Origin of the sequence: Kangiella profundi, from assembly GCF_002838765.1 — a bacterium.
Taxonomy (GTDB): domain Bacteria; phylum Pseudomonadota; class Gammaproteobacteria; order Enterobacterales; family Kangiellaceae; genus Kangiella; species Kangiella profundi.
In genome coordinates this window covers 1,153,429-1,211,099 of sequence record NZ_CP025120.1, presented here as the reverse complement: position 1 = coordinate 1,211,099, position 57,671 = coordinate 1,153,429, and the positions used below count along the sequence as shown (strand labels likewise).

At 43.5% G+C, this 57,671-nt stretch carries 40 protein-coding genes and 1 riboswitch (2 of these 41 only partly in view); of the genes, 11 read left to right on the top strand and 29 right to left on the bottom strand.

Annotated features, from left to right (window positions below; all coding sequences use genetic code 11):
* Positions 1–382: the 5' portion of an O-acetyl-ADP-ribose deacetylase gene (locus CW740_RS05650; protein ID WP_106646617.1), read on the bottom strand. The gene continues 125 nt to the left of window position 1, outside the view; 382 of the gene's 507 nt are visible here — the first part of the coding sequence; the start codon lies at positions 380–382; the stop codon falls past the left edge of the window.
* Positions 383–411: 29 nt separating this feature from the next.
* Positions 412–966 carry a GNAT family N-acetyltransferase gene (locus CW740_RS05645; RefSeq protein ID WP_106646616.1) on the bottom strand — a complete coding sequence of 185 codons (555 nt, stop codon included), beginning with the start codon at positions 964–966 and terminating at the stop codon, positions 412–414.
* Positions 967–1,033: 67 nt separating this feature from the next.
* Between CW740_RS05645 and CW740_RS05640 the strand changes: the two genes are divergently transcribed.
* Complete coding sequence (locus CW740_RS05640) at positions 1,034–1,570, top strand: peroxiredoxin (RefSeq protein WP_106646615.1); 537 nt, start codon at positions 1,034–1,036, stop codon at positions 1,568–1,570.
* A gap of 4 nt (positions 1,571–1,574) precedes the next feature.
* Here the strand turns inward: CW740_RS05640 and pgaD are convergent, their stop codons facing one another.
* From pgaD to rluC, 6 genes are all read right to left on the bottom strand, one after another.
* Positions 1,575–2,030: a poly-beta-1,6-N-acetyl-D-glucosamine biosynthesis protein PgaD gene (pgaD, locus tag CW740_RS05635; protein WP_106646614.1), complete on the bottom strand. Its 456-nt coding sequence runs from the start codon at positions 2,028–2,030 to the stop codon at positions 1,575–1,577.
* 1 nt (position 2,031) lies between these two features.
* Positions 2,032–3,285: a poly-beta-1,6-N-acetyl-D-glucosamine synthase gene (pgaC, locus tag CW740_RS05630; protein WP_106646613.1), complete on the bottom strand. Its 1,254-nt coding sequence runs from the start codon at positions 3,283–3,285 to the stop codon at positions 2,032–2,034.
* On the bottom strand, positions 3,278–5,248 hold the full coding sequence (gene pgaB / locus CW740_RS05625; RefSeq protein ID WP_106646612.1) for a poly-beta-1,6-N-acetyl-D-glucosamine N-deacetylase PgaB: 1,971 nt from the start codon (positions 5,246–5,248) through the stop codon (positions 3,278–3,280). The genes pgaC and pgaB overlap by 8 nt, the downstream gene beginning before the upstream one ends.
* Entirely contained in the window at positions 5,248–7,776 is a 2,529-nt protein-coding gene (gene pgaA, locus CW740_RS05620; RefSeq protein WP_157826398.1) for a poly-beta-1,6 N-acetyl-D-glucosamine export porin PgaA, read from the bottom strand. Before pgaA ends, pgaB begins: the two co-directional genes overlap by 1 nt.
* Positions 7,777–7,943: 167 nt before the next feature.
* Positions 7,944–8,591 (bottom strand): HAD-IIIA family hydrolase, encoded by a 648-nt coding sequence (locus tag CW740_RS05615; RefSeq protein WP_106646610.1) that lies wholly within the window; start codon positions 8,589–8,591, stop codon positions 7,944–7,946.
* Positions 8,588–9,538: a 23S rRNA pseudouridine(955/2504/2580) synthase RluC gene (rluC, locus tag CW740_RS05610; RefSeq protein WP_106646609.1), complete on the bottom strand. Its 951-nt coding sequence runs from the start codon at positions 9,536–9,538 to the stop codon at positions 8,588–8,590. The genes CW740_RS05615 and rluC overlap by 4 nt, the downstream gene beginning before the upstream one ends.
* A 614-nt stretch (positions 9,539–10,152) precedes the next feature.
* Here rluC and rne point away from each other — a divergent pair.
* Positions 10,153–12,966, top strand: coding sequence for a ribonuclease E (gene rne / locus CW740_RS05605; RefSeq protein ID WP_227523903.1), 2,814 nt, complete (start codon positions 10,153–10,155; stop codon positions 12,964–12,966).
* An 88-nt stretch (positions 12,967–13,054) separates the two neighbouring features.
* On the opposite strand, the gene CW740_RS05600 is transcribed toward rne, so the two are convergent.
* From CW740_RS05600 to smc, 4 genes are read right to left on the bottom strand one after another with little or no spacing between them, the layout of a single operon-like run.
* Positions 13,055–13,621 (bottom strand): histidine phosphatase family protein, encoded by a 567-nt coding sequence (locus CW740_RS05600; protein ID WP_106646607.1) that lies wholly within the window; start codon positions 13,619–13,621, stop codon positions 13,055–13,057.
* Between the two features lie 12 nt (positions 13,622–13,633).
* Complete coding sequence (ligA, locus tag CW740_RS05595) at positions 13,634–15,649, bottom strand: NAD-dependent DNA ligase LigA (RefSeq protein WP_106646606.1); 2,016 nt, start codon at positions 15,647–15,649, stop codon at positions 13,634–13,636.
* Positions 15,650–15,678: 29 nt separating this feature from the next.
* Positions 15,679–16,704 carry a cell division protein ZipA gene (gene zipA, locus CW740_RS05590; RefSeq protein ID WP_106646605.1) on the bottom strand — a complete coding sequence of 342 codons (1,026 nt, stop codon included), beginning with the start codon at positions 16,702–16,704 and terminating at the stop codon, positions 15,679–15,681.
* Positions 16,705–16,735: 31 nt separating this feature from the next.
* Entirely contained in the window at positions 16,736–20,233 is a 3,498-nt protein-coding gene (gene smc / locus CW740_RS05585; protein ID WP_106646604.1) for a chromosome segregation protein SMC, read from the bottom strand.
* Between the two features lie 171 nt (positions 20,234–20,404).
* Here smc and cysZ point away from each other — a divergent pair, with 171 nt between their 5' ends.
* Positions 20,405–21,208 (top strand): sulfate transporter CysZ, encoded by an 804-nt coding sequence (gene cysZ, locus CW740_RS05580; protein WP_106646603.1) that lies wholly within the window; start codon positions 20,405–20,407, stop codon positions 21,206–21,208.
* A gap of 80 nt (positions 21,209–21,288) precedes the next feature.
* Here the strand turns inward: cysZ and CW740_RS05575 are convergent, their stop codons facing one another.
* On the bottom strand, positions 21,289–23,679 hold the full coding sequence (locus CW740_RS05575; RefSeq protein WP_106646602.1) for a DUF7467 domain-containing protein: 2,391 nt from the start codon (positions 23,677–23,679) through the stop codon (positions 21,289–21,291).
* 659 nt (positions 23,680–24,338) lie between these two features.
* Between CW740_RS05575 and CW740_RS05570 the strand changes: the two genes are divergently transcribed.
* A complete protein-coding gene (locus CW740_RS05570; RefSeq protein WP_106646601.1) occupies positions 24,339–25,613 on the top strand; it encodes a GGDEF domain-containing response regulator in 1,275 nt (424 codons plus the stop codon).
* Positions 25,614–25,644: 31 nt separating this feature from the next.
* On the opposite strand, the gene hrpA is transcribed toward CW740_RS05570, so the two are convergent.
* Positions 25,645–29,604, bottom strand: coding sequence for an ATP-dependent RNA helicase HrpA (gene hrpA, locus CW740_RS05565; RefSeq protein ID WP_106646600.1), 3,960 nt, complete (start codon positions 29,602–29,604; stop codon positions 25,645–25,647).
* 129 nt (positions 29,605–29,733) lie between these two features.
* Positions 29,734–30,570 (bottom strand): hypothetical protein, encoded by an 837-nt coding sequence (locus CW740_RS05560; protein WP_106646599.1) that lies wholly within the window; start codon positions 30,568–30,570, stop codon positions 29,734–29,736.
* 191 nt (positions 30,571–30,761) lie between these two features.
* Between CW740_RS05560 and CW740_RS05555 the strand changes: the two genes are divergently transcribed.
* Both CW740_RS05555 and CW740_RS05550 read left to right on the top strand, forming a co-directional pair.
* Positions 30,762–33,182: an acyl-CoA dehydrogenase gene (locus CW740_RS05555; protein WP_106646598.1), complete on the top strand. Its 2,421-nt coding sequence runs from the start codon at positions 30,762–30,764 to the stop codon at positions 33,180–33,182.
* Positions 33,183–33,396: 214 nt separating this feature from the next.
* On the top strand, positions 33,397–34,698 hold the full coding sequence (locus tag CW740_RS05550; RefSeq protein WP_106646597.1) for an amidohydrolase: 1,302 nt from the start codon (positions 33,397–33,399) through the stop codon (positions 34,696–34,698).
* A gap of 52 nt (positions 34,699–34,750) precedes the next feature.
* On the opposite strand, the gene CW740_RS05545 is transcribed toward CW740_RS05550, so the two are convergent.
* The 9 genes from CW740_RS05545 to CW740_RS05505 form a co-directional block, all read right to left on the bottom strand.
* Complete coding sequence (locus tag CW740_RS05545) at positions 34,751–35,587, bottom strand: phosphotransferase (protein WP_106646596.1); 837 nt, start codon at positions 35,585–35,587, stop codon at positions 34,751–34,753.
* The gene (gene pnuC / locus CW740_RS05540) at positions 35,565–36,176 is read right to left on the bottom strand and encodes a nicotinamide riboside transporter PnuC (RefSeq protein ID WP_106646595.1); all 612 of its coding nucleotides are present in this window, start codon (positions 36,174–36,176) and stop codon (positions 35,565–35,567) included. The genes CW740_RS05545 and pnuC overlap by 23 nt, the downstream gene beginning before the upstream one ends.
* A 37-nt stretch (positions 36,177–36,213) precedes the next feature.
* On the bottom strand, positions 36,214–36,465 hold the full coding sequence (locus tag CW740_RS05535) for a hypothetical protein (protein ID WP_106646594.1): 252 nt from the start codon (positions 36,463–36,465) through the stop codon (positions 36,214–36,216).
* Between the two features lie 19 nt (positions 36,466–36,484).
* Positions 36,485–38,677: a TonB-dependent receptor gene (locus CW740_RS05530; protein WP_106646593.1), complete on the bottom strand. Its 2,193-nt coding sequence runs from the start codon at positions 38,675–38,677 to the stop codon at positions 36,485–36,487.
* A 149-nt stretch (positions 38,678–38,826) separates the two neighbouring features.
* Positions 38,827–38,956, bottom strand: a riboswitch (TPP riboswitch).
* Positions 38,957–39,192: 236 nt separating this feature from the next.
* On the bottom strand, positions 39,193–39,570 hold the full coding sequence (locus CW740_RS05525; RefSeq protein ID WP_106646592.1) for a hypothetical protein: 378 nt from the start codon (positions 39,568–39,570) through the stop codon (positions 39,193–39,195).
* A gap of 88 nt (positions 39,571–39,658) precedes the next feature.
* Positions 39,659–40,066, bottom strand: a complete 408-nt coding sequence (locus CW740_RS05520; protein WP_106646591.1) for a hypothetical protein — start codon at positions 40,064–40,066, stop codon at positions 39,659–39,661.
* Between the two features lie 60 nt (positions 40,067–40,126).
* Positions 40,127–40,897 (bottom strand): alpha/beta hydrolase family protein, encoded by a 771-nt coding sequence (locus tag CW740_RS05515; protein ID WP_106646590.1) that lies wholly within the window; start codon positions 40,895–40,897, stop codon positions 40,127–40,129.
* Positions 40,898–41,018: 121 nt separating this feature from the next.
* Positions 41,019–41,606: a hypothetical protein gene (locus CW740_RS05510; protein ID WP_157826397.1), complete on the bottom strand. Its 588-nt coding sequence runs from the start codon at positions 41,604–41,606 to the stop codon at positions 41,019–41,021.
* A gap of 142 nt (positions 41,607–41,748) precedes the next feature.
* A complete protein-coding gene (locus CW740_RS05505; protein ID WP_106646588.1) occupies positions 41,749–42,138 on the bottom strand; it encodes a hypothetical protein in 390 nt (129 codons plus the stop codon).
* A gap of 483 nt (positions 42,139–42,621) precedes the next feature.
* On the opposite strand from CW740_RS05505, the gene ansA reads away from it, so the two are divergent.
* On the top strand, positions 42,622–43,641 hold the full coding sequence (gene ansA / locus CW740_RS05495; protein WP_106646586.1) for an asparaginase: 1,020 nt from the start codon (positions 42,622–42,624) through the stop codon (positions 43,639–43,641).
* Positions 43,642–44,051: 410 nt separating this feature from the next.
* On the opposite strand, the gene CW740_RS05490 is transcribed toward ansA, so the two are convergent.
* From CW740_RS05490 to CW740_RS05480, 3 genes are all read right to left on the bottom strand, one after another.
* On the bottom strand, positions 44,052–45,311 hold the full coding sequence (locus tag CW740_RS05490) for a bifunctional lysine ketoglutarate reductase /saccharopine dehydrogenase family protein (protein ID WP_106646585.1): 1,260 nt from the start codon (positions 45,309–45,311) through the stop codon (positions 44,052–44,054).
* 80 nt (positions 45,312–45,391) lie between these two features.
* A complete protein-coding gene (locus tag CW740_RS05485; protein WP_227523902.1) occupies positions 45,392–45,736 on the bottom strand; it encodes a YeaC family protein in 345 nt (114 codons plus the stop codon).
* Positions 45,737–45,836: 100 nt separating this feature from the next.
* Positions 45,837–46,637: an ion transporter gene (locus CW740_RS05480; RefSeq protein ID WP_106646583.1), complete on the bottom strand. Its 801-nt coding sequence runs from the start codon at positions 46,635–46,637 to the stop codon at positions 45,837–45,839.
* Between the two features lie 281 nt (positions 46,638–46,918).
* On the opposite strand from CW740_RS05480, the gene CW740_RS05475 reads away from it, so the two are divergent.
* Both CW740_RS05475 and CW740_RS05470 read left to right on the top strand, forming a co-directional pair.
* Positions 46,919–48,136: an HD-GYP domain-containing protein gene (locus CW740_RS05475; protein ID WP_106646582.1), complete on the top strand. Its 1,218-nt coding sequence runs from the start codon at positions 46,919–46,921 to the stop codon at positions 48,134–48,136.
* Positions 48,137–48,294: 158 nt separating this feature from the next.
* Positions 48,295–50,166, top strand: coding sequence for a cation:proton antiporter (locus CW740_RS05470; RefSeq protein ID WP_106646581.1), 1,872 nt, complete (start codon positions 48,295–48,297; stop codon positions 50,164–50,166).
* A 79-nt stretch (positions 50,167–50,245) separates the two neighbouring features.
* Here the strand turns inward: CW740_RS05470 and CW740_RS05465 are convergent, their stop codons facing one another.
* A complete protein-coding gene (locus CW740_RS05465) occupies positions 50,246–52,261 on the bottom strand; it encodes a diguanylate cyclase (protein WP_227523901.1) in 2,016 nt (671 codons plus the stop codon).
* A gap of 98 nt (positions 52,262–52,359) precedes the next feature.
* Positions 52,360–53,688: a hypothetical protein gene (locus CW740_RS05460; protein WP_106646579.1), complete on the bottom strand. Its 1,329-nt coding sequence runs from the start codon at positions 53,686–53,688 to the stop codon at positions 52,360–52,362.
* Between the two features lie 188 nt (positions 53,689–53,876).
* On the opposite strand from CW740_RS05460, the gene mfd reads away from it, so the two are divergent.
* Entirely contained in the window at positions 53,877–57,299 is a 3,423-nt protein-coding gene (gene mfd / locus CW740_RS05455) for a transcription-repair coupling factor (RefSeq protein ID WP_106646578.1), read from the top strand.
* Between the two features lie 95 nt (positions 57,300–57,394).
* On the top strand, positions 57,395–57,671 hold the 5' end (the start) of the coding sequence (locus CW740_RS05450) for a CsiV family protein (protein WP_106646577.1). Its footprint extends 452 nt past the window's final position; only the first 277 of its 729 coding nucleotides appear in the window; its start codon is at positions 57,395–57,397; its stop codon lies beyond the right edge, outside the window.

Below are 57,671 nucleotides of genomic sequence, written 5' to 3'. Positions count from 1 at the left end.
CGGCCTGCTGCTTGGGATAACCATAAATACCCGTGCTGATACAAGGGAAGGCAATACTTCTAAGCTGCTTTTGTTCAGCAAGTTCGAGACTACTCATATAACAACTGGCCAATAATTCAGCTTCATTCTCATTACCACCTTGCCAGACCGGGCCTACAGTATGTATGACATATTTAGCAGGAAGGTTATAGCCATTTGTTATTTTAGCCTGACCGGTTTCACATCCCCCCAGGCCTTTGCACTCCTCAAGTAGCTCGGGGCCTGCGGCTCGATGAATGGCACCGTCCACTCCGCCGCCTCCAAGCAGGCTTTTCTTGGCGGCATTGACGATAGCATCCACGTATAGCTGAGTGATATCACCTGCATCCAGTCGTAAGTTCATTCCTTCTCCCTTTTATTACCATTGATAAATTATTGATAGAGCTTATCGTAAGCCTCTCTATCTATAGCATATTCCAGTGCTTCAATATCAAATAGAGTTAGCTTTTTGCTAAAAGATTCGCCAATGCGTTCAGCCAGATTAATTGAGGCCTGATTATCAGGCTGAATCAAGCTGATGATTCGGTCTAAATTTATGACTTCGAAACCGTAGTGAATGACGGCTTTAGCGGCTTCGGTAGCATAACCCTTACCCCACGCATCCCTATGAAGCGTCCAGCCTGCCTCAATCGCTGGCCAGCCTTCTGGTTTCAAAAAACCTGCACGCCCAACAAACAGCCTGGAGCTTTTCTCCTCAAGAGCCCACTGCCCAAACCCATTAAGCATCCAATGTCCGGCCATAGTGGCAATACTACGCCAAGCTTCATGCCGAGACATGGGTTTGCCGGAAAGAAGGTAGCGCGTCACATCAGGATCTGCCATCATTTCATAATAACGCTCCAGATCGGACGATTTATAGTGTCTAAGGATCAGGCGCTCGGTCTCAAGCACCGGTAGTTGAATAATCGTATCTTGGAAAATCTTCACAGAAAATTGAGCTCACAAGTATTAAGTTGCACAATAGTTTCTACAATCTTACAAAAGGCAAACGGTAATGAACACTCTAATGAAACACTTTCTATTATCAATGTTGTTTGCATTCAGTTTTGCAGCAACAGCAGAAACCGGTTGGGTTGGTGCATTAGCACCTGACTTTAAGTTACAAGATCAGAATGAAGAATGGAAAAGCCTTGAGGATTATAAAGGCCAATGGCTGGTACTGTATTTCTATCCGAAAGATGATACGCCTGGCTGTACTACCGAAGCAAAAAACTTCCGTGATGGGTACCAGAATATCAAAGCACTAAATGCTGAAGTGGTTGGTGTGTCTTTGGATGACGTTGAGTCACACAAATCATTTGCCGACATCCATAATCTACCTTTTAGCCTGTTGGCAGATGTTGATAAAGAAGCCGCAACTGCATATGACGTACTTGGCGGTTTTGGTCCAGTAGAATATGCAAAACGTCAGACTTTCATCATCGATCCTAATGGTAATATTGTTTATCACTACGATGATGTAGACCCTGACACACACATGACTGATGTGGTTGCGAGACTAAAAGAGTTACAGGCCGGTCTAACCGAATAACTGACTAAGCCACTTTGAAGCTCTTTTTCGGTTCAAACTGAATAACTCTGTCGTCAGAAATATCTAGCGACAGAGTTTTTTGTTCCATGCATTCTTTTAACTGTCTTTCTTCAACCCTAAAATAAGAAGCAATATCACTGTCAGTTACAACCGCTACTAACTTGCGACGGCTTTTACCTCTAAATCGTAACTCATTAATTTTAGCCCAGGCCAAAAATACCACACCAAGCAATACAATTACCTGTAGGTAAATCAATAGAATATTGGCAAACTCCTTATAACCACCCAGTTCAATCATGTGGTCATAAAACAGCTCAAAACCAAAGTACCAGGCTACCAAGCTAATCAGCGGCTGCCACAAATAAAAAATAATGGCCCAAAAAATAAAAGTAACACTTAAATAAGTCACCTTGTGATGTGTTTTTAGCGAATGTGGCTTATCAATAATTAAGTCTTTCAAATCATATTCCTCGATCAGGACTTTTCCAGGTTGCCCGAATACCCTCTTCCCTTAATAACGCCTTCGGAACACCCACGATGACGGTAACAACATTAATTAACCAATAGACTAGCGGGTACCAAATCATCCAGTAGTAATATTTGCCCAGCCCTTTATCGTATGGGCTATCAATTGCCAAACTAACTGCAAACTGCATTAAACAGGTCATAGCCAACATAACCCCATTCCAGCCTGGAATGATGGTTCCTATATGAAATGGTTCTGGAATATTGATCACAAGACCTAACAGCCAGAGTACAAAAATTGCCGCTACTACGTAGCTCCAGACAGCACTGGTAATGTATTCAGCAGCAACAATCCACATCCGGCGACTGCGCCACTTGAATAGATGTTTGAAGTAACGCTTAAACACTTCCATACCGCCCTGCGCCCAACGCAACCTTTGTCTCCACAATCCTGCAAATGTTTCTGGCATCAGGATCCAGCACAAAGCATTCGGTTCATAACGTACTTCCCAATGATTGAGCTGCAGACGCCAGCTGACATCAATGTCTTCAGTAATCATGTCTGTGGTCCAATAACCAATTCGATGCAAGGCGGATTTACGAAATGCGGACACCACACCTGAAACTGTGAATATGCGCCCGTAAATTCTCTGAGCACGTTTAATTAATCCAATAATTGAGGAAAACTCACCAACCTGAATTTTTCCCAATAATGTCGAGCGATTTCGTACTCTTGGATTTCCTGTCACAGCCCCTACCCTGGTTCCACCATCATTAATAAAGTGACTTACTAACCAGTGAACTGCGTGTGGCTCAAGAATCGCATCGCCGTCGATTCCAACCAGGTACTCGAACTTTGAAAGCATAGCACCCATATTCATGGCCGTTGCTTTACCCTGATTGGACTCAAGGTGTATCACTCTCAGGTTTTCAAATTCCTCACTGAGCTGATCCAGAACTTCGCGAGTGTTATCAGTGCTGCCATCATTCACGGCGATCACTTCAAAATTTGGATAAGTCTGTTCAAATAGACGCTCAATTGTCTCGCGAGCCAGTTCACCCTCATTGAAACAGGGTAATAAAATGCTGACGCCCGGATAACTTTTTAATTCCGGTGGTTCAAGGTATGAATTACCGGCGGCATGCTCCCAGTGAAAGCGATAATAAACTGCACCAATCATCCATACATAAGCCATGAATAATGGATAATAAAAAGCAAATGAGAAAATATAGTGCATTAAATCATTCATAAGCCGTCTCCCTCTGTGGGAAGGAACTGGTAGAGACCCCTTGAATGATCTGTTTTAACTGTGGGTGGTTATTAATAAAATCATCCGGATAGTAAGCAATGTTGATGAAGCCCTGCAATAAAGCTTGCTTAATTTGTTCTAACAGAATGGTATTCGAGACTGGTTTATTTTTTGCCCAATCATAGGCCTGCAACTCAATAACCACCTTGTCCCTACCGACCTGCTTATTAATATTTTTCAATAAATCCATAAACCATGATTGCGGCTCAACTGCCTGCTCCATATATGGCATAGCCATGACTGCAGTGAAGTCATAATTCTCTGTAAATAGGTTAAGATCCTGAGCAAACCACCGCTTGGCGGCAGTTTTCATAACAGGTTGGGCATAGATGTTACGGGCAGTAACGGTTTCACCATTATGCTGTCGAATAATATCAGCAAGTTCATGAGTGAAATTGATTAAGGCTTGAGTTTTAATTGCAGTCCATTTGTCTATCAATAGCTCCGAACGAAGCTCTTGTATTGATTCAAACTCAAGACCTTGGGATTGATAATAAGCAAGAGCCTCAGGACCTACATCCTCAAAGTCAGAGAGAAATGCATCATCATGAAAAAGCACGCCAGCAAATTGGCTGTATTTAGCCAGGTCCTGATAAATATCCTTGATAATCTGTCTTGATGTCTCATCAAAAATTGAAAGGCGCTGATAATTATTTACCGAAGGCTGAACACCAGAATTCGTTAATGCTTTAACACCATGACGTTGGTAAACATCAGCTCCCAAATCAAAGGCCATTACCGGCATCCAGGCCAATACTTTTACGTTGGAGCGTGTTTTAAGTTGCCATGCAACTCGATTAAATAAATCCGCTCTGACGGGTAAATGGCGATTCGGAAAATATAAAGCCGAAGCATTTCCGTCACCATCCGGATCAGCAAAAGCCTGCAAATAAACATGTGTGACATTTAATGCTTTGACTCGATCAAGCAATAAACTCAAGTTTTTATGCTGCTGAACTGGATCAGGGTCGTAAACATAATCGAGATCAATGTGAACCGCACGATGAGGTGCTTTATAACTGTATGGGTCAAGAATAAGCCCCAACTCGATATCGGAAGGATCACCACTAACTAAGTGACGCTGTATGTGGTTATTAGTTAGAGTGTTTGTACCTTTCTCGAGAACCAAAGACTGTTGAAATCCAATAGACTGTGCAAGAGACCAGGTATACTCAGAATAACTACCATAAGGCCAAACAATAGCTCGTGGAGCCTTACCTGTTTGCTGTTTGATCACATCAAAACTGGTTTGCAAATCATCAATGATTCGCTTCTCGAATTCCGAATCAGTCTCATAACCATCACTTGAAAATTCTCTGCTAACTGCAGCAGGTTGAGTATTCCCTTGCGGGTTCGCTTGCAATCCGCGATGCATATCGTGACTATGAGAAGCAATCTCGATTAAGCCAGACTGTTGCATTTCTCGAATCTGTTGCCACGTTAGAAAATCGTCCGTAGCTTTTTTGATGCCACCATAATTAACTGCCTCTGAGCTTTCAATCCAGCTAGTAACAATGGCGAAGGTTGCCGGATAGTTATAGAGCTTTAATAAAGGAAAAATCTGGGTATAAAAGCTTCGGTATCCATCATCAAAGGTCAGAAGAACCGCTTTTTCAGGCAAAGCTTTTTGCTCACTTTTAGCCTTAATAACTTCATCAAGGCTGACTACGGTATAACCATTGTCCTTAAGCCATTCAAAATGCTCTACTAAATGTCGAGTCGTTACGGTACCTTCATCTGCTTGGTGCATGGACAAAGAATACGGTTTAACATCGTGATAGCATAAGGCGAAGAATCCACTTTCAGATTCAGTTGAGAACCTTTCATAAGACTGGCTATTGCCTAAAACCTGTAACGGTAAAAGTAAAGCAAATATCAATAAGAAATAAATAGTCAGTCGCATCAGAAAGTCACTCCATAACTTAAATTATAATCAGGCCCAGACTCTGTTTGACCGTCGTAAATACGTTGCTTATAACCAATTGAGTAGTTTAAGAAGCTACGTTTACTCAACTGCCACTGGTGTAAATAGCGTGCGGTCCAAATCTCTCCACTACCAAAATTTGTTTGTTCATATATGCCCATTTCCAGGCTGATTCCATGCCATAAAGATATGTCAGAATATTTATAAAGTTGTTGTTGATAGTTTGCTGCGAGCGAAAACCCAAGAGCTGACTCTGGATTAAAATAAAGACGCTCAGAATCTTCGCTGTTTTCTTCAAGGTAAAGATATTGGCTTAAGGTAAATCGATGATTGAATGACTGATACAATTTCTGGGAACCAGAGATACTAAAAGTTTGACGCTTGTTACCATCTGAAAAATTAGACTGTTGCCAACTGACTGAATAGCTTTGCTTTTCGCTATGTCTATAAGTCGCTCCCAAGGATTTTAGATCAGCGCTAACGCCACTATAAAATGCTCTGACTGGTGTTTGTTTATTAAAAGACTGATAGCCAGCATTAAAGCTGAAATAGTCATCATGGAAATACTCTATGCGACTGGCAAGTTCAGCACTATTAAGCTCACCAACTTTAAATAGCTCAAACTCAGATATGAAATTCTTAGATAAGTATTGAGCGCCTACACCAATTGTCAGTATGTTTTCTTTTTCACCGAAGAAACTGGATTGGTTGTTTTGTGATTTGGCAAGCAAACGCCAATGGTCATTAAATAATTGGCTGTAGGCAGCCAGCTCAAAGTTTCTGTCGTTGCTTGAAAATTGTGAGCCGCTGGAGTTACCACCAGAGGTTGATGCGTAGAATGTTGCATCAGTAGCAACATCATAATCTTCAATCAATCTCTTAACAGAATTGTTAATTTCTTTTTCAGGCAACTGCTCGATTAATTGATTCGCTTCATGAAACTGGCGATAAGCAATAAGATTATAGGCACGAGAAATATGGTGCGGCAGATAATCAGGATCTGTAGCCTTGATAATATCAAGTTGCTCGTTAGATCGTGCAATAAATCCTCGCCATCGCAATACATTCGCCAGATTGTATCGGTACTCATTATTATTGGGTGCAACCGCCAATAACTTCTGCAGTGCATCCTCGGCACCTTCTAAATCATTGGTGTAGGCTTTGTGCATTGCCTGCATCAAAGCAACAGTCTGATAGTCAGGATTTGGCTTTCTAATTTGTTTGTCAGCAGAATATAACCAAGCTGGACTTTGACTGATAAGTGTCTGTAGGTATTCCTCAGCGGTGACGAGTGCACCAATATCTAAAGCGGCATAATAAGCTAACTGCAAAGCATCTTTATTACTGGCTGCGATCTGATTATTGTTAAATCCTTTATCAATAACATCCAATGCGTTATCCGGCTCTTGCTCTGCAAGGTAAGATTCAGCAATTGAAAGTACTCCATGATCTGGCATCTGAGGAACTAGATGATTCTGCTGTTGAGCGAGACTAATAACTTCCTTGTGTCGTGTGAGCGCATTCAGCAGTAGAACTCTATCAGCGTATGCATATGCTAATTGCTTGTCCGTACTCGAGTCGCTAGCTTGCAACAGATTCAGGTACTCATCGTTGTTATGAAATGCTTTATTAACCAACTCTTCATTCTCAAGAGAGCGGCCATCATTGGCAATTCGACGAATAGATTTAGTATTTTGCGCAGCTCTAAGCTTAATCCAGTCTTCTGTAAGGTATAGTTCTGGCGAACTTTCCATTGCTTGTTTTGCAGGAGCAATCAAACCAAGCTCAAGCAAATTCAGCGTTTTAAGACGAGTAATTTCTTGGTCGTCTTGCGCCAGCTCCAGCATTTTGTCGTAAACTGAAACCTTCTCCAGGGTTTTGTTATTTTGTTGGTTATATAGAAATGCTAATAAAGATAATCCCTCCTCATTCTCAGGCTCAACAGCAAATACCTTCTGAATATAAGCTTCTGCCTGAACGAAATTATTCTCACGAATGGCAACAGCAGACAAGCCTAAAATAGCGTCATAGTATTGAGGGTCATCTTCTAATATTTGTAAATAGAGCTTTTTAGAAAGCGCATAATTGCCGGTTTCGCGGGCAGATATAGCTACCGCGTTTAAGGCATAATGAGGCAGTTGCTGATTAAGCAGCTGACTTGAGTAATAGGAAAGTGCATCACTAAACTGGCTATTCCAGGTCAGTACAGTGACATAGTCAGCCTGCAATTTACGGTGTTTTGGGAATTGGTTGAGGGCTCTTCGATAGATAGCTGCTCTATCAGTGAGGTCTGGGAATTCTGACTTAACTTCAGATGCCCATAGGTCATAATCTTGTTCGACTAAATCAATCGACAAGTCATTATTGAATTCATCAGAAGCAGTATTCCCTTTTGCTGTTTCGTCAGTAGAATCAGCAGTCAGCGCTTGTTGCTGAGCCTGAAAGCCATGAGCTGGAAATAGGATAAAGGAATTAGCTACCAGTATAAGTACTAGTTTTGTTATCAACGCGCATCCAAAATTTATTTATGATTCTATGCAAATGCGCATTGTACTGGCTTATTTTTATACAGCAATAGAATTTGAGATGCAGAACAAGGATTTCTTATAACTATTGTGTATATGGACAGGAGCTTTGTAAAACAACTTGACAGCAAACTTCAAGCTAAGAGATTTTAGGATAATCTACCTTTAAGCTGACGGATATCATCAATAATAGCCTGTGGCTGACAAGTTCGTAACATCTCAATGGTGTGGGCCCCGAAGCTTACGCCGATACTCGGCATTCCAGCCTTTTTAGCCATTTCCAGATCAAATGTCGTATCACCAACCATAATAGATTGCTCAGGGCTTGTTTTGGTGTGCGACATTAATTTATTGAGCATTTCAGGGTGGGGCTTACCATGGGCTTCATCGCTGGCGATAGTCAGATCAAATATCGACTTCAATCCAGAATCATTTAAGACGCGGTCAAGACCTTCTCTTGCCTTGCCTGTTGCTACTGCAAGTAAATGACCATTGCTTTTTAAATGTTCAAGAGTTTCTGCGGTTCCTTCAAATAGCGGGCTTGGCGTTGGGTCACCTTCCACATATTGATAACGATATTCTTTAGTGATCCAATCGTGATCGTCGACTTCGGGGAATAAGCGTTTGTAGCATTCTGTCAGGTTTAAGCCAATTATCCCGCGCACATCATCAACAGAGGGAATCGGTAGCTTTAGGTTGGTGGCAGTGGTCTGCATCGCTGAAACAATTCGTCCTGTTGAATCCATCAAAGTGCCATCCCAGTCAAAAACAATTAATCGGGTTTGCTTTGATATCATCGACGTAAGTACTCCAACGTTTGCTGTAAATCTTGGGGTAAAGGGGCCTCTACCTTAATAGCCTTATCTTCCGGGGTCACTTTGAAAGTCAACGAATAGGCATGTAGAAACAAACGCCCAGATAAACCTTGTTGCTTAAACTTCTCAGTTATCTCATCAGTTCCATACTTGGGATCACCTACTAGAGGGTGGCCGGCCTGCTGGGCATGAACACGGATTTGGTGAGTTCGACCAGTCACTGGCTCCGCTGATACCAGAGTATAGTCTTTAAGGTTCTCGACTACGCTGAATGAAGTCAAAGATGGTTTACCACCTTCGGTGACCCTAACAATTCGCTCGCCTGACTTTAAATGATGTTTTGCCAAAGGATAATCAATATGCTTGAGCTTGGCAGGCCACTTTCCTTCGACTAAAGCCCAATATTGTTTACTCATGAGCTTTTTTTGCAGTTGTTCGTGCAAAAAGCGCAGCGTGCTTCGCTTTTTAGCAATTAACAGACAACCTGAGGTATCGCGGTCAAGTCTATGAACTAACTCAAGAAATGGAGCCTCTGGCCTTAAAGCTCTAAGCGCTTCGATAACCCCGAAACTCATGCCACTGCCGCCATGTACAGCCATGCCATGCGGCTTATTCAAAACTATTAATCGTTTATCTTCATACAAAATGGCATTTTCCAGGTCCTGAACAACATTCAGATTTACAGGAACTTCCGTTTCGGTATTGGTCGTTTTAACCGGAGGAATCCGAACTGAGTCGCCCTCTTCAATCTTATATTCGGCTTTAACGCGCCCTTTATTGACACGAACCTCGCCCTTTCTGAGCATTTTATAGATACGGGATTTAGGAACGCCTTTGAGTTTTTTTAATAAAAAGTTATCGATGCGCTGACCGGCTTCTTCAGTCTGCACTTCAACAAATTGGACTTTTGGACGGGATTCATTGTTCATCGGGCGCAACTATACCTGAAAACACGTCAAATCAATAGCTTAAATCAACAAAAGATTGCCCTGTATATATAAGCGGTCTATAATGCCGAACTGAGCTATATGCTCCGAAAGAGCGCTTGGTGTCGCTCCTTCCACCTTAAAGCTAGCAAAGCTAGAGTCTTTTACAAATAGACTATTAAGGCAAAAGGAAGCAAACAACACCTTATATGTAGGTATTTTATCCGCGCATAACGTTTGACTGCTCTAAAAAAAGAGAGGATCAGCGCAAAAGCGGAAATACCTTAAAAGTTGAAATGATTTTATAAAGCCGGTCACCGGAAAATAGCAGAATTGTAGAGTAGCAATAATATCGTTTATAAAGAATAAACGTTCACGTTACTCGGTTAGTTTGGCTTCTTTCGCGCACAAAAAGCGGTAAGACGTGGAATAGCCAAACAGGAAATCAATAGGTTTAACAGTCAAATTAGTGATGAAAAGGCAGTTTAAGATACTGAACTTACAGAAACTCACAATAAAAACCCCTAGTTTTTAAAGACTTGTAGGGTTTTTAATCCCTATTCCTAATATTCTTGCTAACTCTTCCTGTGTCCGCAGAAATTGAGAGTTAATAACAAATGAGACGTATGTTGATTAACGCAACGAATCATCATGAAGAGTTGCGTGTTGCGCTGGTTGATGGCCAGCGTTTGTATGATTTAGATATCGAACTGGCAGGAAGAGAACAGAAAAAAGGTAACATTTACAAAGGTAAGGTCACTCGAATCGAGCCAAGCCTTGAAGCCGCTTTTGTTGACTATGGCGCAGAACGTCATGGCTTCCTACCACTGAAAGAAGTTGCCCGCGAGTATATGCACAACGCCCCTTCGCGTGGCCGCCCTACCATTAAAGATGCCCTTAAAGAAGGCCAGGAAATCATCGTTCAGATTGATAAAGAAGAGCGTGGCAATAAAGGCGCAGCCTTAACCACCTCAATCAGTCTGGCCGGAAGTTACCTGGTACTAATGCCAAATAATCCTCGCGCTGGCGGTATTTCGCGCCGTATCGAAGGCGAAGAGCGCGCTGAACTTAAGCAGGTTATGAGCCAGCTTCCTGTACCAAACGGTATGGGCTGCATCGTTCGTACCGCTGGTATTGGCAAAAGCCTTGAAGAAATCCAATACGATTTCAACTACCTTATTGATACCTGGAATGGCATTAAACAAGTTGCTGGCACTCGCCCTGCTCCTTTCTTAATTACTCAGGAGTCGGACGTTATCACTCGAGCGATCCGCGACTATTTGCGTCCTGATATTGGTGAAATCATCATTGATCGCCAGGAAGTCTATGAGCGTGTAAAAACTGAACTACAGTATCAGCGTCCTGATTTTGTAAACAAAGTTAAGCTATATCGCGACGAAATCCCATTATTTAATCGCTATCAGGTAGAAAGCCAGATCGAAAGCGCCTTCCAACGCGAAGTTAGACTGCCATCAGGTGGTTCTGTAGTCTTTGACCAGACTGAAGCTCTATTATCAATCGATATTAACTCTGCCCGCGCAACCAAGGGTGGTGATATTGAAGAAACTGCGTTGCACACAAACGTAGAAGCCGCCGAAGAAATAGCCCGCCAATTACGTCTGCGTGATATTGGTGGCTTGATTGTTATCGACTTTATTGACATGGGCCCGCCACGCAATCAACGTGAAGTTGAGCGTGTCCTAAAAGAATCTGTTGCTCGTGATCGTGCAAGAATTCAGATTGGCCGTATTTCTCGCTTTGGTTTGCTAGAAATGTCTCGTCAACGCTTGCGTCCTTCATTAGAAGAGTCAAGCCAACACGTCTGTCCGCGTTGTACCGGCTCGGGTGTTATTCGTGGTACTGATTCACTGGCCCTTTCTATTCTTCGCTTAATGGAAGACGAAGCGATGAAAGAGTCTACCGCAGAAGTTCAGGCTCTAGTTCCAGTAGAAGTTGCAACATTCCTGTTGAATGAAAAGCGTCGAAAAATAGAGCAAATCGAGAAGCGTCAAAAAGTTCGCCTGGTTGTGGTTCCAAACCCTTACCTGGAAACGCCTCATTATGAAGTGTTGCGCGTTAAGGCTGGAGAAACATTAGAAGATGCCAGTTATAGTCTAATTGGCGATGCTCCTCAGATTGAACTTGTAAGAAGCAGCACTCAAGCTGCTCCTGCAAGTGATCAGCCAGCACTAAAAGGCGTTAAACCAACGACTCCACCGCCAGCACCAAGCAAACCAGCTAAGAAGAAAAAGCCTGGTCTGTTAAAAAGACTTTGGAACGCTTTGTTCGGCGACGATAAAGATAAGAAAAAGAAAGGCAAGAAATCACAAAATAACCGTGGTAAATACGACCGCAATAATCGTGGCCGTAACAATCGCTATCAGGGCAAAAAGCGTAACAACCAGAAAGGTCGTAATCAAAACCGCAATCAGCAGCAAGATCAGCGGGATGATAAAGATAAGCCGCAACAGAAATCTGGTGGTCGCACACAGAAGAAACAGCATGACAAGCCACAAAGAAAGCAACAGGCCGCTCAGAAACAAGAGCAGAAGCATGGACAGAAACAAGAGCAACAGCAAGAAGCTAAGCGTCCACCACGTAAAACACGTGCAGAGCGTATGGCTGAAGCTCAGCAAGGTAATAAGCAGGCTCAGGAGCAACAATCAGCTCCTAACAAAGAGCAAGCTCAACAGCAGAAAAAGCCTTCAGTTCGTTCAGCTATAAAGGGTAAACAAGCTCAGGCTGAATTTGCGGAGAGCAAGCCGGCTGCAAAGCAAGGTAAAACTGGTAATGAGAAACCTGCAAAAGAACGCACTCCTAAGAGTAAAGCTCAAGCAGAAGACATTATGGTTTATAAAGCCCATAAATCCTTGGAGCGCAGTATTACTGAGGTTATGGGTTACTCAAAAGACAAAAAGTCTGGCAAAGTAGAATCAAGTGCTCCTGCACAACAGGCAGCAAATGACTCGAGTATTGAGCAGTCTACTTCAGCTAAGCCTCAAGCAGCACCTGAGCAAGTAAAAGCTGAGCCGACTGCAAAAAAACTAGATGTAGAAACAGTTGAGCCATTTGTGAATAAAGATGTTGAAGTAGCAAATGAGAAACCTCAATCAAACTCTGGCAGCCAGCAAGAAGCTAATAAGACTGAACCATCTTCTAAAGATGATAATATTGACAAAACTAATGCATCTGAAGCAGAGCCGGATTCTAGCCAATCAACTGAAAAGTTGGTTGCTAAGAAACATGAATCCACTCATGCTTCAGCGCCAATGGCAAAAGCTGTAACTACAGATACAGTGGTATCTGCAACATTCACTCCAAAGCCTTATCAATTCTCAGATAGTGACGTTATCACTTCTAACATTGAAGACAATAGTGATAAGCACAGCAACAGCCCAGCAGCTAAAACCAGCTCTTTGAGTGATTCGTAAAAGCTGAAGCTGAAAAAGAAAAAGGAGGCATCATCGCCTCCTTTTTTATTGGATATAAACTTTTAGTTGCAAATCATATAATCGCAAATCATTGAATCATCTTTATCAATTTTTGCTGAACCTTTCCTTGCTCTTTCTTGACGTGAAAGATGGTACCGTAATCATTTTCCGCTAAAAAGATTTCAGTATCATGGTTCAAATTCTCCCCTGCAAAACTTACCTCAAAACTACCTCCAAAAGAAGTAACTAGACTAGGGACAGTGTTTGAGTGGCCGATAATCATAATGCTCTTACCACAGAACTCTTTATAAACTCGCTCGACAAGTAACTGATTATTCCTCGGATCGTAACTATAAACATCAAAGTCATACTTTTGCGCTGAAGGATTTATTGATTGTCTAGTTCTAAGATAATCAGTTGAAAAAGCGGCATCAATCTGATTCATGAATGATAGTTCCGCTAATTGAATTGCCATTTTCTTGCCAAGAATACTTAGTTCTGGATCTTTATTAGGCGGTAGTTCATGAGACACTTCTTTAGGAAGATGACGCATAACAAATACCTCATAGTTTTGACATGCTGCAGTTTCTTCAGCGAACAGTGAGAAACTAGACAATAAACTTGAGACTAGCAAAACAGTTTTCAGTGGATTCATCAGGCTCTCCTGCTAAAGATTATTAAGGAACGACTGGTCTAGAACTTCAACACCCAGTTCCTGCGCCTTTTTTAATTTACTCCCTGCACTCGCACCTGCGATTAAGGCTGTAGTTTTACTGGAAACGGAACCTGAAACCTTGGCTCCCAATGCTTCAAGTTTTGATTTTGCTTCGCTTCGACTGATGCCTTCTAGAGTACCCGTAATAACATAAGTCTTGCCTTTCAGTGGTAATTCTTCATCAGATTTCTTTTCGATATCGGGCCAGTTAACACCCAACTGTTTCAATTCATTGATTTGCTCAATATTTTCTTCATTATCAAAAAAGGCGCGAATGTGATGCGCGACAATAGGACCGACATCTGGCACAGACTCAAGTTCTTCCTGACTGGCTGCAATAATTCCATCCAAAGAACAAAAATGATTAGCAATATTTTTAGCAGTAACCTCGCCAACTTCGCGAATACCTAGGGAGTATAAAAACTTTGGTAAAGTGGTACTTTTACTCTGCTCTAAAGCGTTAATCAGATTCTCCGCTGACTTTTCCCCCATGCGATCAAGAGCAGCAATATCACTGGCCTTTAATCGATAGAGATCACTGATTGTTTTAATCATCTCCTTCTCAGCAAAAATCTCTACCAGCTTATCTCCGAGACCATCAATATCCATGGCTTTACGTGAGGCAAAATGTTTAATGGATTCATTACGTTGCGCGGAACATATAAGTCCACCAGTACATCGAATAACAGCTTCGCCTTCGGTTCTTTCAACGGGTGAGTCACAGACCGGACAATTGGTAGGCGTTAAAATTTCTTCGGCATCAGATGGGCGCTTTTCAAGAATAACGCTGACAACTTGTGGAATTACATCTCCGGCGCGTCGAATAATAACTGTATCGCCAATACGAGCATCAAGTCGTGCGATTTCGTCCATATTATGCAGAGTAGCGTTACTAACGGTAACGCCTCCAACGGATACTGGCTCAAGTCTTGCAACGGGCGTTAATGCACCGGTACGTCCTACTTGGAAATCAACACCCAGCAACTGAGTCATTTCTTCCTGTGCTGGAAATTTATGGGCAATTGCCCAGCGAGGAGCGCGAGCGACAAAGCCCAGCTCTTCCTGCAATGCTATAGAATTGACTTTATTTACCACCCCATCAATTTCGTATGCCAACTTATCTCGTTTTTGTAATATCGACTGATGGTAATGCTGACAACCGTCTGCACCTTTGACGACTTTGACTTCTTCACTAACAGGTAAACCCAATGTTTTGATTTGTTGCAACCGACCGTAATGAGAATCCGCTAATTCATAATCATCAGAGACCAGGCCCATTGAGTAGGCATAAAATGATAGCTTTCGTTTTGCCGTAATTGATGGATCTAACTGACGTAGACTGCCTGCCGCTGCATTACGAGGGTTAGCGAAGGTTTTACCCCCCTGCTCTCTGGCTTCATCATTGAGAGACTCGAATACCGATTTAGGCATGAACACTTCACCACGTATTTCAATCCTCTCAGGGATATGCTCACCCCGTAACTTCAACGGAATAGCTCGAATGGTTCTGACGTTTAATGTAATGTTTTCACCAGTCGTTCCATCACCTCGAGTTGCGCCCCGGACCAACTGTCCATTTTCATACAATAAACTTACTGCTAGACCATCCAGTTTAGGTTCGCAGACATACTCAATTTCAGTGGATGACTTTAATCGGTCTTTAATCCGCTTGTCGAAGCTTATCAGTTCCTCATCAGACATGGCATTATCAAGAGACAACATGGGTAATTCATGAATCACTTCCTCAAAACCATTGTCTGGTTTTGCGCCAACACGCTGGGTTGGCGAATCTGATGACACAACTTCTGGATGCTCTTTCTCTAACTGTTGTAACTCACGAAGTAAGCGATCATATTCGGCATCGGGAACTGTTGGGTTATCTAAAACGTAATATTGGTAATTATAATTATCGAGGGTAGCGCGTAACTCAGCTACGCGCTTTTCTATCTCAGACTTTTTGTGACTCATGACTCTCGTCTATGTTGGAATTGGTTGGGTTAATGTTTATTGAGCAGCTGACGACGTTCGAACTCACTGATTTGTTCTTTGTGGTGGGTTTCAATCTGACGACTAAAATTACTACGGCTACCATCAAGTATGCGACCACCAAGTTGTTGAGTGATTGCCTGAGCTGTCTTTACCATTAACTCGTAAGCTTGCATCGGTTTTTTAGGTCCTGGCAGTGTCATAAACAGAGCCAACCCTTTTGAATGCAAGTTTTCGATGTCATCTAAATCAAAAATGCCCGGTTCAAACGCATTGGCAAGGCTGAATTGAACGGCACCGCGACCATTTGCTTGGGCATGGCGATGGAAAATATCCATATCACCATGGCGCATACCTTGCTCAACCAGTGTTTGCACCAGTTCCGGACCATGATATGGCTTATCCTGAGGGGCGACGACATATAATGAGAAAATGAGATCAGGCTCAACCTCTACCGCAGGTTTCTCTTCTTCGACCTCTTCAAAAAGAGAGGTTTGCTTAGGCTGCTCTGGCTTAGATTCAACTTTTGGTTCGGTCTTAACAGCTTCTTTTGCAGCTTCACGCTTAAAATGCTCACTGGTAAATTCAAACAGTGCGTCATCTAGAACAGGAATATTGTCTTCATCAATAATTGGGTCTTTATGCTCGCCCACATCATTCGTTGCAGTATGTTGCTGAACACCATCACTAGCCAGAGGCTTTTTGGCTTGGGTTTGCTCTATATCTTCAGAGGCGAATGGCTCGGACATTTTTTCATTTACTTCGTCGGTAGCAGCTGTCGCATATGTTTGCGTATCAGAACTGACTTCATGGCTTTGGCCCGTTGATACATCGGACTTTTTGCCGACGACTCTGACTTCACCAATGCCATCAGGATCAAAACCGCCTTTGTCGCGCTGCTGCTCGAGGCGCTGCTCATAAAGCTCACGCTCTACTTTTTCTCGCCTAACCTTACTTCGACGTTTTGCATCGAAGTAAATAAAGCCAATAATAATTAAGCCTACGATTATCAGTAACAAAGTGAACTGCAAGTCCATCACTTCACCTTTTCATTCATTATATTAATTGTTAAGAAGCGGCTAATGCAGCTGCTTCATCTACGTCCACTGAAACCACGCGTGAAACGCCTGGCTCGCTCATAGTAACACCTAACAGATTGTGTGCCATTTCCATTGCAATTTTATTGTGGGTAATTGCAATGAACTGAACCTGATCACTCATCTCTTTCACCAGATTGGCATAACGACCAACGTTAGCATCGTCAAGTGGTGCATCAACCTCATCCAGCATACAGAATGGTGCAGGGTTCAAACGGAAAATCGAGAATACTAGAGAAATTGCTGTCAATGCTTTCTCTCCACCAGATAACAGGTGAATGGTTGAGTTTCGCTTACCCGGTGGACGGGCCATCACAGCAACACCTGTATCAAGCAGATTTTCGCCGGTTAGTTCAAGGTAAGCATGACCGCCACCAAAAACTTTCGGGAATAATTCCTGCACGCCCTTATTCACTTTATCAAAGGTCTCTTTAAAGCGGGTGCGTGTCTCGTGATCAATTTTACGGATTGCACTTTCTAAAGTCTCGAGTGCTTCAATGAGGTCTTCATGTTGAGCATCAAGGTAGGTCTTCCGCTCTTCAGCAGCTTTGTACTCTTCAATTGCTGCCAGGTTGATGGCACCCAGGCGCTGAATTTTACCGGTAATTTCTTCAATCTGATTCAGCCACTGCTGCTCATTTGCTTCTTCAGGTAGCTCTTCTAGAATCGTTTCGACATTAGCTCTGGCATCAGCAAGAATTTCAGACTGAGTATTCTGGCGAGTTTTGGCTTCCTGCCAGTCCATACGTAACTTTTCCAGACGAGAACGAACGCCTTGGGCTTGTTGCTCCGATTCATGACGTTGACGCTCCAACTTACGCATCTTGTCATCAATCTCTGACAATTTATTTCGTGCCTGCTTGAGTTCTTCTTCAACCAGCAAACGTTTTTCTAGTGCTTGCTCAAGTTCAATTTGATAATCTTCCGTTGGATCCTGTTCAGAACTTAATCGGTTTTCCAATTCAACTTTACGCGACGTTAACTCACCAATTTGAGAGTTGACACGCTCAAATCCAGCTCGGGTTGAATTAACTTCTGCTTTAACTGCACTGACACGAATTGCCAATTGATGCTGCTCGTCCTTAACTTGACGAGCCTGTTGTCTTTTAGCTTCTAATTGTGCACGCTTCTCTTCGCGCTCAGCAGTCATTTTTTCACGGCGCTCGTTATCATCCGCCATGCTGTCAACCATCAGCTCAATTTGTTGACGGCTCTTCGCTAACAACTCTTCGTCGTCTTGAAGCTGTTGCATCACATCGCGCTGCTCTTTCTGCAAACGCTCCAAACGATTTTTCGCCTGTTCCAATTTAGCCTGCTGGGAGCCCACTTTTGCGCGTAGCTCACTGTAGGTTCTACTGGCTTGTGCTAACTGAGATTGCTTCGATTGCCACAATTGCTCTTGCTCTGAAAGCTGTTCAGACAATCGCTCTTTGGTTTGCTCAAACTCTTCCAAAACTGCTTCTTGCTGTTCAATTTTTACTGCCAGCTCATTAAGCTCAGCTTCGCGCTCAAGAATACCAGCGCCCTGCTCTGACTGCTTAGATACTCTAAGCCAGTTTTTGCCTAACCATAGTCCATCTTGGGTAATGACCGATTCATCATCGGCAAGTTGAGCACGAATACTTATTGCCTGTTCTAATGAATCAGCAACCTTTACTTTACTTAATTGACCAGCAAGCGCATCCGCACCTTTGATTTTACTATGTAGAGTATTTGGGAAGTTTCCTGCGGATGATCCATCAGAAACTAAAATCAGTTTACCGCTGGCGAGTCCTGCTAATGAGTTTGCAAATTCGTGGCTATCTTTAACCACAACTGCTTCGAGATTTTCTCCCAAAACCGTTTCTGCTGCTAACTCCCAACCAGAGTCAACAGAGATATTTTGTGCAAGGCGAGACTTTGAATCCAGGCCCTGTTGTTTTAACCAGTCAACTGACTCTTCGCTTTGGCCACCAAGCGCAGCGCTTTGTAATGCTTCCAAAGAAATCTTACGAGACTCAAGGCCACGCAATTCTTTTCTAGATACTTCCAGTTTCTGGTTATGCTCACGCTGCTGCTGGCGGATCTGATTGATCTGCTCAACCGCATTGGAAACTTCTTCTTCTAATCGCTCTGACTGCTCTTCAGCCAAGCTTAATTCTTTCGCTATCTCAACCAGATCATTTTCCATTGGGCTGGATTCTTGCTGATTGATCTCTGCGCGGATATCTTCAAGACGTTTGGTATAGCGAGCAATATGTGACTCAAGGTGCTGAATCCGAGTTTTCTCAACTTCGGTTTTCTGTGCATTTGCATGAGCCTGTTGATTGAACACATCCCAGTCCTGTTGCCACAGGCGCATGTCTTCTTCCATATCCTGTAGCTGTTGCTGCTGCTCTTCAACCTGCTCTGTTTTCAATTCCAGATCTGGCTCAGATTGCAACAACTCAGTCATTAACTCTTCTAGTTTAGACTCATCGAAACGTAACTGTTCACGCAATTTATCCAGCGAGCTTTGAACCTGTGCCTTATCTTCCAGTAATTGAGATTTTTGCTGGCGGGCATGCTCGATGGCCTGCTCTAAACGAGCAATGTCAGCACCGATTCCATAGAAGCGACCCTGCACTTCACTATGAGCATCAGTTAATTCAATGTGTAGTTCGCGAGACTTTTCGATTTCACTATCAGCGTGACGTTGATCGGCAATTTTAGCCTCAACTTCGGTTTCCATTTTCTGGATAGCATCATCTAATGCTTCAATCTTACTGTTGAAGGTCTGCCAGCGGATAGCTGCTAACTGCGCTTTTAACTCTCGCTCTTCAGCTTTGTATTCTTTATATCGTTCGGCAGAGGTTGCCTGACGCTTGAGGTGAGATAGCTGTTTACCAAGCTCTTCTCGTAAATCGGTTAATCGGTCTAAATTATCACGGGTATGACGAATACGGTTTTCAGTTTCCTTACGACGCTCTTTGTATTTTGATATACCAGCGGCTTCTTCGAGGAAGATGCGTAACTCATGAGGTTTTGACTCGATAAGGCGAGAAATCATGCCCTGCTCGATGATTGCATAACTGCGTGGACCAAGACCGGTGCCCAGGAAAATATCAGTGATGTCTTTACGACGACAACGAGTTCCATTCAAGAAATAGCTCGATTGAGCTTCGCGGTTAACCATACGCTTGACGGATATTTCGTTGTAGTTGGCAAACTCGCCTTGTACAGTTCCGTCAGAATTATCAAAAACCAGCTCAATGCTGGCCTGGCCAACAGGTTTACGTCCGGTTGAGCCGTTGAAAATCACGTCAGTCATTGCATCACCACGAAGGTTCTTTGCAGATGACTCCCCCATTACCCAACGTACCGCATCAATAAGGTTCGACTTACCACAACCATTAGGACCAACAATTGCGGTCAGGTTACTCGGCAAGGATACCGTGGTTGGATCTACGAATGATTTAAAACCTGCTAGTTTAATTTGTTTTAATCGCATCTATGTTATTCGTCTATTTTTTAGTCAAAAGCCAACCCAACATTTTGAACGAACTGGCAATATTATTAATTGTATGAAAGGCCCTGTTACATTTGCAGGGTTATAATCTAAAGCGTTTAAGTGTAAATTATTTTCATCCAATAAGCACATAGTAAACGTAAAAAAATCCACATGGCTCAAAACACTTTTCATGGCGCCCACTATCTCGCCGACGGTTTCCGCATGTTAACCCAAAAAGGCATCAAACGGTATGTCTTGATTCCTTTAGCAATCAATTTAATTTTACTATCTACTGCATTGATTTTATTGGTTTCTCAGGTTTCCAGTTGGTCGCAATGGGTTGAACAGACTATTGCAAGCTGGGGGGCCTGGGAATGGCTAGGCACAGCTCTTGCCTGGCTTATGTGGCCAGTGGTCATTCTGGGTGGCATTCTGTTTATTTTCTTCTTTTTTGCGATGCTCGCAAACTGGATTGCAGCTCCTTTCAATGGACTGCTTGCAGAGGCGGTTGAAAACAAGCTGCACACAACTGCTGGATACGATGAAAAAGTACTTCCAGAGCAAGGATTCTGGGCATTGGTTAAGGATATCCCAAGATTGTTCGGACGCGAATGGATTAAGCTTAAATACTACATTCCCAGAGCTCTTGTCTGCTTACTTATCCTTTTCATTCCACTTATTGGAGCGCTAGCCTTCCCTATTATCTGGTTCATTTTCAATGCATGGATGATGTCGGTACAGTATGTCGACTATCCGATGGATAACCACAAAATCCCTTTTCAGGATATGCTAAAAGCATTACAGCAAAAGCGTGGCGGCACTTTTGGATTTGGCGCCATGGTGATGTTGATGACCATGATTCCCTTTATCAATCTGCTGGTAATGCCTGCCGCGGTCTGTGGTGCAACTAAGATGTGGTATGAGCATTACAGAAAAGACATGTTGGGCAGCCAATCTATCAAAGAATATCGCTAATAAAAAACGCGCCACATGATGTGGCGCGTTGCGGGTTTAGTGGCTAGGAGACTGCCACTTGGGGGTTAAGGACTAATTTGCTATTGAGCCTGAGGTTCAGTCTCGATTATCAAGCAGGCAGTAGCTCCTACGAAACTACCTTGCCCGTCGTCAGTTTTGATAAAGATACTTAAGCTATCGAAATCACTGAGAACACCAGCAGCTATACCGCTACAAACAGTTCTATCTTCAGTAGGATCGCTTGGTACCAAGTCGCAACTACCTAAAGGCTGACCAAACTGAGTAGGACCGTCATGGTATACCCAGGCTTTACCAGATCGAGCTGTATTACCTTGTGCTGCTTTAACAACGAACTGTTGAACAATCGCACCTTCAAGGAATGGCACTACGACACCCACTTCAACATGATGACCACCTTGTTGGCCAAGCCCCATGTATTTACCTTGCGAGCCAATTGTCTGGTCAGTCGCGAAGCATAGTAGGTTTGAACCACCACCAGCTGGTCCAGTTTCACCTTGTGGACCTTGAGGACCCATTGGGCCGGTAGCACCAGTGTCACCGGTATCACCTTTCTCGCCCTGTGGGCCTTGAGGACCCATTGGTCCCATTGGACCTTGAGGGCCTTGTGGGCCTGTGGCACCGGTATCACCCTGTGGACCTTGAGGACCTTGTGGACCTGTGGCACCGGTATCACCCTGTGGACCTTGAGGGCCTTGTGGGCCTGTGGCACCGGTATCACCCTGTGGACCTTGAGGGCCTTGTGGACCTGTAGCACCGGTATCACCCTGTGGACCTTGAGGACCTTGTGGACCTGTAGCACCGGTATCACCCTGTGGACCTTGTGGGCCTGTGGCACCAGTTTCACCTTGAGGACCGGCTGGACCTTGTGGGCCTGTGGCACCAGTTTCACCTTGAGGACCTGCTGGGCCTTGTGGACCTGTGGCACCAGTATCACCTGTGTCACCTTTAGGACCTTGAGGGCCTGTGGCACCAGTTTCACCTTGTGGACCTGCTGGGCCTTGTGGGCCTGTGGCACCGGTATCACCTGTGTCACCTTTAGGACCTTGAGGGCCTGTGGCACCAGTTTCACCTTGAGGACCTGCTGGGCCTTGTGGACCTGTAGCACCAGTATCACCTGTGTCACCTTTAGGACCTTGAGGGCCTGTGGCACCAGTTTCACCTTGAGGACCTGCTGGGCCTTGTGGACCTGTAGCACCAGTATCACCTGTGTCACCTTTAGGACCTTGAGGGCCTGTGGCACCAGTTTCACCTTGAGGACCTGCTGGGCCTTGTGGACCTGTGGCACCAGTTTCACCTTGAGGGCCGGCTGGACCCTGTGGGCCTGTGGCACCAGTTTCACCCTGCGGACCGGCTGGACCGGTATCACCTTGTGGGCCTGCTGGGCCAGTATCACCTTGTGGGCCTGCTGGGCCAGTATCACCTTGTGGACCTGCTGGACCGGCTTCACCTTGTGGACCTGCTGGACCGGTTTCACCTTGTGGACCTGCTGGACCGGCTTCGCCTTGTGGGCCTGCTGGGCCTGTGTCACCTTGAGCACCTTGAGGACCTGCTGGACCAGTATCACCCTGTGGACCTGCTGGACCAGTATCACCCTGTGGACCTGCTGGGCCAGTGTCACCTTGAGGGCCTTGAGGTCCTTCTGGACCAGCCTCACCTTGTGGGCCCTGCGGACCAACTCCACCAAGAGTAAGATCATAAAGATCGATTTGCTGTGCAGGACCACCAGATTGACCAACAAAATCAACCAGAGTAAAACTGCCGTATACATCACCTAATATTAATGGCTGAGAACATGAGGTATGTAGACCAATTGTTTGGCTCAGACCATTTTCACTGAACTCAACATTTAACTGGTTACCCCATTTACCAGACACCGATGCAGTAAATGTCACATCTTCGCCTGGATAGATCATCGAAGGATAATTCCACTTTTCTGAATCTCTTCCAAATGCGTTAATTGTTGTTGCACCAATAGCGCCTGTCATGTCGCCTGAACAGGTAGCCCCTTCTTGCGAACTGTAACCGCTACAGTCACTAGGCGTGTACATAAAGGTTAAGGCTGAAGGTTTCTCACCACAAACATCGATCCCTCCTTCAACGACTATTTTCAGTAGATAGTCTCCAGAAGGAACTGCGGGCGAACCATTATTGACATATGGCAGGTCCACGACTAGACATTGAAAGTCGGTTGGATCAAGAGGTGGAGCCGGATTGAAAGCCATCGCATCACAAGCTGACTGATCTGCACTAATAACCAGAGGGCTTGAGTGCGTACCAAAATATATTTGCGGATCATCAAATCCTGTACCCCAGATTACCAAATTACTTGGAGCTTCATAGGGATACGGCTGCACCTCATGAATTTTCGGTGCTGCTAAAGTTAGTTGAGTTGACACTAGTAAACCTAGACCCGCCAAGGGAATACCCAGTGCCTTTAGATTAGTGTTCATGAAATAATCCCTCCATTGAACATCCATTGTTAAATAACCTCCCAAAACCCAACTAATTGACAAGCTATAACTCATCAATTAGTAGTTTTAAGAACTCAGTGAACCCAAAGTTAGTAAGGCGTCTTTGTTAACCAAGAATTGAATTACTTGAGAGTATTAAAGGCGTTGTTACAAATTTAGGACTCTGAGTTGAAATATATTTGTTACAGACAAGGCTGTCGAATGTCCAAAATTGATACATTTAGGAGTGATTAAGAAGCTACTAATGTTAAAAAAACTGACCCTTATAAACGATTCTTTACAGTGCCTATTTAGACAATATTTGTGGTTCCTTTATTATCCACACCGCAATGCAAATACGCATTAAGATATTGTTTTTAGGATTCTTTTGGGGCTCGTTTAAAACCACAATAAATGATGATGATTATCAAACGCAGCAGCCAGAAGTGGATCCTAAGGTTTGATATTGTCGGATATCAATACAGTGAAACAGATCAAATTTTGAGAATTAACCCAGCAAATTTTACATTTAGTTTTTAACCCCGCACATAAAACCTTTTAGAGTGTGATTAGGAGTACTAAAGCTGAGGGTTAAGAATCTGTGCATTTAAGGATCAGCTCCTATACAATCTCGGTACTGGAATAAAGATACTAATACTTTGAAAAACATACTCGTTGTAGATGACAGTAAATTTTTCTGCGCATTGATTGAAAAGAAAATCACAGAAAGCCTGGATTACCAGGTTATGTCTGTTGGTACCTATGCGAGTGCAGAAGCTTTACTGGATGTCCTGGATATTGAACAGATAGATGCCTGCCTGGTAGACTTTCGACTGCCCGATGCACCTGAAGGCGAAATTGTCCAACTCTTGGCCAAAAAACGTATCCCTACCATTGTTCTAATCAGCGATATTACTGCCGAAATTCGAAACTATATCTGGAAGTTCAGAATCGTTGACTATGTTATCAAGAGTGATAACTATGTAACCGAATATATTATTGAGACACTGCAGCGTCTGCAAATCAATCCAAGCATAAAGATTGCACTAGCTGATGATTCTAAAACCAGCCTACGGATCATGAGCACCTTGCTAAGCGTCCATAAGTATCAAACCCTACAATTCAATGACCCTCTTGTGTTGATTGAACACCTAAAGCAGCACAGAGACATTAAGCTGGTGATTACCGATTACGATATGCCTGCGATGAATGGTTATGACCTCACCAAAAACATTCGCCGTTTATATAGCAAACAGGAACTGGCTATTATAGGTATGTCCGCACGGGATGACGTTTTGATGTCAGCCAACTTCCTAAAGTATGGTGCCGATGACTTTATTATTAAGCAGTCGTTTTTAGCTGAGGAATTTTATTTACGGGTTGCTGTAAATACCAGCCGCGTTATTGAATACGAGAAATTGACGACGGCAGCAACCAAAGATTATCTCACTGGCCTCAATAACCGACGTCACTTCTATGAGCTTGTTGAAGTTATGCATAGCTCTGCTTACCGTCATTCGACGCCTGTTGCCTGCGCACTGGTAGATATTGACCACTTCAAACAGGTGAATGACACCTACGGCCATCAGGTCGGTGATGCCGTATTAACCAAGATTGCGCAGATTTTACAAAGCTCCGTCCGCAAGTCAGATGTAGTAGCCCGTTTCGGCGGTGAAGAATTTTGTATGTATATGGTGGGTATTAATCGCGAAAACTCACAAATATTCTTCGACAAGCTTTTAAAGCGTATTGAAGGAACGGTCATTGATGTGGACGGCCTGGAAATTAGTGTTACCGTCAGTATCGGTGTCAATATCAACCACCACCATGTTCTGGATAGCATGATAGAAATTGCTGATAAGTGCCTATACGATGCCAAGGAAACCGGTCGAAATAAAGTGGTCATTACTCCAGAGGAACCAGGCAAAGCCTGATCTGCAACTAGCTCCAACTATTCATTACACCCTAATAATAAATTTTCTCAAGTTCATCAAGCTGCTTCTGTAAACGTTTTGCTGAGATCGGAAAACGAGTCTTTTGACCTTGAGCAAACAGTGAAATTCTAAACTCCTCCAACATCCAGTTAAATTCATCAACTTCAAATGCTGGAATGGCTTTATCCTTCCCTAAGCTTTCTCGCACATCGACCCAGTCAGAGATCACAATCAAAGATTCAGCTTCTTTAAGCGGGTTCAACTTAGCCCTTTCTATTCTCTTTTCGATGGCGGAGAGATAACGTTTAAAATCTTTTATTTTTTCTCCACCAAACCTGAAACAAAATCCCGGCTGGAATAAGTAGTCGCACTGACCAATGATATCTTTTCGCGTACTAGTTAGAGAATTACCCATTCCTTTGGCATCCGCCAATACAGAAGCTCTTAATTGAAGTACCTGAACCAGATCATCCAGCATTGCTGTAGTAGCAGGCACTAGTTCCTTTTCTGTTCTCTGCGAAATCGTTTGGTACTCATTCTTATTATATGGAATTTCATTCTCGACTATAGCTCGTAAGCAAGCCATTGCCGCATCATCTATAAGCTCGTCAACGTTCCCTAAAGTACTTACCGACAGGATTAACTTCTGCTTGTTATGATATTTCTTTTTCATGTAACCAAGCAATGAGGCCTTTTCAAGCGCTAGTAATCGGCAGACACCACGAACATGTACATTTTGTGCCTGCTTTTTATTAACTACGGCTATAGCCCGAACCTTATCACCACAGTCTTCGAGCGCATAAGTGACTGGAATTTTAGTACCAGCCTCTTCCACCATTCCTTCTTTAACAAAATCATCGGGCCAGCTGGTATAAGTTTGTGGTTTACTATTCTGCTTTTTACTAACATCAATCTTGGCTTTTTTAATATCCTGGGACTGCTCAAGACTACGGCCACTTTTAAGAGTTTTACCCTTATCATCAACAATGTCGAATCGCATTAAATAATGCTCAGGCAAACTCAGCTCCTGCCACGCTTCTTTGGGAAGAATTACCCCAGTCATTTTGAATAGGTGACGACTGATAATATCAATCAAACTGCCCTGCTGCTCTAACACCTGTTCATAACAGGCCTGTGCAAACTGCGGAATTGGCACAAAGTTTTTACGGAAACGTTTCGGCAAGGAACGAAGCATGAATTCAATTTTTTCTTCCAACAGTCCTGGAACTAACCGTTCAAAATCGGAATCTTTAAATTGCTGGCTGAGGGAAAGCGGCATTTTAACCGTAACACCATCTTGAGGGTGCCCAGGTTCAAAGTGATAACTTAAAGGCAGCTCTATGGATTTAACCATTAGCGTTTCGGGGTATAAATTTGCATCCTGCTCTTCGGCCTTAAACAAAACATCTTTACTCAAGGATAGCAGTTGATTGTTCTGTTGTTTACTTTTCTTAAGCCATTGATTCAGCTGTTTAACGTTGCAGATATTCTCAGGCAAACGCTTGTCAAACCATGCAACCAAATCACGCTCATCAGCTCGCATATCCGCCTGTCTGGCCTTAGCGACTTCCTGCTCCACTTCGTTCCATAGTTGCTCGTTCTTCTGCTGAAATTCATGACGAGCATCAAGCTCTCTTCTGACAAGGCCATGAAGAATAAACAATTCACGACACAGCTCTGGCTCTACTGCCGAATAGTCGACGGTGCGATTTGAAACAACCTTTAGCCCCAACAAAGTCTGCTGCAACGATGCAACCACCGTACCCCGCTTTTTCTCCCAGTGAGCATCAAAATAATGGCTTTTGATCAAGTGCCCACCGATTCTTTCAATCCAGGGCGTTTCTATCATGGCTGTCAAACGCGCATAGTTCTGGGTAGTCTCAACAATCTCAAACGCCATTACCCATGGTGGCTGTTTTTTGAAATTGGCCGACTGTGGGTGAATCATGAAGCGTGTCTGGCGCGTACCAAGATAGCCTTTCTCAATATCCTTTTGTCCAATAAAGCTCAATAAGCCAGTCAATAAAATCGAATGTAACTTGGCATAATAAACTTTGTCATCAGGGTTGATGGGCTCTGCTTGCTTTTGAGTCTGATGATGTTCTGACTTAACTAAAGTCTTGAGTTGACGGTAAGTGCTTCGCCATTCCCTATAGGCATTGAAATTGATTAACTCTTCCTGACAGTAACGGCGGAATGCATTGTTCGACAGGTCATCCTGCTGCTCATGCAGATGATCCCATAAATTAATAATCGCTATGAAGTCGGATTGTGGATGCCTATACTTAGCATGCTTCTGTTGGGCCAGCTCTTTCTTTTCAAATGGCCATTCCCTTGGGTCTTTAACCGACAGGAAAGCCGTAAGAATTAAAGCCTCACGGACACAGGATTCATTCTGAGCAGCCAGTAGGATTCGAGCTAAACGAGGCTCAATCGGCAATCGGGCCATTTTACGACCAATGGCGGTCAGCTGTTTTTTGCCATCCACGGCCTGTAATTCAGATAATAAATTTAAACCATCACTTATTTGCTTTGGTGCTGGCTCATCAATAAATGGGAAGGCCTCAATATCACCAAGGCCCAACTGCTTCATTTGTAAAATAACTGCAGCCAGGTTCGTACGTAAAATTTCGGCATCGGTGAATTCAGGACGATTGAGAAAATCTTCCTCTTCATATAGACGAATACATACACCGTCAGCTATACGACCACAACGACCTTTCCGCTGATTAGCGCTGGCCTGAGAAATTTTCTCAATCGGTAAACGCTGAATTTTATTGCGGACCGAATAACGACTGATGCGAGCGAAACCCGGATCTATAACAAATCGAATGCCAGGTACTGTGACCGAGGTTTCTGCTACGTTGGTCGAAAGGATAATGCGACGTTTACCACCTGAGGGGTGAAAAATCTTTTCCTGTTCACGCATTGATAATCGTGCATATAGAGGCAGCACTTCACAGCCTTGAAAGCGTTCTTTGCGTAAAAATTTGGCCTTTTCCCGAATCTCAGCTTCGCCTGACAGGAATATCAATATATCGCCTGGAGCATAATTGATAAGTTCATCAACTGCATGTCCAATGCGTTCAACTTGCGGGCTAGGGTTTTCCTCATCATCAGGTCGATACCAGACATCAACCGGGTATGTGCGACCACTAATTTCCAGTATTGGAGCAGGTTTACCGTCAATTTCAAAATGTCTGGCAAAGCGCTCTACATCAATGGTTGCAGAGGTGATAATAACTTTTAAATCAGGGCGCTTGGGTAGAATATTTTTGATATAGCCAAGCAGAAAATCGATATTCAGACTACGTTCGTGAGCTTCATCAATGATCAAGGTGTCATACTGTCTTAGCAATGGGTCATGAGTTATCTCATTTAATAGAATCCCATCAGTCATTACTCGAACAGGTGTTATCGGGTTTGACTGATCATTAAATCGAATGCTGTAGCCAACTACCTCACCCAGATTGGCTTTTAATTCTTCTGCAATACGACGGGCCACACTGGTTGCAGCAACTCTTCGTGGTTGAGTGTGTCCAATTTTGCCATGAACGCCTAAGCCTAGCTGTAAACATATCTTTGGTAGTTGAGTAGTCTTACCGGAACCTGTTTCACCAGCGATAACTACCACCTGATTTTCTTCAATGGCTTTACGAACATCGTCCCTGGCCTGACAAACCGGCAGGGCCAGATCAAATTCGATATCCGTTGGGATGATATTTTTACGTTGCTCAACAATTCGCTTAGAGTCATCCAGTAACTTTTGAGCCTTTTCAGTCAACTTACTTACCGGTTGGTTATTTTTTTGACGCTTGGTGATAACTGACTTGAGTTTTGACAGCTCAAACTGATCCACTAGCTGACAGTCTGCAAGCTGTTCAGCTATCAGTTTCTGAATGGGAGGGTTCTTCTGGTTAGAATTCTTATTATGTTCGATCCCAGGCTTACTTGAAGGTTCGTTACTAGAATCGTTAGGAATTTTTGACATAAACGGCAATTAACACTCAGTCAATTATTGATGGACTTAAACAAACAGGCTCCTGCCAGTTGCTGGTTGTATCCAGCCACCAACAGGAGCTTGATTAAACGATTGAGCTATTGTCGCTTAAATTAAAGACTATGACAATTTCCAGAAATCGTGCGGTGCTCTAACTTCGCCAAGATACTTGGCTACAGGCTTATAGAAGTCTTTATCTTCCCAGTAACCGGTATGGCAAGCTGGATTCCAAGAAGTCGCAGCGCTACCAACGTTAATTTCGATATCTTCGTCAACTGCTTGATTGTAATCTTCACTAACGTTTTTCAACGGATAGGCAACCACATCATCTTTATCGTAGAAATTAAGCCACTTAACGCGATCTTTCAATCCATCTTCAAGTGCCTTACCAACTTTTGGCATTGGGCCGTGGAAATCATCATGATGTGCAGAATATACGCCTAGCGGACTGGCAAAAGTGATAATACCGGCTAAGGTCTGGAAACTCTCAAAAGGACTAAAATCTGCGCCATTATTAGCAAGGTCATGGATATAGTCGGACATGATCACCGAACCAAAAGAATGAGCCATTAACACCATCGGAGTTGAATCAGTATCAACATGACGATGAGTGGCAAACTTGGCCAGGCTTTCTTTGATTCGACCATGAATCGCTTCATAAAGACCGCTATCACTGCCTTTACGGTAACTTAACCCCAAACGCATAAAATCTACAAACATGTTACGAACACCCTGATAGGTCAGTTCGTTACGGTAATCTAACTGCTTAAGCAGCTCGCCATGTTCATCTTTAACCAGATCGCCCCAGTAGATTTCGTGGAATAACAGGTCATCTTCCATACGGTTTTCAGGGTCACCCTTCAGGTACTCCTGAACAATTCGATGTTTTAACTCAACAGAGAAAAATTCCTTCTCGGATCCAATGCCGTGAATAATAGCTACAGCTAAACGTTTCATTTCCCGCTCCTCAATTTATCTTTATATTTTGTTCACGCCTATATTGTTACAACTGGTCTTTGAGTTCAAGCAGTTACAAACTTTGAAACAAAAAAATCACTCTAGCAAAACTGGTACGATGTGTTATTCTAGGGTGATAAGTTGTTCACACATTCTTTATTGATAGATATCCATAAAAGGTAGGTTATTCCATGAATTTGCTTATCCTCACAATCGTTCTACTGGTAGCTCTCGGTATCGCGCTGTACCACCGATTGAGCCTGCTGGTAACGACTTTGGCACTGGCTGCTATTTTAGTGCTTTACAGCCTTCAAGTGTCTATTCCTTATGTTCATTGGGTGATATTTCTAGCTATCGCTATCCCTTTGAACTTAAAGCCAGTTCGTAAAATTATTTCCAGTAAGCTACTTAATGTATTTAAAGGCATCATGCCGACTATTTCCGACACAGAACAGGAAGCGCTTGACGCTGGTACTGTCTGGTGGGAAGCGGAAGTATTTGGTGGTAAGCCAAACTGGAAGCGCCTGCATGATGTTCCACCAGCAAAGCTTACTGAAGAGGAGCAAGCCTACCTAAACGGCCCGGTTGAAGAACTGTGTAAGATGATTGATGACTGGACTATCTCGGAATATGACCGCGATATGCCACCAAAAATGTGGGAATACATTAAGAAAAATGGCTTCTTCAGTTTTATCATCCCTAAAGAATACGGTGGTCTTGGCTTTTCTTCCTACGCTCAGTCACAGGTTCTGACTAAGATTAACTCTTGCAGTGCAACCGTTGGAAGTATCGTATCAGTACCTAACTCATTGGGCCCTGCGGAATTACTTCTGCACTATGGTACTGAGGAACAGAAAAAACATTACCTTCCTCGCCTGGCCAGTGGTGAAGAAGTGCCCTGCTTTGCATTGACTTCAGTGGAAGCTGGTTCTGATGCAGGCGGCATTCCTGATAAAGGCATCATCTGTAAAGGTGAATGGAATGGTGAAGAAGTTTTGGGCATGCGCCTGACCTGGAACAAGCGATATATCACGCTTGCACCAGTGGCCACCCTACTCGGCCTGGCCTTCAAGCTTTATGATCCAGACGGCTTATTGGGTGATGAAGAAGATCTAGGTATTACCTGCGCCTTAATTCCAACAGATACCTCTGGGGTTAATTTTGGTCGTCGCCACCATCCAATCAGCACTCCATTCCAGAATGGCCCTACAACTGGTAAAGATGTGTTCGTGCCGCTAGATTATATTATCGGTGGAGCAAAGAACGCCGGTATCGGTTGGCGTATGCTGGTTGACTGTCTTTCTGCTGGTCGTGCTATTTCCTTACCATCAGGCGCAACCGGTGGCTCGAAAGCAGTTGCGTACACCACTGGTGCCTATGCTCGCATCCGTAAACAGTTCAAAGTCCCTGTGGGCTACATGGAAGGCGTGATGGAAGCATTGGCCAGAATCGCGGGTAAAACTTATCTGATTGATGCAGTTCGAACCTTTACCGCAGCGGGTATCGATACCGGTGAAAAACCATCGGTCGCATCAGCTATAGTCAAATACCATACCACCAATATGTCGCGTGAGATCGCTACTGACGGTATGGATGTTCATGGTGGTAAAGCAATCATTATGGGCCCTAAAAACTATATGGCTAAGGCTTATCAAAGCGCTCCAATTTCCATTACAGTTGAAGGCGCTAACATTCTGACCCGTAGCTTGATCATTTATGGTCAAGGCTCGATTCGTTGCCATCCTTACGTACTCAAGGAAATTGCCGCCACACACAATCCAGACACCAAACAGGCCGTCAAAGATTTTGATAAGGCATTATTTGGCCACTTAGGTTTTGCAGCCAGTAACAAGATTCGTACCTTCTGGTTAGGTTTAACCAGCAGTCGTCTGGTGTTTAAACCAAAGTCTGACTTTACCGGTCGTTACTATCAACATCTAACACGCTTCTCGAGCACTCTGGCATTCCTATCGGACGTCACCATGGGCGTGCTGGGTGGCGAGCTTAAGCGTCGTGAAATGATCTCGGGCCGTCTTGGCGACATGTTGAGTTATATGTACATTGCTTCATCTGTACTCAAATTCTATGACGATAAAGGTCGACCAGAGCACGACCGAGACATCGTTAAGTGGTCACTAGATTTCTGTATGTATCAGACCCAGATGGCAGCTGATGGAGTTCTTCGTAACTTCCCTATCGGATGGTTAGGCAAGGCACTAAGATTAGTGGTCTTCCCACTGGGTATGCCAGTTTCAGCACCTTCTGATAAGCTGCAGCGTAAAGTGGCTCGTCAATTACAAGAGCCAGGTGCAATGCGTGAAGAACTAACCCACGGCATGTTTAAAACTGCTGCTGAGTTCAACAATGCTGCTGAAGTTGATCGTGCTTTACGTCTTCAGTTAAAAATTGAACCACTGGTCAAGAAAGTAGCCAGTACTTTAGGCGTCAAACCTGATAATCACGAAGTAGTCATCTACGCTGAGCAAGCTAAGAATGACGGTATCATCACTCAAGATGAATACGACCTGATCATTGAAGCTGAAAAAGCTCGTCTTGATATCGTAAACGTTGATGACTTTGCCCCAGAAGAAATGGTGCATAAAAAAGTTTAAACATGTAACGCCCCTTGTAACAAGCAACACCCCTCAAAAGGCGTCCGATTGGGCGCCTTTTTTTACATCGAAGAATAGGCAACATCCTCACATAACATTGATTCTCCAAACATAACAATCATTCTTTATGCATGACTCAATAGATAAATCACATTTGCATTAAGTGGCAAAAAAGGCCAAACTGAACGCGCTTAAAAATTGAGGACCCCTTTTTATGAAGTTTATTGTCAGCATACTAGTAGCAGGGTTTTCGCTATCCCTTTCCGCGCAGGACGCCCAACAGATTATCGCCGAAAAGGCCGATACCATTGAGCCAAAAGTCATAGAATGGCGTCGCCATCTCCACCAGAATCCAGAGCTTAGTAATCGCGAGTTCGAAACCAGCAAGTACATTGAAAAGCATTTACGTGAGCTAGGCCTTGAAATAGAAACAGGCGTTGCTCATACCGGAATTGTTGCTGTACTCAAAGCTGGCAAGCCTGGTCCTGTTGTAGCATTACGTGCTGATATGGATGCTCTGCCTATCAAAGAGCGCAACGATCTTCCCTTCAAATCTACTGCTATTGGCGAATACCTTGGAAAAGAAGTGCCAGTCATGCACGCCTGTGGTCACGATACCCACGTAGCTATGTTAATGGGCGTTGCTGAAATTTTAACCAGCATGAAAGATGAGCTTCCGGGAACCGTTAAATTTTTATTCCAGCCAGCCGAAGAAGGCTCCCCTCCTGGTGAAGAAGGCGGTGCCGAACTGATGGTTAAAGAAGGTGCTCTAAAAAATCCTGACGTTGATGTGGTCTTTGGCCTACATATCTGGGCAGGTATTAATGTTGGTGAAATTGGCATCAAGTCAGAAGGCCTGATGGCCAGCGTCGATGACTTTAAAATCACTATCAAAGGTAAAGGTGCACACGGTTCAACGCCATGGCTTTCAGTTGATCCTGTAGTAACCTCCGCTCAAATCGTAAACAGTTTGCAGACTATCGTTAGTCGCAGCATGCCGCTGACTCAACAAGCATCAGTGGTCAGTGTTGGCGCAATTCATGGCGGTGTTCGTTCAAATATCATTCCTGAAGAAGTAGAAATGCTTGGTACTATCCGCGCATTGGATGAAGCAGATCGAAAAAATATCGCAAAGCAGGTGAAAGAAAAAGCCGAATTGATCGCCAAAAGCATGGGCGCAACCGCTGTCGTTGAACTGCCCTACTCTAGTTCGCTACCAGTAACTTATAACGATCCAGAACTAACGGCCAAAATGATGCCTACACTCGAAAACGTTATTGGCAAAGACAATATTCATATTGTTAATCCAGTAACTGGGGCTGAAGACTTTTCTATCTTCGCTAACGAAGTTCCTGGCATGTTCTTCTTCCTTGGTGGTAAGCCTGTAGATAAGCCACTTAGTGAAGTAGCACCACACCACACTGCAGATTTCTATGTGGATGAAGCTGGTATGAGGGTTGGAGTTAAAGCTTTATCGCATTTAGCGATAGATTATTTGAATAGTCACTCAGAGTAAGCATTAAAGCCATATAAATATAAAAAGGTACTCCTTGGAGTACCTTTTTTGATCAAGCATTACCAATATACCAAAGCTCAGTGATAATTCTGTACAAGGCTTTCATCGCTTCTAGCTTTTCCAAATCCACCATCATCTGCGACTGCCTATGATACTCTTCGACTAGCTCCTGCTCCTGGCGATCGGAAAGCTCAAAGTTGCAGATAATTCCCGCCAGTTCAAACAATGGATCGCTTAAAGCAGCATACTCCCAGTCAACCAAAAAAAGCTGGTGTCCAGACAGCAAGTTGCCAGGCGAGATGTCATTATGACAACAATGGGATGCCTCGAAAGAATCGACTAACTTCTGCCCTTGTTCATACAACACTTCTGAGCGGAAAGGATCGGCGGTTTTATTAGCTCTTGCAATTTCATAATATTTCGCAAGATGCATTTTCATATCAAGCTCTGGCAACGATAATTCAGAATGATGCAACTCACTCAATAAACTACTTAAATCAACTATCAAATCGGGGTTGTTAAAATGCTGGCTCACTGTCGGGCTCGCATATAGCCAGACCGAAACACGGATTTCTTCATTATCCAGCAAACACTTTGGAAGCCACTTTGAAAGCGCTGGATTCTCGCTAACCAGTCTTGTCTGAGAACGATAAAAACCGCCTGGTAGCTGCTCAACTTTTGTCTGATCGACCAATTGAACAAAGTAATCTTGGAAAGTAAGACTTAATTTAAAATTAGAATTGGTATCGCCCTGACGCAATAATTGCCAATTAGCTTGGTTTGCACATTGAGCAACAGTATCCGGCTGCAGTTTGTTTAATAACTCAACCAATTGCTGCCAGCAGCTATTTGAGTATTGCCACCACTCAGGCGGTTTTCTGTTGGGCATAATGCTTCTTCCACTCCAGCCAGCCGACAATGGCCATGACTGTATAAGCTATAAACAAGATTGCAGTTATCAGCAAACCTTTTTCCCAATATAAAAACACTGACACAAAGTCGATCACAACCCAGTACAACCAGTTTTCCAGCACCTTCTGCGCTAATAGATAAGTAGTAAACACTGCAAACCAGGTTGTGAATGAATCAACATAGGCAAAATCCTGGGTCGTGTAATTATCCAGCAAATAACCACTAATCAAGACGACTATAGATAGCCCAGCTATCCAAGCCAAATGCACTTTCAATGACCAACGACTAATGGACTTGTCGTTCCCTCGTTTACCGGTAAAGCGCCATTGATAGAAGCCGTAAACGGCCATCAACAAATAATAAACGTTAAGCAGTGACTCCATGAACAAATTCACGTCATAGAATAATGCCGTGTAAATCGCCGTACTAAAAAAAGCAGCAACCCAGCACCAGATATTTTCTTTAATCGCTAATAGAATATATGCAATAGCCAAGGCAACCGCCAGCCACTCCCAGTTTGAAGTAGCCGCTACTTGCTGGCCAAAGGTTTCAAAGAAGCTACTCATACAGTTTTACTATTCTTTTCTCTGTTAACTGGGTCTACTAATCGGGCTTAACATCGCTGTTCAAAAACTTGGCTACAAACACCTGCTTGCCATAAGTTTTGAATGAGTATTCTACGGTTTCATTAACCACTGCCATCACAGATTCAAAGTCACCAAAAAGCTGCGTGCTCATGGTATTAACGATAGCCTCAACACGCTTATCCCCCATCAGACGTTCAACAATATCCTGAATAATCGGCAGGAATTGATCATCAAGAGGATACAAGCTTAATTCAACTGAAATCTTCATTTCACCAATCCCTCAATATTTAAAAGTTATAGGCAGCGCGAACACCAACAATTCTTGGTGTACCATACTGAAAATAAGGTTCGGTTTCATAAAACTTTCGCGGATCATTGCCGAAGCTACCAAAACCTCGATTAACGACAGTTTCATCCGTCAGGTTACGGCCATAGAGTTCAACAAGCCAATTAGCATCCTCATAAGTCAACGCCAGGTGCCACAACTGATAGTCCTCCGCTTTAACCTGATGACGATCAGACAGGTAAAACTCATCCTTAAATTCAGTTTGCAGATTCAAACTCCAATATTCATTGAAATAGAAATCAGCACCAGCAATCCATTGCAGCTCTGGTGAATGAGCCAATTCGCGACCCGTTAAATCATAAGGCACAGGTGGATTAGCAGTTAAATCCGCTAATACATGAGTAAAACTCTGCAAATCTTCAAACTTAGTTTTAAGAATCCCTACAGAACCGTACAAACGCGCCCAATCTGATGAACGCCAATTCCACTCAACTTCAGCACCATAGCTTTTTGCACCACCAGCGTTGATATTGTAATCGGTAAAATTACAAGGACACTCGCCGCCTTCCTGTAACGTTCGCCCATCAGCCTGCGAGGTGACATAAGATTGTTTGGACTGGATATCATCACGGTTTTGATAGAACACAGACGCCTGCAACGTTAATCCAGCATCAGGCCACAAACCTTTAACCCCTAGTTCATGATTGAGCATGTATTCTGAGTCATATTCACGCTGTGACTCCGGTAATTCCTGTGCAGTATTAAAGCCTCCTGCTTTATACCCACGCGATAACAAGGCATAAAGCATAGCCTGTTCGCTGGCCTGATACTCAAGCGAAACCTTACCACCCCAGAAGGTCTCAGAACGATCATCCGCAAATGGCTGGTTATCAATATAATCAGCCGACTGGCGTTCGAAACGTGCACCGGTTGCCAAGGTCCAATCATTAATCAATGGAATGTCCAACTGTCCATAAAGCGCGGCATTACGCGTATCGTACTGATTTCTGAAATCGACAGGGTTGAAAGTATATTGACGTAACAGGTCAACCGACTGATCGCGAAAATATGCACCAACCACCCACTGATTCGACGAAGATTGATTAGACAAGGTGTCAGTGCTGCCCTGCCCACCAATCAGTTTCACATCCAGACTCAGATTACGGTTATCTCTTAAGAAGCGATCAAATGACGAATACCACCAATCAAAGCCCCAGTCATCGCTATCACACGGCGTGTCTTCACAAATTCCAGTATGACTCCAGTCTTCGTCGTAAGCATAATCTAGCTCGCTATCAGCAAATGACAAGGTGCTTTGCAGTTTGGTCGTGTCCCAGGCCCATTCAGCAATAAAGGAAGCGCCTATGGTTTCCTGGCGATCGTGCCCTGGCTCATCAGAGTAAGTCTGGCGTGTGTTATCAAGACTAAAAGCGTCATAACCATTGTCCACATCGACCAGAATCAGATTTGAGGTCAAAGAAAAGTCGTCACTGGGTTGGTAAACCAAACGAGCCTTCATGCTCGATTCATCGATATTCTGGGTATCATCACGACCGAGGAAAATGTTATCGGTAAAACCGTCGCTACGATACTGCCCCACCGCGAAACGGTAACCCCAGGCATCCGACAGCTGATCACTGCTTATCAAAGAAGCGCTGCGACCATTGTAAGACTCAAAAGAACCGGAAACTTTGAGCAAGTCTTCCTCAGGCTCAGCAGATACCATATTCACAAGGCCTGCCAATGCATTAGCACCATAAATCGTCCCCTGTGGCCCGCGTAGGATCTCAACCTGTTGCGTATCAAGCATCAAGGCACCGCCAGCGATACCCGTCATATCAATGCCATCAACAATCACACCCACCGAATAATTCACCGGCTCAACAAACTCACTGCGCTCGCCGACGCCACGGATCTGAATAAAGCGACCACGAGACGCACCCGTTGCGAAATTAACGTTTGGCGCTAAATTGAAAATATCAGACACATGATGAGCATTGTTCCGACGCGCCGTTTCGCTATCGATCACAGTTACGCTCGAAGGCAAGGTCAAGGGACTCTCAGTCAAATGCTCTGCATTAATCACCAGAGTCTCAATGTCATCATCACTCTGCTCTTCAGCAACAGCACCAAGCGACATCGCCAACAGACTGGCCAAGATTAAAGGTTTAAAAGAACGAATAGCGTGTTTCAAAGGACAACTCCACATAGCACAATATTGTTGGGGTATGCAGAGTAACAACAGAAAAGACAGAAAATTGAAGCAGTTAAGCTAACTTGACTGAATCCCTGTCAATGAATGGCTTGAAATCTAGAAAGGAAAAGCCAGAATCCCAAAAAGCACATTTTCTGAACTCCCTGTCCCTACGCCGGCATAACCCGGATCAGGTTCTAAGGGTCTGGCGCTCAAGCAATCAAAACTGCAACTGCATCGAGCCTCATCTCAGGCTAAAAGCCACCCCTCGGGAATGGGTGTCATTATACACGTCTTAAAAACAAACAGCGAATGTAAAGATAGTTGGTTATTGCAGGACTTAAAAGGTTGTCATCTGACCCACAAGGATGTGGGGAATTCACTGGTAATTCTTAGAGAATTGCCTGCCTAAACTGTGACCGAAGGGAATACCTTTAGGTAATTCAGGATCTGCGTCGCGACGTACCATTTTTGTTGAGGTTTGTGTGAGTCTAAAACTTTAAGCAACCGCTAATTCAATAAGGGCATCCACTTACTACAGTTATTAGCTCAACTTCTCCGGATATATTTATGCTTAATAGCTTTCCAAAAACACCTGCCTCATTATCTCGAACCCCTACTGAATAAATAAAATCCCTGCTAGATTCTAATGTATCATGACCTTGAAGAGCTAATACGCAATAATAATCTTGTGGCACACCGTAACGGTTATCTGTGCACTCTATTAACTTGGTAATATTGGGGGAGCAAGATGAGTCAGTCAAATCGATTTCATCAAGAATAATACTGACATACTCTTCAGGTACATCTCCACGTTCAAATTCAGGAATAGTACTACAAGAAGAAACGGTGAACAGAAATATAGATAACATTATTACTTTATTAAGATTCATTTTAATCCTTTTTGATAGGTGTCTTAGTATGCGTCGTGGCTTAGGGTCATCCCCATGGATGCCCTACTTCTGTTTGGCTTACCAATCTTTAATGAACTTCAATAAAGCTACCTTTAACGTTATGTTTAAATCCAAACCTCTCTCGCATTAACTCCATTTGAATGATTTGTTCGCCAGTATCGACTTCAAACATGATGTTATGAGGTTTACTCGAATCCTGAAGCCTTTCGCTGAGTAGCGCCCCACCATCTTGAGCCAAAGAAACACCATCCATACTAACTAAAACCCAACCGGATTTTAGACCTGAACGAAAGGTTTCGGAGTGCTGGGATATTAACAAAACTTCCAAACCATGGTTTGGTTGCTCTTTATAAATAATACCCAATGAATACTGCTGCTGGAGCCATTCTTCTGTTGATTCTCCCGAATGAGTACCTGAATGATTTGCGCAAGCAGATAGAATTAATGCAGCTAACAATGTAGAAATTATTTTCATGGAATGACCCAAACAATAAAAGCCCCAGCTAATGTATTACGGCACTCTTTAAAAAACAAACTATTCGTATATGTATTCAATATTATTTTGAGCTAAAGAACGCCTTGCTTCATTAGACTCTGTCGCTGCGATTTGAGTTAAACACTCTGCCAGTTTTGCTTGCTCATGCTGTGCAACGGGGCCACCGCTTGAGCAGCCGATGGATGTATAGGTCTGAGAAGCTTCACGAGAAGGTGCTCGAAGTGCTTTGAGGATCTCGCCGTGCTCCACTACTGACACACGCTTATTCTCAATGCTGTAACCATTCGCACTGAACCTCGGTGAGGTATTGAATACATAAGCTTCAACGTTTTCGCGTTTGAGTGAAATCTCTAGAGCAATACCGCCTCCTAACGAATGGCCAGTGACAATAATGGTTTCGTCACTCCCCTTTTCTTGTCGAATCGTATCAAACAATTCCAGGCCTCGATCATTCTGGCTACCCCACAAGTTGCCATACCACCAGTCCTTGAAATTAGCGCCCTCTGTTCCTCGAAAGACAATAATGGTTAGATCATTTCGAGTATTTTCATAAATCGAATAGGCAAACCCAATATCATCATTGTCTTTTTTGGTGACTAGCTCATAGTTGGTAGGCAATTTAAATTGATAGGCATCATTGTAAGTATTGGCCGACATTTGAGCGTAAAGGTAGGTTTCTGTAGCCGTGGCACGAATCTGATCGCACCACTTTGAATGATGGTCACAACCCGTAAGCTCTTCTTTTGTATAGTCCATTATTGCGCATGAAGATAATAAAAAACCTAGTCCAAGAAATAATATATATTTCATTCCTTTCTCCTTGCTATATGGTGCTTCTTAATATCAGAGTGTTCTTCTTATATAATTAATTTACTCTGACCCCATTATTTCTATAACTACCAATTAATTCAAAATTCAAAATTAAATATAGTCATGAACACTCTTCAAGCTTCTCGATTTCATAAATAGAAATATCGCTAATTTCATCTCTGCTGTAGTGATACTTATTGTTTTTTAATAGTTTCACTTTAAATGTTTTATTATTTACACAAAGCTTCCACTTGGATCCATCTTTGTAAAATATTCCTTTCTCATGGTAACTAATATATCCTACATATTTGTGGTCATCTTTCTCCAAAATTGATCCATCGACTAGTTTAAAGATATTGTCATTAAAGCTATCGACTTCTACATGGAAAGCTTCAGTGTTATCTCTTTTCTTTTTTTCGATACTTTCATAAAACTTTAATTGATTTGGGCTCTTTAACTCTATAATTGCAAGAGGGATAAGTTCTTTTTTGCTTTCATCTAAAACAGATTTTATTGGGATGCAAACCCCTTCCAATAACCTATCTTGCTCATGCTTCCCCATAAAATACGATGTTTTACATACACCTTTATTAGCAAGGTACGCACCAACTATATCGGCGTATTTCCCTCCGTATGAATACGAGCAAAAGAATAATGTTAAACAGCCGTAGAATACAATTTGCTTTAATTTAGTCAGATAATTAGACATAACATGTTCCATTACAAATAAATCAAACCAGAGTACGCCTTGTACACCTAACCTACCCTTACACCATTATTTTACTGTATCTTTAACGCACAGTTGTGTGATAGCTAGTAAACTCGTGAGCTGCAAATTCAGCAATCTTTTGTTAAATACCATAAAGCTTTATAATTCCTAAGAAAATGAGTAAAAAGCCTATAAATGCAAAAAAATCTGCTAGGAAAGAATGCCGCCAACCAGCAAACCATGCATTTATATTACCTTCGATATTAGAGTCTCGATACCTGTAATATGCTAGTTTCGCTCCAATTCCAAAACAGAGTATTCCAGCAATTAAAATTGTAATAGGCACAGCAAAAGCCTTTGTTGAATCCACGAACATGGCACCAAAAGAAATAAGAAAAGGTACAGAGCTAATTGCTAACATGACATCAGGCCATGTTTTGAGTTCAAGTGATTTCAGCGGATTGTCCACGTAGTACCTCCCTTTAATTTTATCATATACATAGTTCATATTTTTAAGATCTTCAATATCCATCAAGCTCACCCAATGAATAATCTATTTCACCAAATTAACTTTTGATCTGTTACTTTCGACCACTGCTGTAAATCTCTTAAGACTCGTGATTTTACTACGAGATTATCGTTTTTATTTAACTCATCAATAAACACAAGAAAACCCACTGAATAATCCCCCGAGTGCTCCACTGGTAACGTCAAGTCCAATAAAGAACTTTCGTAATGAAGTACTCCACTTATATTGTTCTTCATACTTATTGTTATTTTGTAGCTCATTGAATATGTTTTTTAGCAATAAATTAAAAAGCCATATTAATAAACTTTTCTAATAACGCAACAAAAATGTCAGAAAGCTTTACAATTCAATTGTGGTGATAAATTTGGGGTTTTAAGAAATATAAAGGGAACTTCAACACGGCTTCTTTCTCCCCCTAATAAAAGTTATACTTCTGCCAACTTGTTGAATATTCGAAACTATCGAGTCTTAATGTCCGAGCAACCGATGAAAAAGAAAAAAGTCTATATCGCTTACACAGGCGGTACGATTGGCATGAAGCCGAGTGATAAGGGTTTTGTGCCACAGGAGGGTTTTCTGGAGAATACTCTGGCGAGCTTTCATGAGTTTAAGCATCCGGATATGCCGGAGATTACGATTCGTGATTACGCGGAGCCGATTGACTCGGCGAATATGACGCCTGAGGATTGGTATCTGATTGCGCAGGATATTCAGGACAATTACGACGATTATGATGGTTTTGTGGTGTTGCATGGTACCGATACCATGGCGTACACGGCGTCGGCTTTGTCGTTTATGTTGGAAGGTTTGCAGAAGCCGGTGATTCTGACTGGGTCGCAGATCCCATTGACGCAGCTGCGTACCGATGCGCGCGATAATCTGATTAATGCGGTGTATCTGGCGGCCAACCACCCTATTCCGGAAGTCTGCTTGTTCTTCCACGATCATTTGCATCGCGGCAACCGTTGCAGCAAAACGGATGCGGATGGCTTCGCAGCTTTTACCTCACCGAATATGCCGCCATTAGCCAGCATCGGAAGCACCATCAAGGTTCGCGAACATTTGGTGTTTAAGCAGCATCGGACGGAATTGAATGTCCAGAAATTCAGCTCACCTAAGATTGCCATCCTCACTCTCTTCCCGGGAATTTCAGCGGATCTGGTTAAAGGCTTTTTAAGTCAGCCATTGGATGGAGTTGTGTTGCAGTCTTATGGTTCTGGCAATGCGCCGATTAAGAACGAAGCATTGATGGAAGCGATTCGCGAAGCCTGCGCCAGTGGCCAGGTCATTGTTAACTGCACCCAGTGTTTGAAAGGCAGCGTTAATATGGCGACTTATGAGACCGGCAATCTGTTGATGGATGCGGGGGTGATTTCAGGCTATGACATGACCACCGAAGCAGCGCTGGCAAAGTTGTATTATTTGTTTAGCCGCGGCATGGATAGGCAGAGTATTCGCGAGAAGATGATGACCAATTTACGGGGTGAATTGACGGTTCCTGAGTGATTGGAATCGTTTTTGGTAGGGGCAGGCCTGTGTGCCTGCCCGCAACGCTAGAGTACTTTGCAAACGATTACTCAGTCCATGGCTAAAGTTTTCGCCACTCGGCGAGACCCTTTTCTTTGCTTGTCCAAAGAAAAGGGACCAAAAGAAACGACACCCCGTGATTGAGGTTTCGCTTTGCTCAACTCCCTTCGTATCCACCAAGCCACTTAACGCACCGTAAAATACGTTCCATCCTTGGCCCGAATTTTACTATTCAAAACGTCCTGTTTTGAATTGCTATGCCTTGTCTACTACTCAGCTCAATCAAAGGGGGAATTGGAGCAAGTCGGAAGTGTAAGCAGTTACCTGAGATTAAGACCGATACATTAAGGGCGGGCACATTGGCCCGCCCCTACCCAAACTTTTACGGATTAGGACAAATACTCTTTCAAGTATTCGTAGTTCGGCGTTAACTGACCTTTATAGACGATGACGGCATCGGCGAGGTCTTTTGGCAAGCCGCACTCAGCAAAAGGTTTGCTCAAATCCATTGTCATGATCTGTGGTGCGTAGGTGGTTAACGCTTTGGAGAAGTCGTTTGAAGCATCGATAGGCAACTCGCAGGGCAAGTTGTCGATGGACATGACGGTGACGCCTTCCCAGCTGATACCGTCCTGGCTTTCGTCTGTATCAACATTATAAGTGAATGCTGGGTTGTCGATGTCGGAAGCTTTGGTGGTACATTCTAGACTACCGTTGATGTCGCAGCTGATGTCGCCGATCACTAATGGCAACTGGGCTTTGTGTTGCTGCATACGTTCTTTGGTCAGGTGCTTAGGATACATCTCTTCCCAGTATGGGGTTTGCAGCAGAATGTTGAATTTGCCAAGCACTTTATCGAAGGTGCTTTCGTAGAGCTCAATGCCCTTTTCTACAAATTCAGTCATGCTGAAATCACCACCGTCTTTACGACGATTGATATGGCGGCTACTAAGTACAGCATAGAAGCTGCCTTGCGGTAAGTTGCCCGCTAAGAAGTCTTTGGCGCTGACTTTTGGCAAGCCTAACCATTCGCAGACTTCAATCGAACCTTTACCTACTTTACCTGTACCCACGACTAGCGCACGTATTGGTTCGCCCTGTGATAAATCAAAGCCTTCAAGCGTTTGCTTCAAGTTTTCAACGGTTCCATAGTTGTAAGTCATTTTTAGTTCGGACAAAGGAGTCGATAGTCCTTTTTGAGCCAACTTCTCACCAAGAATTGAGAAGCTATCTACTGCGCCAGCAATACCAGCATAACGACCAAAAGCAATGGTTCTTTGACCAGTGGCCGGATCAACGATGGGTTCATAATCTAAAAGCGTTGCTTCTTCATCCAAAAACTTCTGTAACAAAGGCATGTTGTATTCCTGGCCTTTGATGGTGTGCGAGAACGCTAGGTGGACTTGTCCATGTTTGATCGAGTCAACTGGAGGCTCTTTGATGCCTAAAACAAATTCTGCCTGATCTGGGGTTGAAGGATAAATAGCGCCGGCGGCTTGGTATTCTTGGTCTGGAAAGATGCGGATATCGCAGGGTTCTAATTCAATGGAGAGGCCTTTTTCGGTCAGTGTCTTCACTGCTTTTGGCGTTAAAGGGGCTCGTTTCTCCCACTTATTCTTATGTTCTTTTCGAATAATCGTTTTTAGCATAACTACCCTATTTTGCTGAAATTTTGAAATGTATATACTGACGACGGAGTAAGACTGCCTAACCCAGGTGAATGTCCAAACTAATCGTCAGTTTTATCAGTGTTATCGGTGATGGTTTTGGAGTCGATTGTTTTCAAATCAATCGTATGACCCTGCTGGCGCAGTCGGTCATTCGAAGATAGCCCTTCAAAATCACTACGCATCTTTTTACCGGTCTGGATTTCGCCTGTGGCTGAAATGGTAAAAGGCTCATCACTGGCGTTATGGCGTGCATTGTAGAGCATAATCGCCTGCATGCAGTTTTCGCGTTGTGCTTCTGAAACGGCACTGCCATCAGGCCACTTGCCTGTTTCGACGGCTTCAGTAAAACGCTCTATGATGTCAGGCGTTAATGAATCTACCAGTTGGCTGTAATCAATTGACACGACAAAAGTCTCCACAACAAATGTTGTCCGAAACAAAATTGGGCGCAATTATCCTCGATTTTGTTATGAGTTGCCAGTATCAAAAAGTATCAACACTAAGCTATTGTTTTTCGTGCATTTCCTTTTCGATTTCCTGCAGCTGCTTACGTATGAGCACTATATTGTTCAAAATATGAGCTTCCGTCTTTTGGCTGCGTTCCATGGCCTTCTTCTGCTCTTTAACTTCATCAAGGTTGTTAAGCACCAGGGCAATAAACAGGTTAATGATAATGAAGGTGCCAATGACGATGAAGCTGACATAGAACATCCAGGCCCAGGTGTGATTAGCTAAATCAAGGTACATGACCTGAGTCCAGCCCTCGAGAGTCACGATTCGGAACAGGGTCAACATGGATGTGCCCAGATCACCCCAGAATTGCGGGTTCGTCTCATGGAACAGATTAAATCCAGCGACAGCATAGATATAGAAAAGAACTAGCATCAGCACCACCACATGGAACATGGAAGGGATGGTTTTAATCAGAGTGGTGACTATCAGACGCAGCTCAGGAAGAACCGAAATTAAACGGGCTACACGCAAAAGACGAAGCAAGCGGCCAATTACTGCAAATTGACCAGTCATTGGAATTAATGCAACAACCACGATTGAAAAATCAAAAACATTCCAGCCGTCTCTAAAGTATTTTTTTAGATCAGGAGCGCATGCGTAGAGCTTGAGTACTACCTCTATAACGAAAATGCTTAGAATTACCGCATGTGCAGTTTCTATCCAGCTGACATGAGTTTGAGAAAGCGTTCTACTGGTTTCTAGTCCGATTAGAATGCCGCTTAAAACAATTACGGAAATAATAAAGCGTTCGAACCATTTGTTGTGTACTAAAGCAATTACCCTTGCGTGCATAGTATTATGTCTTTTTCTTGGAATCATGACTGACAGGCGAAATTACCAGCAAACCAGTAATCAGGCAACGACTAAAATGTAACCTTTGTTAATCAGCAGATTATTTGATGAAACCAAGAAAACTATTAGGCTTAACTTATTGATAACAAAAAACTATCAGCCTATATAACTGTCAGTCTTTTATACAAAATTTATAGATCTTTTGTATAAATGTGATAGAGTTAACCAATTGCGAACCATTTGGTTCACGTTTGGGGCTAGACTCGTATCACAGGGCAACTATGTCACTTAAGGTAAAAATTCCTGCTGACTCATTACAGCTAGGCATGTATGTCGTTGAACTCGACAGGCCTTGGCTTGATGTGCCTTTGATGTTCCAGAAGTTCATGATCAAACGAGAAGTCGAGCTCAAAACACTCAAAGAATACTGCAAATACGTTTATATCGAAGTCGACGAGCAATTCTGGTCCTTACAGAAAGACAAGCTCAAAGCCAAAGCGAAGACTGCCCCTCTTCCTGAAAATACCCCATTACATCACGAGTTGAAGCGTGCTCACGGCACATACGAAGCAGCGCGCGAAGAAGCCATTAATTTATTTGAGCTTGCAAAAATGGGAATGTCACTGGATATAGCCCATACCCGTCGTGTCATTCAGAGCTGCATGATCAGCATCATGTCCAATGCCAATGCTTTATTCTGGCTAACTCGCATCAAGGACAAAAGCCAATTTACCGCAGAACATAGTGTTCGAGTTGCTATCCTTGCCATTGCGCTGGGTAAATACCTTAAGCTAGATGAAGAGCAACTAGAATTACTGGGGCTGTGCGGCATGTTACATGACCTTGGTAAAACCCAGATTCCTGAAGAGATTGTCGATAAGCCCTGTCAGCTGACTGAAGTTGAAATGCGTGTTATGCAAAAGCACACCATTCTTGGCTATGAGCTGGTCAATTCTGATCACACGATTAACCGGACAGTTAAAGACGTTATTAAAAACCATCATGCTCATATTGATGGCACTGGTTACCCCAAATTACCTGCTGAACAAATCAGTTTTTATTGCCGAATCATCAGTATTGTCGATGCATACGACTCTATGACTAGCGACACTTGTTATAACCGCAGTCTTTCTGCTCGTGATGCTTTGAAAGAACTCTTTAATCAGCGAAACAAACAGTTTGATGGTGAGCTTGTTGAAGCTTTCATCAGAATGCTGGGCATTTACCCTCCTGGAACCTTAGTTGAAATGAGCAATGGCGAAGTGGGCATTGTGATCTCGACTCACCCAGAGAAAAAATTAAAACCTAAAGTTGAATTGGTCCGTGATAGCGAAGGAAAGCTGCGCAAATCACTGATCATTGACTTAAGCAAGTCTCCTGCTGATAAATCAGGTATGCGCTATTCTATCAAGCGCCCGTTAGCCGATGGCGCCATGGGTTTTGACATGAGAAGTTATATCCAGCAAACACACCATATTCAATCGAATAGTCAGCGTTAATTCTTAACGACCTATTTCTCCACATAATATTGACGTTCGCCCCAATACACTCCCCTGCTTTGCAAATTGACGGCTAAGCGCTTGATTTATAAATCTCAGCGCAAGACAATGAGCCTTCATAACAATAACTCTTGTAACGGAACGCAACGGGAATTTTCATGACTCCAGATTTAGCATTAACCTTATCCGCGGTTTTAGCCATCGGAATCGGCGCCCAGTGGCTGGCCTGGTATTTAAAGCAGCCCTCAATTCTCTTCCTGTTGCTGATAGGCATTATTATTGGCCCAGTGCTTGGATGGTTTAATCCAGATCAGGCTTTGGGTGACTTACTGTTCCCTTTTATTTCACTCGGTGTGGCGGTCATCCTTTTTGAAGGATCTCTGACACTCGAATTTCATGAAGTCAAAAGTCATGGGCGTGTGGTACAGATGCTGGTTTCCGTTGGTGTTCTGATAACCATTGCCATTGCTGGCGCAGCGGCCTACTTCCTTTTTGATATGCACCCGCTGATAGCCTTACTATTCGGTGCTTTAGTATGCGTGACCGGCCCTACTGTTATTATTCCCATTCTGAGGAATCTACGCGCTAATAAAAACATCAGCAACGTTCTACGTTGGGAAGGCATCATTATTGACCCTATCGGTGCTATCGCTGTGGTACTCGTTTATGAATACATCATCTCCGGCGGTTCAGGCGAGAATGCCCTGTTGCTATTCGGTAAGATTTTATTAATTGGTGCAATGTTAGGCTTGGCGGGGGCAACAGTTTTAGCAACCCTTCTCAAAAAGCATTGGGTCCCTGAGTATTTACGCAATATTTTTACTCTAGCTTTCGTGCTTCTAGTGTTCTCCGTTTCGAATCACATAGAACATGAATCAGGACTGTTAACCGTCACTATTTTAGGTGTCGCTCTGGCTAACTGGCCAAAGTTTCCCAAAGATGACATTCTCGATTTCAAAGAATCATTATCTATTCTTCTTATATCAGTATTATTTATCGTACTTGCAGCGAGACTGGATTTGGCGAGCGTGGAGCAGATTGGCTACACCAGTTTAATACTGCTGGCAATCATCATGTTTGTGGCCCGCCCGCTCGGAGTCTGGGTCTCTAGCATGGGATCAAAGCTAAAAACCAATGAGAAGTTGATGATCAGCTGGATTGGCCCTCGCGGTATTGTTGCGGCCGCAATCTCATCATTATTTGCTATTCGCCTGGAAGAATTTGGGCTGGCAGGAACAGAATACCTGGTGCCTTTGGTATTCATCATTATTATCGGTACCGTACTGACCCAAAGTCTTACAGCGGCTTTCGTTGGCAACTTATTAGGTGTTCGAGAACCATCAAATAATGGCGTATTAATCATTGGCAGCAACCCGGTCGCTTTAACCGTTGCCAAGGCACTAAAAGAACACAATGTTGATGTTTTGATGGCTCATAACAATTACAGCAATATTGCCAAGGCCCGCATGGAAGGTATTCGAGTCTATTTTGGAAACCCTATATCTGAGCATGCAGATAGAAACTTAGACCTGATCGGCTTTGGCCACGTTTTCGCCATGAGCATGGATCAGGAACTCAACAGTCTTAGCGAACTCAACTTCAGGCATACATTTGGCAAACAAAATATCTATCGTTTACGCTCTGCTAAAGATAAGAATAAAAATGATCGACAGGAGAAAGATGAGTACTATCAGTCGCCGTGGTTGTTTAGTGAATCGGTTACCTATGGACAGTTGGCCAGTATGATTGCCAAAAATGCGAAAATTAAGGTGACCAATATCACCGAGAATTACAATTTTGAACAGTATCAAAATGATAATCCAAATTATGTCGCGCTATTTATGATTGATAGGAATGACACTATGAAGGTTTTTTCTTCCGAAACTGAAGGTAAAAATATTAAGGAAGGCACAAAAATCATTTCAATTGTCATGGACTCAGAAGATCCCAAAGGCGAGCGTCCTACTCCATCTGGCGCACAAAAAGAGCAGTTCCAGAAACTGGCTCAGAAAGAAAAAGGGATGAGTTAAATTTTATACCAGAAACAATAACTCAAGGTGTTGTCTTAAAATATCTAACCAGCAAGACAACACCTCTAATTACAAATGATTAATTATTTAGTGAAGATATGACCTTAATGCTTTTGTCTTCGATGGATTCTGCAAAGGGATGGGATAAAATGTTTTTTAGACAGTTTCTATCCGGGATGGACTGTATACACACCCAGCAGTCTCTCTGCTGATGCTTTCCATAATAGAGCGCTTGATCCGCCAACAGCACCAACTTATTCCACGAAATATCTTGCTCCGTATTCTCTAAACAAGGATACACCACAGAGCCAATTGTTGCGGTCAGCTCAATAGATTGTTCACTGTCTATTTTGTATTTTTCACCACTTATAGCTTGTCGCAGACGTTGGGCTAAAACATGTTGTCCATCGGTATTTTCCAACCTAGCTACCAGCAGGAACTCTTCCCCACCCCAGCGAACGAACAAATCCGTTTCTCGAATAGTTTGGCTAATCCTGTTAGTGAACTCTACCAACACATTATCGCCTACTTCATGGCCATAGGTGTCATTGATACGCTTAAAATGATCGATGTCCAATAAGTATATCCCTAAGGCATCCTTACCACCTCTGGCTTGTGATCGTTTGATAAAACTTATTTCTCTACTAATGTTCTGCTCAAGGAATCGTCTATTTTTCAATCCAGTCAAAACATCCATAACGCTAAGTTCTTCGAATTGTTCGGCTAATCTTCGCTTTTGCCGTAAACGAATAACGGTAATCAGAACCAGCAACAGCAAGATTAAAACGGCAGCAATCATAAAACGAATTTGCCCTTCACGTTGCTCTTGTTGAGCTGTTTTTAAAGCGATTTCCTTTTCCAATAACTCATTGCGTAAACGCGATTCTTGCTGCTGTCTATGTAGCTCTGCAGTTGAGGCTACTGATGTTGAACTTTGCTTAAGTTGACTTTCCAGTTTGTCCTCAAAAAGCTTATAAAACTGCTCCATGCCTGAATAACGAACTGCATCGTCATCCAAGTTGGAAATCCGCTTATAAACATCGATCTTAACTTCAAGTGGAACGTTATCATGTAGCGGAAGGCATACATCAAAATCGACGGGCTCGCCTAGCTTGTACTTCACCAAGGTTCTGTAGCAATAGAGGTAAGAAAATTCAGTATTGTTAATATCAGGCTCATCATAAGAGCGAGCTAAGTAGCTCTGGGCTTCTTGTTTACGTCCAAGTTCTACTGCTGACAAAGCAGAAAACAGCAAGGAAGACATGCGAAGATGAGGGATAGAAGTTTTGGAGTTATTTACAATATTGAACCAATGCAGTGCTTTTTCATAATCATAAACATGGAGAGCATAAGCCACTCCAATATTAAACTGCGGAATGATAATACTACCTGGAATATCTCCTGTTCTTCCCTCTTCCTTTAGTTTTTCTTTTATCCGCTCAATTGAATTTTTGAGCAGTTCAATGCCTTTATGAACATACTCCATGTCTCCATGAATAATGTACAGAGTAGCCGTATTCACCATGGCGTCATTCAATGCATAAAACTCTAAATGCTCTCCCATGGATAAAGCTTCTTCATAACTTTTAAAGGCAAGCTCGATATCACCATGACTCGATTGATACCAGCCCATGGAATTCAGGGTTTGTGCAACCATCTCCTTGCTATCTGCTTCAATGGCATCCTGATAGAGCTTCAATAGTTTATCCAATCGATCATCATAACTGATATCGCTCACCTGGATGCAGGCAAAACGATAACGAAGATCAAATGATAATGGAGGATTTGATTGACAGAGGTCCTGCGCCTCAGTGTTACGATAATTAAAAAAATGTTCGAAAGCTAACGCTCTCTGATAGTTATAGTTATGGACGGGAGATGAAGCCTGGTCGATTTGAGTATTAAGCCAATCCAGACGGGCTTCAGGTGATAATTGATCGTAGAATTCGGGAAAAGGTTCAAGTTGCTGAAGGTCTTCAAGAGTTATTTGCTCTTCTTCAGCTTCTGCTGCAGATGCATTTTGTGTAGCGACAGAGGTCCACCCCAGAACCATCATAGCAAGCACCATACGAAGACATCTTAAGATCATCGTCATAAATTATATTTATCCCCATGGCCTAACTTGATTGTAGCAAGCTGATGGGAATTGTCTATTTTTGATACGACTTAATTGTATGAAGTTTGAATAATTACTTAATACCCGTCTAAGAACAAGACACGTTGAACGCCGCGAACTGTCCAAGGCCCTTTGCCACCGCCAGCAAGTGGCATCAGGCGATAGCGTTTTTCACCGCTTGGCTTAGTTTCAGTATTAAGAATATGGGCAATTTGATTAGCCAGTTTGCTGGCAGCTATTTGAGTTTTCCAAGAACGATAACCGTTTGGCCATTGCAGTGTGTATTGGCGTGGACGTGTGCCACCCCAGCCAGGTACGGTTCCAATGTTTTGAAAGCGACCGCCAAGTTCAGTGACACCTGCCTCAGCAAGCAGAAAATCGAGTCGCGAAATCACAGAGCTGGCAACCCGACTGTTCCAGCTTATGAGTGGCAAACGACCCTGCTCACCTTCTAAATGAGCAGTACATAATGCCGCCAGATATGTCCAGCCACTATTCATTTTTGCCGTAGCATTTTCATCTGCGTCGATTGCCGCTTTAATTACTTTCTTTACGTTATCAACAGTCACATCTTTTTGTGGCGTGCCGCTGACATTAAACAATTCGGTTGCGGTTTTAACGGCCATGTCACGCCACTCATCATCCCAATCATTACCGCGCTCCAAGGTCTTTGCCAATTCATTAGCACGGTAATATAAAGGGTCAACGGCAGCATAATGAAGCGCGTAGCCAATGCGTGGTTTAGGCCAGAAGAATGCAAGCAGTCGGTCATGCCATCCGGCTACTGCTTCGCCGGTAGGCTTTTTAAGGTAATAAGCCTGATATGGTGCATCTTCAATCCAACGAACCAGCGCACGAATAAACTCTATATCATCGGCATTTTTTTCCGGTATGTAAGGCGGATAAGTATCTTCACCAATCAGTTCTATGCCCTGATCATCAAGCACCACCGGATCTGTCGATTTAACTTCAATATCCGCCTGAACTCGCGCCTCGGCATAGTTCATGTATGTATCTTGCTCCGCAAAGCTCATGCTGTCCCACAGCGATAAAGCATGGTCGCTTAGACAGGCTGCAGGCTCCTCGCTACCAGAGTCATAGCCGATGGTTGTCTGTTGTATAAATTCGATATGATCGCGCAGGAATGTATCGTCGACCTGAGCATTATTGCGGTAGGCCCAAGGCACCATCATGCGTGCCATTACTTCAAGGGTAAATCGTCTATCTTCGCGGATGAGATCACTTAGACTGCTATCACTCAGGCCTATCGGCATTTTGCCGTACTTCCAGGCATGTCGCTGCGCATCATGACTGGGTGAGAACCGCTTAAACCAAACTTTCCAGGCGGCAATAAAGAAGCCTGCACTGATTTCGAAGTCTTCGGCCTGTTTGAATATGACTCTCATACTATCCCTAAGTGATTACTTTTAATATCAAATAAGATAGCTGTATTAAAGCGCTTCTGCAAATGGAAAGCTTCAAACCTGAAGCCTGGTCAAAGACTATCAGGGACTATGTTTCGCAGGCCACTATCAACATTAGACCAAGATCGCTATAATTCCGCGGCAATTCTTAAAATCACTAGTCATAAGGCATGAAGCTCGATTTACCGCAAATCACTGATAAAACCAACTTTGTCCACTATCTTGATGGGCTTGCTGGCTCAAGCCGTGCGCTGGCATTCGCCAAGCTTGCTGAGCAGCGTGAGCAACCAATCGTGGTTATCAGCGACGACACGCCAGCACTGTGGCAACTGCAAAAAGAAATTCAGTATTTTCTAGGTAAGGACTCCGATATACCGGTTATGGTTTTCCCTGACTGGGAAACGCTGCCCTATGACAATTTTTCTCCACATCAGGATATAGTCTCTGAGCGATTATTGACGCTTTACAATCTACCTCGCCTGAAACATGGCATTGTGCTGATTGCAGTCAACACCCTGCTGTTAAGATTACCTCCTCAGGAATACATTGAGCAAAACAGTCTGATTGTTCATACCGGTCAAAAACTGGATATGCATGAGGTACGGAAACTGTTTGAAGAAAGTGGTTACCACTCGGTGAATCAGGTTTTCTCTCATGGTGAATATGCAGTCCGAGGCTCTATTCTTGACGTCTTTCCAATGGGTTCGGAAAAGCCACTACGATTGGACTTTTTTGATGATGAAATTGATAGCATTCGTTATTTCGATCCAGAAAGTCAGCTATCAGATGAGAAGATTCAAAAATTTGAGCTGCTGCCAGCTAAAGAGTTTCCTCTGGATGAAGAAGGCATAGCCACTTTCAGACAGAATTTCCGTGCAGAATTTGAAGTAAACCTGCAACGCGTCTGGCTCTATCAGGAAGTTAGCAATGGTAACTCCCCAGCAGGCATTGAGTACTACTTACCATTATTCTTTACGCAGCTGGATACCTTTTTCGACTACCTCCCGCAACAGTCTTTAATTTGTACCTTGGGAGATCACCAGCTGCATGCCGAGCATTATTGGGATGAAATCACTGAGCGTTATGAACAGCGACGTCATGACATAGAGCGTCCTATTCTTGAGCCTAAAAAGCTCTACTTGGCTGCTGATGAACTTAATTCACAACTGAAACAGCACATCCGTATTCATATCAAGCAAGAACGCCCTGATGCGGACTATCAGGCTAGCCCGATGCCGATGATGGCAATTGATCATAAAGCCAAGGATCCAGTAAACCAGTTTAGAAATTTCTTAAAGCAGTGGACTGGACAATGTTTTATTGCGACCGAGTCACCAGGGCGACGCGAAGCATTAAAGGACTTGCTGGGCCGCAATGAGATTCAGGCATCGGTTGTTGAACATTGGAGCGAGGCTTCTGATGCAAAGAATCTGGTCATTGGCGTTGCTCCATTGAGTAAAGGCTTCGCCTTGTCCGATCTGGCTGTTGTCACTGAAACCGAGCTATTCGGCGAACACGTCATCAAAACTCGCCGTCGTGACACCAAAGCAGCCGACCAGGCTGAGGACATGATCCGCAACCTGGCGGAACTTAAAGAAGGTGACCCGGTCGTCCATATCGAGCAAGGTATTGGACGCTATCGAGGACTGGTAAAACTGGAAAGCGGTGACATTGAAGCTGAATACTTGATGATTGAATATGCTGGTGGCGACAAGCTGTATATGCCTGTTCAATCATTGCATCTGATTGGCCGTTACTCAGGTACCAATCCTGAACTCGCGCCATGGCACAAGCTTGGTACCGAGCAATGGGATAAAGCCCGCCAGAAAGCTGCTGAAAAAGCCCGAGATGTAGCTGCTGAGCTACTTGATATTTATGCCCGTCGTGCCGCTAAAGAAGGTATCCAGTACCAGCTGGACGAAACTGAGTACCGTCGTTTCTGCGCCGAGTTTGCCTTTGAAGAAACTGTGGATCAGACCACTGCAATAAATGCCGTCATTCGAGACATGACGTCACCGCTTCCCATGGATCGCCTGGTCTGTGGCGATGTGGGCTTTGGTAAAACAGAAGTGGCACTGCGCGCAGCCTTCATTGCTGCTCAGTCCGGTAAACAGGTTGCAGTACTTGTTCCGACCACCCTGCTCGCTCAACAGCACTTTGAAACCTTTAGCGATCGTTTTGCAGACTGGCCAATGAAAGTTGCCAGCCTATCACGTTTTGCTACTAATAAAGAAGTTCAGGCAACCTTAAAAGGTCTTGAGGATGGGACTGTCGATATTGTGGTCGGCACCCATAAACTGATTCAGCAGGACGTTAAATTCAAACGCCTCGGCTTACTGATTATTGATGAAGAACATCGTTTTGGTGTTCGTCAGAAAGAGCAGCTCAAGAAATTCCGTACCGAGGTGGATATTCTGACACTGACTGCAACGCCTATCCCACGTACTTTAAACATGTCCATGTCAGGAATGCGCGACCTGTCTATTATTGCGACACCTCCTGCCAGAAGACTGTCGGTTAAGACCTTTGTTCGTGAATATCATAAACCACTGATTCGTGAGGCGGTTCTGCGAGAGATTCTTCGTGGTGGTCAGGTATATTTCCTACACAACGCTGTAGATACTATTCAAAGAACGCTTGAGGAACTTCAGGAATTATTGCCCGAAGCTCGCATTCAACTGGCCCACGGCCAGATGCGAGAGCGCGAACTGGAACAGGTCATGCGCGACTTCTATCATCAGCGCTTTAATGTTCTTGTTTGCACAACCATTGTTGAAACTGGTATCGATAATCCTAATGCCAATACCATGATTATTGATCGTGCTGATAAGTTCGGATTGGCCCAGCTACACCAGTTACGTGGTCGTGTTGGTCGCTCTCATCACCAGGCCTACGCCTATTTGCTGACTCCCGCTGGGCGTAAAATCACCAAGGACGCTGAGAAACGCCTTGAAGCGATTGCCTCACTCGAGGATCTTGGGGCAGGCTTTACCCTGGCAACCCATGACCTTGAAATTCGCGGAGCTGGTGAGCTGTTAGGTGACGAACAGTCGGGCCAGATGCAGGCTGTTGGCTTTAACTTATACATGGATATGCTGGAAGATGCCGTCAAGGCTCTCAAAGAAGGCAAAGAACCCTCATTACAACAGAGCCTCAAGCAAAAAACAGAAATCGATCTCAGCGTTCCAGCTCTAATCCCTGATGATTACATTGGAGACGTAGCGACTCGTTTATCACTGTACAAGCGCATTGCAAATGCCAAAACCAAAGAACAGTTGGATGCTCTGCAGGTAGAGTTCATTGACCGCTTCGGGTTGCTGCCAGAAGCTCTAAAAAACCTGTTTACCCTGACCGAACTGGCATTAAGGGTGCAGCCACTGGGTATCAGCAAAATCGACCTGGTGAAAACAGGCATACGCATTCGCTTTGTTCAGGACACTCAAATCGATCCTGGCAAGCTTATCCGCCTGATCCAGCTCAACCCTTCCCGCTATCGATTTGAGCAAAATGTAATTTTGAAGATTCTGACCGAAGAGGAAGAAATTGCACCCTTGGTAAAAGAAATTAACACTGTCATTGAGAAGGTTTCCTAAAAGCTGAACACTCGCCCAGTCTTACAATTTAAGGCTGGGCTTTCCTTTCAATCATGGTAAACTCTAACCACTAAAAAGAGTTAACCCGTAAAATTATGACTAGAAAAATCATTACCTTAGCCTTGATTTTAAACCTTGTGTTCAGCGCACAGAACAGCACTGCTCAAAGCATATTTGATATTGAGTTTGTGTTCTTCAAGCGCATTGACCAACAGGATAATTCAGCACAGGTAAAAGAAACTGAGCTGCCTGAGATTGAAACAGAATTTACTTTTAGCAATTTACCTGAAGGCTTCACTCTTCTTACCGATAACCAGCTCAAGTTACATGGAGTTTGGGATCGCTTAAGAACCAGCCAGAACATTCGTCCAA

Bases quoted from the DNA above. Each gene is read 5' to 3' on its own strand.
- mfd (WP_106646578.1), top strand. From the start codon at position 53,877: ATGAAGCTCGATTTACCGCAAATCACTGATAAAACCAACTTTGTCCAC.
- rne (WP_227523903.1), top strand. From the start codon at position 10,153: ATGAGACGTATGTTGATTAACGCAACGAATCATCATGAAGAGTTGCGT.
- pgaB (WP_106646612.1), bottom strand. From the start codon at position 5,248: ATGCGACTGACTATTTATTTCTTATTGATATTTGCTTTACTTTTACCG.
- zipA (WP_106646605.1), bottom strand. From the start codon at position 16,704: ATGGACTTGCAGTTCACTTTGTTACTGATAATCGTAGGCTTAATTATT.
- smc (WP_106646604.1), bottom strand. From the start codon at position 20,233: ATGCGATTAAAACAAATTAAACTAGCAGGTTTTAAATCATTCGTAGAT.
- CW740_RS05510 (WP_157826397.1), bottom strand. From the start codon at position 41,606: ATGTCTAATTATCTGACTAAATTAAAGCAAATTGTATTCTACGGCTGT.
- CW740_RS05535 (WP_106646594.1), bottom strand. From the start codon at position 36,465: ATGAAGATTTCAGTTGAATTAAGCTTGTATCCTCTTGATGATCAATTC.
- CW740_RS05640 (WP_106646615.1), top strand. From the start codon at position 1,034: ATGAACACTCTAATGAAACACTTTCTATTATCAATGTTGTTTGCATTC.
- CW740_RS05520 (WP_106646591.1), bottom strand. From the start codon at position 40,066: ATGAAAATAATTTCTACATTGTTAGCTGCATTAATTCTATCTGCTTGC.
- CW740_RS05490 (WP_106646585.1), bottom strand. From the start codon at position 45,311: ATGCTAAAAACGATTATTCGAAAAGAACATAAGAATAAGTGGGAGAAA.
- CW740_RS05470 (WP_106646581.1), top strand. From the start codon at position 48,295: ATGACTCCAGATTTAGCATTAACCTTATCCGCGGTTTTAGCCATCGGA.
- CW740_RS05475 (WP_106646582.1), top strand. From the start codon at position 46,919: ATGTCACTTAAGGTAAAAATTCCTGCTGACTCATTACAGCTAGGCATG.
- ansA (WP_106646586.1), top strand. From the start codon at position 42,622: ATGAAAAAGAAAAAAGTCTATATCGCTTACACAGGCGGTACGATTGGC.
- CW740_RS05465 (WP_227523901.1), bottom strand. From the start codon at position 52,261: ATGACGATGATCTTAAGATGTCTTCGTATGGTGCTTGCTATGATGGTT.
- CW740_RS05575 (WP_106646602.1), bottom strand. From the start codon at position 23,679: ATGAACACTAATCTAAAGGCACTGGGTATTCCCTTGGCGGGTCTAGGT.
- CW740_RS05480 (WP_106646583.1), bottom strand. From the start codon at position 46,637: ATGCACGCAAGGGTAATTGCTTTAGTACACAACAAATGGTTCGAACGC.
- CW740_RS05560 (WP_106646599.1), bottom strand. From the start codon at position 30,570: ATGAAACGTTTAGCTGTAGCTATTATTCACGGCATTGGATCCGAGAAG.
- CW740_RS05550 (WP_106646597.1), top strand. From the start codon at position 33,397: ATGAAGTTTATTGTCAGCATACTAGTAGCAGGGTTTTCGCTATCCCTT.
- CW740_RS05505 (WP_106646588.1), bottom strand. From the start codon at position 42,138: ATGGATATTGAAGATCTTAAAAATATGAACTATGTATATGATAAAATT.
- CW740_RS05615 (WP_106646610.1), bottom strand. From the start codon at position 8,591: ATGATATCAAAGCAAACCCGATTAATTGTTTTTGACTGGGATGGCACT.
- cysZ (WP_106646603.1), top strand. From the start codon at position 20,405: ATGGCTCAAAACACTTTTCATGGCGCCCACTATCTCGCCGACGGTTTC.
- CW740_RS05545 (WP_106646596.1), bottom strand. From the start codon at position 35,587: ATGCCCAACAGAAAACCGCCTGAGTGGTGGCAATACTCAAATAGCTGC.
- CW740_RS05600 (WP_106646607.1), bottom strand. From the start codon at position 13,621: ATGAATCCACTGAAAACTGTTTTGCTAGTCTCAAGTTTATTGTCTAGT.
- pgaC (WP_106646613.1), bottom strand. From the start codon at position 3,285: ATGAATGATTTAATGCACTATATTTTCTCATTTGCTTTTTATTATCCA.
- CW740_RS05525 (WP_106646592.1), bottom strand. From the start codon at position 39,570: ATGAATCTTAATAAAGTAATAATGTTATCTATATTTCTGTTCACCGTT.
- ligA (WP_106646606.1), bottom strand. From the start codon at position 15,649: ATGAGTCACAAAAAGTCTGAGATAGAAAAGCGCGTAGCTGAGTTACGC.
- rluC (WP_106646609.1), bottom strand. From the start codon at position 9,538: ATGAACAATGAATCCCGTCCAAAAGTCCAATTTGTTGAAGTGCAGACT.
- pnuC (WP_106646595.1), bottom strand. From the start codon at position 36,176: ATGAGTAGCTTCTTTGAAACCTTTGGCCAGCAAGTAGCGGCTACTTCA.
- CW740_RS05460 (WP_106646579.1), bottom strand. From the start codon at position 53,688: ATGAGAGTCATATTCAAACAGGCCGAAGACTTCGAAATCAGTGCAGGC.
- CW740_RS05555 (WP_106646598.1), top strand. From the start codon at position 30,762: ATGAATTTGCTTATCCTCACAATCGTTCTACTGGTAGCTCTCGGTATC.
- hrpA (WP_106646600.1), bottom strand. From the start codon at position 29,604: ATGTCAAAAATTCCTAACGATTCTAGTAACGAACCTTCAAGTAAGCCT.
- CW740_RS05515 (WP_106646590.1), bottom strand. From the start codon at position 40,897: ATGAAATATATATTATTTCTTGGACTAGGTTTTTTATTATCTTCATGC.